Origin of the sequence: Rhodanobacter sp. C05, assembly GCF_002001165.1 — a bacterium.
In the GTDB taxonomy this organism is placed as follows: Bacteria; Pseudomonadota; Gammaproteobacteria; order Xanthomonadales; family Rhodanobacteraceae; genus Rhodanobacter.
In genome coordinates this window covers 57,672-114,793 of sequence record NZ_MUNQ01000018.1, presented here as the reverse complement: position 1 = coordinate 114,793, position 57,122 = coordinate 57,672, and the positions used below count along the sequence as shown (strand labels likewise).

55 protein-coding genes (2 of these 55 cut by a window edge) are annotated in these 57,122 nt (G+C 62.2%); 21 read left to right on the top strand and 34 right to left on the bottom strand.

Annotated features, from left to right (window positions below):
- Window positions 1–153, top strand: partial view of a YkgJ family cysteine cluster protein gene (locus B0E51_RS15090; protein WP_077445688.1) — the final stretch only. 180 nt of this gene lie to the left of the window's left edge; 153 of the gene's 333 nt are visible here — the last part of the coding sequence; its start codon lies off the left edge, out of view; its stop codon occupies window positions 151–153.
- Between the two features lie 15 nt (window positions 154–168).
- On the opposite strand, the gene B0E51_RS15085 is transcribed toward B0E51_RS15090, so the two are convergent.
- From B0E51_RS15085 to B0E51_RS15055, 7 genes are all read right to left on the bottom strand, one after another.
- Window positions 169–876 carry a pseudouridine synthase gene (locus B0E51_RS15085; protein ID WP_077445687.1) on the bottom strand — a complete coding sequence of 236 codons (708 nt, stop codon included), beginning with the start codon at window positions 874–876 and terminating at the stop codon, window positions 169–171.
- A 13-nt stretch (window positions 877–889) separates the two neighbouring features.
- Window positions 890–1,960: a class I SAM-dependent methyltransferase gene (locus B0E51_RS15080; protein ID WP_077445686.1), complete on the bottom strand. Its 1,071-nt coding sequence runs from the start codon at window positions 1,958–1,960 to the stop codon at window positions 890–892.
- 96 nt (window positions 1,961–2,056) lie between these two features.
- On the bottom strand, window positions 2,057–2,398 hold the full coding sequence (locus tag B0E51_RS15075; RefSeq protein WP_077445798.1) for a carboxymuconolactone decarboxylase family protein: 342 nt from the start codon (window positions 2,396–2,398) through the stop codon (window positions 2,057–2,059).
- Between the two features lie 91 nt (window positions 2,399–2,489).
- On the bottom strand, window positions 2,490–3,296 hold the full coding sequence (locus tag B0E51_RS15070) for an AcvB/VirJ family lysyl-phosphatidylglycerol hydrolase (protein WP_077445685.1): 807 nt from the start codon (window positions 3,294–3,296) through the stop codon (window positions 2,490–2,492).
- Window positions 3,293–5,902, bottom strand: coding sequence for a bifunctional lysylphosphatidylglycerol flippase/synthetase MprF (gene mprF / locus B0E51_RS15065; protein ID WP_254424543.1), 2,610 nt, complete (start codon window positions 5,900–5,902; stop codon window positions 3,293–3,295). The genes B0E51_RS15070 and mprF overlap by 4 nt, the downstream gene beginning before the upstream one ends.
- Window positions 5,903–6,085: 183 nt before the next feature.
- Window positions 6,086–8,095, bottom strand: coding sequence for an oligopeptide transporter, OPT family (locus B0E51_RS15060; protein ID WP_077445684.1), 2,010 nt, complete (start codon window positions 8,093–8,095; stop codon window positions 6,086–6,088).
- A 123-nt stretch (window positions 8,096–8,218) separates the two neighbouring features.
- Entirely contained in the window at window positions 8,219–9,106 is an 888-nt protein-coding gene (locus B0E51_RS15055) for a pseudouridine synthase (RefSeq protein WP_077445683.1), read from the bottom strand.
- 951 nt (window positions 9,107–10,057) lie between these two features.
- Here B0E51_RS15055 and B0E51_RS15050 point away from each other — a divergent pair.
- Both B0E51_RS15050 and B0E51_RS15045 read left to right on the top strand, forming a co-directional pair.
- The gene (locus B0E51_RS15050; protein WP_077445682.1) at window positions 10,058–10,615 is read left to right on the top strand and encodes a YaeQ family protein; all 558 of its coding nucleotides are present in this window, start codon (window positions 10,058–10,060) and stop codon (window positions 10,613–10,615) included.
- A 97-nt stretch (window positions 10,616–10,712) separates the two neighbouring features.
- The gene (locus B0E51_RS15045) at window positions 10,713–11,144 is read left to right on the top strand and encodes an FKBP-type peptidyl-prolyl cis-trans isomerase (RefSeq protein ID WP_077445681.1); all 432 of its coding nucleotides are present in this window, start codon (window positions 10,713–10,715) and stop codon (window positions 11,142–11,144) included.
- 23 nt (window positions 11,145–11,167) lie between these two features.
- Here the strand turns inward: B0E51_RS15045 and B0E51_RS15040 are convergent, their stop codons facing one another.
- Window positions 11,168–12,025, bottom strand: a complete 858-nt coding sequence (locus tag B0E51_RS15040; protein ID WP_077445680.1) for a PA4780 family RIO1-like protein kinase — start codon at window positions 12,023–12,025, stop codon at window positions 11,168–11,170.
- Window positions 12,026–12,109: 84 nt separating this feature from the next.
- Window positions 12,110–13,108, bottom strand: a complete 999-nt coding sequence (locus B0E51_RS15035; RefSeq protein ID WP_077445679.1) for an LLM class flavin-dependent oxidoreductase — start codon at window positions 13,106–13,108, stop codon at window positions 12,110–12,112.
- Between the two features lie 115 nt (window positions 13,109–13,223).
- Here B0E51_RS15035 and B0E51_RS15030 point away from each other — a divergent pair, with 115 nt between their 5' ends.
- Both B0E51_RS15030 and B0E51_RS19890 read left to right on the top strand, forming a co-directional pair.
- Window positions 13,224–13,946: an rRNA pseudouridine synthase gene (locus B0E51_RS15030; protein WP_077445678.1), complete on the top strand. Its 723-nt coding sequence runs from the start codon at window positions 13,224–13,226 to the stop codon at window positions 13,944–13,946.
- 19 nt (window positions 13,947–13,965) lie between these two features.
- On the top strand, window positions 13,966–14,157 hold the full coding sequence (locus tag B0E51_RS19890; protein ID WP_343124670.1) for a hypothetical protein: 192 nt from the start codon (window positions 13,966–13,968) through the stop codon (window positions 14,155–14,157).
- A gap of 60 nt (window positions 14,158–14,217) precedes the next feature.
- On the opposite strand, the gene B0E51_RS15025 is transcribed toward B0E51_RS19890, so the two are convergent.
- The 6 genes from B0E51_RS15025 to B0E51_RS15005 form a co-directional block, all read right to left on the bottom strand.
- Entirely contained in the window at window positions 14,218–14,727 is a 510-nt protein-coding gene (locus B0E51_RS15025; RefSeq protein WP_077445677.1) for a DUF1993 domain-containing protein, read from the bottom strand.
- Window positions 14,728–14,882: 155 nt separating this feature from the next.
- A complete protein-coding gene (locus tag B0E51_RS15020) occupies window positions 14,883–17,603 on the bottom strand; it encodes an Ig-like domain-containing protein (RefSeq protein ID WP_077445676.1) in 2,721 nt (906 codons plus the stop codon).
- Window positions 17,604–17,811: 208 nt separating this feature from the next.
- Window positions 17,812–18,015 carry a hypothetical protein gene (locus B0E51_RS19335; RefSeq protein WP_143525946.1) on the bottom strand — a complete coding sequence of 68 codons (204 nt, stop codon included), beginning with the start codon at window positions 18,013–18,015 and terminating at the stop codon, window positions 17,812–17,814.
- A complete protein-coding gene (locus B0E51_RS15015; protein WP_077445675.1) occupies window positions 18,012–18,782 on the bottom strand; it encodes an arginine deiminase family protein in 771 nt (256 codons plus the stop codon). Before B0E51_RS15015 ends, B0E51_RS19335 begins: the two co-directional genes overlap by 4 nt.
- 42 nt (window positions 18,783–18,824) lie before the next feature.
- Window positions 18,825–19,016: an oxidoreductase-like domain-containing protein gene (locus B0E51_RS15010; RefSeq protein ID WP_143525957.1), complete on the bottom strand. Its 192-nt coding sequence runs from the start codon at window positions 19,014–19,016 to the stop codon at window positions 18,825–18,827.
- A 47-nt stretch (window positions 19,017–19,063) separates the two neighbouring features.
- Window positions 19,064–19,837, bottom strand: a complete 774-nt coding sequence (locus tag B0E51_RS15005; RefSeq protein ID WP_077445795.1) for a class I SAM-dependent methyltransferase — start codon at window positions 19,835–19,837, stop codon at window positions 19,064–19,066.
- A 193-nt stretch (window positions 19,838–20,030) separates the two neighbouring features.
- Here B0E51_RS15005 and B0E51_RS15000 point away from each other — a divergent pair, with 193 nt between their 5' ends.
- The 4 genes from B0E51_RS15000 (at window position 20,031) to B0E51_RS14985 (ending at window position 29,022) form a co-directional block, all read left to right on the top strand.
- Window positions 20,031–21,425 carry a hypothetical protein gene (locus tag B0E51_RS15000; protein ID WP_077445674.1) on the top strand — a complete coding sequence of 465 codons (1,395 nt, stop codon included), beginning with the start codon at window positions 20,031–20,033 and terminating at the stop codon, window positions 21,423–21,425.
- A 203-nt stretch (window positions 21,426–21,628) separates the two neighbouring features.
- Window positions 21,629–23,932, top strand: coding sequence for a transferrin receptor-like dimerization domain-containing protein (locus tag B0E51_RS14995; RefSeq protein ID WP_077445673.1), 2,304 nt, complete (start codon window positions 21,629–21,631; stop codon window positions 23,930–23,932).
- Between the two features lie 156 nt (window positions 23,933–24,088).
- Window positions 24,089–26,089, top strand: coding sequence for an alpha/beta fold hydrolase (locus B0E51_RS14990; RefSeq protein ID WP_077445672.1), 2,001 nt, complete (start codon window positions 24,089–24,091; stop codon window positions 26,087–26,089).
- A 161-nt stretch (window positions 26,090–26,250) separates the two neighbouring features.
- Window positions 26,251–29,022: a M14 family zinc carboxypeptidase gene (locus B0E51_RS14985; RefSeq protein ID WP_077445671.1), complete on the top strand. Its 2,772-nt coding sequence runs from the start codon at window positions 26,251–26,253 to the stop codon at window positions 29,020–29,022.
- Window positions 29,023–29,112: 90 nt separating this feature from the next.
- Here the strand turns inward: B0E51_RS14985 and B0E51_RS14980 are convergent, their stop codons facing one another.
- Window positions 29,113–29,952: a transporter gene (locus B0E51_RS14980; RefSeq protein WP_254424542.1), complete on the bottom strand. Its 840-nt coding sequence runs from the start codon at window positions 29,950–29,952 to the stop codon at window positions 29,113–29,115.
- A gap of 309 nt (window positions 29,953–30,261) precedes the next feature.
- Here B0E51_RS14980 and B0E51_RS14975 point away from each other — a divergent pair, with 309 nt between their 5' ends.
- Complete coding sequence (locus tag B0E51_RS14975; protein ID WP_077445793.1) at window positions 30,262–31,743, top strand: PLP-dependent aminotransferase family protein; 1,482 nt, start codon at window positions 30,262–30,264, stop codon at window positions 31,741–31,743.
- Window positions 31,744–31,822: 79 nt separating this feature from the next.
- On the opposite strand, the gene B0E51_RS14970 is transcribed toward B0E51_RS14975, so the two are convergent.
- A complete protein-coding gene (locus tag B0E51_RS14970; protein WP_077445670.1) occupies window positions 31,823–32,950 on the bottom strand; it encodes an MBL fold metallo-hydrolase in 1,128 nt (375 codons plus the stop codon).
- A gap of 93 nt (window positions 32,951–33,043) precedes the next feature.
- Between B0E51_RS14970 and B0E51_RS14965 the strand changes: the two genes are divergently transcribed.
- Complete coding sequence (locus B0E51_RS14965) at window positions 33,044–33,652, top strand: TetR/AcrR family transcriptional regulator (RefSeq protein WP_168172649.1); 609 nt, start codon at window positions 33,044–33,046, stop codon at window positions 33,650–33,652.
- A 43-nt stretch (window positions 33,653–33,695) separates the two neighbouring features.
- Here B0E51_RS14965 and B0E51_RS14960 read toward each other — a convergent pair whose 3' ends face one another.
- Entirely contained in the window at window positions 33,696–35,402 is a 1,707-nt protein-coding gene (locus tag B0E51_RS14960) for a M28 family peptidase (RefSeq protein ID WP_254424541.1), read from the bottom strand.
- A 178-nt stretch (window positions 35,403–35,580) separates the two neighbouring features.
- Here B0E51_RS14960 and B0E51_RS14955 point away from each other — a divergent pair, with 178 nt between their 5' ends.
- On the top strand, window positions 35,581–36,051 hold the full coding sequence (locus B0E51_RS14955; protein ID WP_077445667.1) for a cupin domain-containing protein: 471 nt from the start codon (window positions 35,581–35,583) through the stop codon (window positions 36,049–36,051).
- 36 nt (window positions 36,052–36,087) lie between these two features.
- On the opposite strand, the gene B0E51_RS14950 is transcribed toward B0E51_RS14955, so the two are convergent.
- The 11 genes from B0E51_RS14950 to B0E51_RS14895 form a co-directional block, all read right to left on the bottom strand.
- Window positions 36,088–37,866 (bottom strand): GGDEF domain-containing protein, encoded by a 1,779-nt coding sequence (locus tag B0E51_RS14950; RefSeq protein WP_254424540.1) that lies wholly within the window; start codon window positions 37,864–37,866, stop codon window positions 36,088–36,090.
- 4 nt (window positions 37,867–37,870) lie between these two features.
- Window positions 37,871–38,203: a hypothetical protein gene (locus B0E51_RS14945; protein ID WP_217333112.1), complete on the bottom strand. Its 333-nt coding sequence runs from the start codon at window positions 38,201–38,203 to the stop codon at window positions 37,871–37,873.
- Window positions 38,203–38,739, bottom strand: coding sequence for a GNAT family N-acetyltransferase (locus B0E51_RS14940; RefSeq protein ID WP_168172648.1), 537 nt, complete (start codon window positions 38,737–38,739; stop codon window positions 38,203–38,205). Before B0E51_RS14940 ends, B0E51_RS14945 begins: the two co-directional genes overlap by 1 nt.
- A gap of 150 nt (window positions 38,740–38,889) precedes the next feature.
- Entirely contained in the window at window positions 38,890–40,749 is a 1,860-nt protein-coding gene (locus B0E51_RS14935; RefSeq protein WP_077445665.1) for a diguanylate cyclase, read from the bottom strand.
- Between the two features lie 52 nt (window positions 40,750–40,801).
- On the bottom strand, window positions 40,802–41,098 hold the full coding sequence (locus B0E51_RS14930; RefSeq protein WP_077445664.1) for a hypothetical protein: 297 nt from the start codon (window positions 41,096–41,098) through the stop codon (window positions 40,802–40,804).
- 761 nt (window positions 41,099–41,859) lie between these two features.
- Window positions 41,860–42,099, bottom strand: a complete 240-nt coding sequence (locus tag B0E51_RS14920; protein WP_077445663.1) for a hypothetical protein — start codon at window positions 42,097–42,099, stop codon at window positions 41,860–41,862.
- Window positions 42,100–42,273: 174 nt separating this feature from the next.
- A complete protein-coding gene (locus tag B0E51_RS14915) occupies window positions 42,274–42,549 on the bottom strand; it encodes a hypothetical protein (RefSeq protein WP_077445662.1) in 276 nt (91 codons plus the stop codon).
- A gap of 218 nt (window positions 42,550–42,767) precedes the next feature.
- On the bottom strand, window positions 42,768–43,589 hold the full coding sequence (locus B0E51_RS14910; RefSeq protein WP_077445661.1) for an SAM-dependent methyltransferase: 822 nt from the start codon (window positions 43,587–43,589) through the stop codon (window positions 42,768–42,770).
- A gap of 178 nt (window positions 43,590–43,767) precedes the next feature.
- Window positions 43,768–44,376, bottom strand: coding sequence for an RNA 2',3'-cyclic phosphodiesterase (gene thpR / locus B0E51_RS14905; protein WP_077445660.1), 609 nt, complete (start codon window positions 44,374–44,376; stop codon window positions 43,768–43,770).
- Window positions 44,377–44,506: 130 nt separating this feature from the next.
- Window positions 44,507–45,313, bottom strand: coding sequence for an SDR family oxidoreductase (locus tag B0E51_RS14900; RefSeq protein WP_077445659.1), 807 nt, complete (start codon window positions 45,311–45,313; stop codon window positions 44,507–44,509).
- 33 nt (window positions 45,314–45,346) lie between these two features.
- On the bottom strand, window positions 45,347–46,411 hold the full coding sequence (locus tag B0E51_RS14895; RefSeq protein WP_077445658.1) for a hypothetical protein: 1,065 nt from the start codon (window positions 46,409–46,411) through the stop codon (window positions 45,347–45,349).
- A gap of 232 nt (window positions 46,412–46,643) precedes the next feature.
- Here B0E51_RS14895 and B0E51_RS14890 point away from each other — a divergent pair, with 232 nt between their 5' ends.
- The 3 genes from B0E51_RS14890 to B0E51_RS14880 all read left to right on the top strand — a co-directional run bounded on the left by B0E51_RS14890 (window position 46,644) and on the right by B0E51_RS14880 (window position 48,475).
- Window positions 46,644–46,949: a hypothetical protein gene (locus B0E51_RS14890; RefSeq protein ID WP_077445657.1), complete on the top strand. Its 306-nt coding sequence runs from the start codon at window positions 46,644–46,646 to the stop codon at window positions 46,947–46,949.
- Window positions 46,950–47,110: 161 nt separating this feature from the next.
- A complete protein-coding gene (locus B0E51_RS14885) occupies window positions 47,111–47,818 on the top strand; it encodes a methyltransferase (RefSeq protein ID WP_077445656.1) in 708 nt (235 codons plus the stop codon).
- Between the two features lie 159 nt (window positions 47,819–47,977).
- Window positions 47,978–48,475, top strand: a complete 498-nt coding sequence (locus B0E51_RS14880) for a hypothetical protein (RefSeq protein ID WP_077445655.1) — start codon at window positions 47,978–47,980, stop codon at window positions 48,473–48,475.
- A gap of 179 nt (window positions 48,476–48,654) precedes the next feature.
- Here B0E51_RS14880 and B0E51_RS14875 read toward each other — a convergent pair whose 3' ends face one another.
- The 3 genes from B0E51_RS14875 to B0E51_RS14865 all read right to left on the bottom strand — a co-directional run bounded on the left by B0E51_RS14875 (window position 48,655) and on the right by B0E51_RS14865 (window position 50,700).
- Entirely contained in the window at window positions 48,655–49,416 is a 762-nt protein-coding gene (locus tag B0E51_RS14875) for an ABC transporter permease (RefSeq protein WP_077445654.1), read from the bottom strand.
- Window positions 49,413–50,339, bottom strand: coding sequence for an ABC transporter ATP-binding protein (locus B0E51_RS14870; protein ID WP_077445653.1), 927 nt, complete (start codon window positions 50,337–50,339; stop codon window positions 49,413–49,415). Before B0E51_RS14870 ends, B0E51_RS14875 begins: the two co-directional genes overlap by 4 nt.
- A gap of 172 nt (window positions 50,340–50,511) precedes the next feature.
- Window positions 50,512–50,700 (bottom strand): CsbD family protein, encoded by a 189-nt coding sequence (locus tag B0E51_RS14865; RefSeq protein ID WP_077445652.1) that lies wholly within the window; start codon window positions 50,698–50,700, stop codon window positions 50,512–50,514.
- A 339-nt stretch (window positions 50,701–51,039) separates the two neighbouring features.
- Here B0E51_RS14865 and B0E51_RS14860 point away from each other — a divergent pair, with 339 nt between their 5' ends.
- Both B0E51_RS14860 and B0E51_RS14855 read left to right on the top strand, forming a co-directional pair.
- Entirely contained in the window at window positions 51,040–52,629 is a 1,590-nt protein-coding gene (locus tag B0E51_RS14860) for a phospholipase D family protein (RefSeq protein ID WP_077445651.1), read from the top strand.
- A gap of 127 nt (window positions 52,630–52,756) precedes the next feature.
- A complete protein-coding gene (locus B0E51_RS14855; protein ID WP_254424539.1) occupies window positions 52,757–53,107 on the top strand; it encodes a DUF5329 family protein in 351 nt (116 codons plus the stop codon).
- Window positions 53,108–53,243: 136 nt separating this feature from the next.
- Here B0E51_RS14855 and B0E51_RS14850 read toward each other — a convergent pair whose 3' ends face one another.
- Complete coding sequence (locus B0E51_RS14850; RefSeq protein ID WP_077445649.1) at window positions 53,244–53,810, bottom strand: hypothetical protein; 567 nt, start codon at window positions 53,808–53,810, stop codon at window positions 53,244–53,246.
- A gap of 557 nt (window positions 53,811–54,367) precedes the next feature.
- Between B0E51_RS14850 and B0E51_RS14845 the strand changes: the two genes are divergently transcribed.
- The gene (locus tag B0E51_RS14845; RefSeq protein ID WP_077445648.1) at window positions 54,368–55,138 is read left to right on the top strand and encodes a TIGR00266 family protein; all 771 of its coding nucleotides are present in this window, start codon (window positions 54,368–54,370) and stop codon (window positions 55,136–55,138) included.
- 169 nt (window positions 55,139–55,307) lie between these two features.
- Here the strand turns inward: B0E51_RS14845 and B0E51_RS19785 are convergent, their stop codons facing one another.
- Window positions 55,308–55,559: a hypothetical protein gene (locus tag B0E51_RS19785; RefSeq protein WP_254424538.1), complete on the bottom strand. Its 252-nt coding sequence runs from the start codon at window positions 55,557–55,559 to the stop codon at window positions 55,308–55,310.
- Between B0E51_RS19785 and B0E51_RS14840 the strand changes: the two genes are divergently transcribed.
- The 3 genes from B0E51_RS14840 to B0E51_RS14830 all read left to right on the top strand — a co-directional run.
- Window positions 55,548–56,009 (top strand): PadR family transcriptional regulator, encoded by a 462-nt coding sequence (locus B0E51_RS14840; protein ID WP_254424537.1) that lies wholly within the window; start codon window positions 55,548–55,550, stop codon window positions 56,007–56,009. The genes B0E51_RS19785 and B0E51_RS14840 overlap by 12 nt on opposite strands.
- Entirely contained in the window at window positions 56,002–56,487 is a 486-nt protein-coding gene (locus B0E51_RS14835; protein ID WP_143525944.1) for a transcriptional repressor, read from the top strand. The genes B0E51_RS14840 and B0E51_RS14835 overlap by 8 nt, the downstream gene beginning before the upstream one ends.
- A 99-nt stretch (window positions 56,488–56,586) precedes the next feature.
- Window positions 56,587–57,122, top strand: the 5' portion of a protein-coding gene (locus B0E51_RS14830; protein WP_077445645.1) for a siderophore-interacting protein. 265 nt of this gene lie beyond the right edge of the window; only the first 536 of its 801 coding nucleotides appear in the window; the start codon lies at window positions 56,587–56,589; its stop codon lies off the right edge, out of view.

The window sequence follows — 57,122 nt, the reverse complement described above, 5'->3', positions numbered from 1 at the left end:
TGCGCCGCGGTCAACCCGAACACTTCAGGCTGCACGATCTACGCGGATCGCCCGGTCATCTGCCGCAAGTACGCGATGGGTAGCCCGAGTTGCCGCGACGAACGGCACAAATGGTTTGGTGACGCCATTCCCACCGCGGTGCACATGCTGTAACCCGGCAATCCGGTTTCAGGATGCGTTGCTGAAAATCAGCGCGACTTCATCCGCATCGAGCGCACGCCACTCACCCAGAGGCAACTCGCCCAACGTGAGTCCGCCGACCGAGATGCGCTGCAACGTCTCGACGTGATTGCCGGCGGCGGCAAACATCCTGCGTACCTGATGGTACCGACCCTCGGTGACCGTGAGTCGCGCATGCCGCGGACCCAATACGTCCAGCAGGGCCGGCGCCAGCGGCTCCTTCTCGGTTTCCAGCAACAGCGTGCCACTGGCGAACAACGCGCCCTCGTCACCGCGCAGATCCTGCGCCAGCGTGGCCTCGTACACCTTGGTCACCTGCCCCTTCGGCGAGATGATCCGGTGCAGCAGCGCGCCGTCGTCGGTGAACAGCAGCAGACCTGACGTATCACGATCGAGCCGGCCCACGCTGGACATGGCTGGCGTGCGCACGTTGTACCTTGGTGGCAAGAGGTCATACACCACCCGGCCAGGATCCTTGCGCGAACAGGTGACGCCGAGCGGCTTGTTCAGCATCAGCACCAGTCCTGGCGGCGGATCGAGCGGCTCGTCGTCGACGCGGATGTGCTCATGCGCCACCACATCGTCGGCGTACAGCACCTCGCCATCCGCATCGGTGATGCGGCCGGAGCGGAACAGCTGCGTCACATCCTTGCGGCTGCCATAGCCCAGGTTCGCAATAAGTTTGACTAATTTCATGGCTTGACCTGTTTCATCCACGTACTCCACTTGCCTCGATCACCTTGAAGCCTTCCTGCACGACCACCGTGCGCACTTCACTGAAACGCGATGCCAGCACCGCCTCATACGGCAGATGCCGATTTGCCACGATGAACAAACGCCCTGCCGGCTGCAACGCCTCGGCCGCGCTGATGATGAATGCCTGCCCCAGTTCCGGCAGATCGGCGCGTCCCTGGTGGAACGGCGGGTTGCTGACGATCGCATCGTAGCGTTGCGGCAGGCCACGGGTGACATCGCTCCACTGCACCGACACCACCAGTTCGCGGCCGCATTCACGCTGCGTCCTGGCCAGATTGATCCGCGCCGGCTCCAGTGCGCGTGCCTCGGCTTCGTACAGGTCGATCGCGTTGACCTGTGGGCAACGTGCGATGACCTGGCTGGCTAGATAGCCGTAACCGGCACCGAGATCTGCCACGCGGCCATGCAGGTCACCCGGCAGATGTGCGGCCAGCAACGCCGAGGCACGGTCGATGCGATCCCATGCAAACAGGCCGGGACGGCTGACGTAGCCATCGACGATCGCGCGTGGCGCATCCAGCGCCAGCCACTCGGCCAGCAAGGCATGGTCGATCCCGGCCGTGTTCGGCGTGCTCCAGAACACCCGGCATTTGTGCTTGGAAAGATGCTGGACGGTGCCGGTCAGCTTCGCGAGATCCGCCTCGCCCGACTTGGCACCTTCGGTATTCGGCATCGACGCCAGCACGATGCCACCCGGCGCAACGTGGCGCAGCGCGCGGGCGAACAACGCGCGCGCCTCGTCGCGCTGCCGTGGCGGCAATACCAGTACCAGCGGAAACCATTCACCGACCTCCGGCTCGCCCACACGCAGGCCGTTGCGGCCCAGCTCGTCGGCAAACGGCATGAAGCTCTGCTCGCACAGCCAGCCGGGCTGCGCCATCTCGCGCAGACGCACGCCGGCACGCGCACGCAGGAACAGCACGCGGCCATCCGCCGGCAACTGCAGCTCCGGGGATTCGAAAGGGACAAACAGGGCCGCCAGCGCCGCATCCGGCGCGGCCGCGGAAAAACCGGCAGCAGTCACGTCATGTCTTCAACCGTGAAACGGAGAGGCATTGTACGTGGCTGCAGCCCTGCTCATCTGCAGGCGACAGCATCCGCCATCGCCTGCCTTGCAAACTCAGCTGCTGCCGTGCGCGTTGACCGCATCCAGGACCCGCGCCGAATACACCATTGCGGCGCCGGCATTCATCGCCACGGCCACACCGAGTGCCTCGGCGATTTCCTCACGGGTGGCGCCGTGCTTCAACGCCTCACCGGTATGCACGGTGATGCAACCATCGCAGCGGGTGGTGACGGCCACCGCCAGCGAGATCAGCTCGCGCGTCTTGGCATCGAGGTGGCCGGTCTTCTCGCCGGCGCCGGACAAGGTCTGGTAACCCTTCAGCGTATCCGGGCTCAGCTTGCCGATTTCGCCGATACGCCCGATCAGTTCCTTGCGGTAACCCAGCCAATCCAACATGGAAGTCTCCTCGCTGACGTGGCGACCAGACACCGCGCCCGGCCGTGATCGCTCATAGTGCGCCAGCAGGTCTGCGTTGGGTATCCGAGATTCAGTGTGCGCCATCGGCCGACGAGGCGGCAGCCGGCAGTTCCTGCAGCATCTGCGCGGCCAGCGGCTGGTAGCCACCGTCAAAATGGTGGTCGCCCTTCTTGGCATGAACCTTGACCCAGGCCGGCAGGCCCGGCTCGCTGCAGATGCTGTCGTCGCTGTCGTCCAGGCCGTAGTAGCACACCGTCGGCGGCTGGTTCCGCAGGGCCTGCAGCGGCGGCATGGTGTCGTAATGCCGGATCGGATTGATGTGCTGCAGCAGCGTCTTGACGTGTTCCTTGAACCAACCCTGCTTGATCATGTAACCCTCGAGCTCGATCTCGAAGGTCGTATCCCGGCTGGGCGACAGCAGCACCAGCTGGGTGATCCGCGCACGGTTGACCGGGCTGAGCTTGTCCATGACGGTCGGCAGCACATCCGCGCCGAACGAGAACCCCACCAGCCAGATCCGCCGCTTGCCCCACACGCCGGCATATTTCGTCATCAGTGCATCGAGCTGCTGCGCCGACTCTTCCGGCGTGCGCTCGCGCCAGTAGTACTTGAAGGTGTTGACGCCGAGCACCGGAATGCCGCGATCGATGAAGGCGATGCCCAGGCGCCGATCGAGGTCGGCCCAGCCGCCGTCGCCGGAATAGATGATCGCCATGACATCGCCCTTGCCGGTCGGTGGAGCCAAGCTGATGGAGCTGACGGGCAGCACTACAGTGGCATCCTCCAGACTGATCCGCGACCACGGGCTCCAGACCAGCACGATGCCCAACAGACATGCACTGGTCGCCGCCAGGACAATCCCACTTCTACGCTTCATCGACGCACCACACCTGAAAGTCCACCGGAGATCAGGCTGGCCACATTGGTCAGGATCATCGGCAAGGCAATGCCACCAGGCACCGCCATGTAGCGCGGTTCCCATTCCGGATCGAACTTGTCCTTGTAACGCTGCAGCCCGCGGAAGTTGTAGAAACGCTCGCCGCGGCCGAACACCAGCGCGCCGAAGCGGTTCCACAACGGTGCCTGCCGTCGGTTGTGCAGACCGGCCAGCGGAGCCATGCCGAGATTGAACCAGTGATAGCCCTCGCCACGTGCCCATTGCATCAACTCGACAAACAGATAATCCATGATTCCGACCGGCCCATCGGGTATATGCCTCATCAGGTCGACCGAGGCCTCCTGCTTCGTTTCATTGAGGAACAGGTTGGCGAACGCCACCAGTCGGTCACCCTGCCACACCACGGCCATCGGCGTACGCACCAGATAACGCGGATCGAAGGCGCCAAGCGAAAAGCGCTTCTCGCGTACATTCTTGTCGCGCATCCATGCATCGGAGATTTCCTTCAGCCGTGGCAGCAACGGTGCCACCTCCTCCGCTGGCACGATCTCCAGCCGCAGGCCGTCGCGGGTCAGCTTGTTTACCGTGTTGCGCAATACTTTCTTGGACTTGCCGTCGAGGTTGAAGCTGTCCAGCCGTACGCGCGCCTCCTCGCCAATCTTCAGCAGGTTCAGGCCCACTTCCAGATACAGGTCCAGGTCGGCCGGGTTCACCTGGTAGAACACCGGCCAGCCGCCGGCGCGTTCGCACTGTTCGAGGAAGGTCCACACGAGTTCACGCCGTGCATCCTCGTCGGTGCCTACCGGGTCACCCATCGCCACCCAGCTGCGCCCTTCCGTATCGAACATGACAAAGGCCTTGTGGTCCTGGCCAAACAACAAGGTCTTGTCGCCCATCAGCGCCAGATGCGCCTGTGCGGTGGAGCATTGCTTGATCAGCGGCAACGCCTGCGCCAGCTCTTCTTCGCTCGGTGGCTCATGCTCCAGCTGGTGTGGACGGATCAGACTGGCAAGCGCGAACAACATGCCTGCTGCAGCCGCAGCAACCAGCGCTCGGAGTGCACGGGGTGCGCCACCCTGGTGGAGGCTGAATTCCCACCACAGGTCGCTGCTGTATTCGACATGCTTGTAGCTGAACACCACCAGCCACGCGGCACAGCCGAGGATCGCCACGATCGCCGCGATCCAGCCGACCGAGAAACTGGTCGTGAACAGCGAGGCACGCCGGTAGAACAGCCGGTGCGCGGGCGCCAGCGCCATCGCCAGCAGGGTCAGCAGGGTCGCCTCTTCGTAGTCGATGCCTTTCAGCAAGGAGAACACCGCACCGGCCAGCAACAGCACCAGGGTCAGCCAATAGGCCGCATCCAGCCGGCGCTGCAGGCCACGGGCAAGAATCAGCAGCAGCATGCCGATCACGCTGGCCAGCAGGTGCGATACCTCCAGTACCGACAGCGGCAACACCGCGCTAAGTACCGCCATGCGCAGCGGCAGTGCACGGGTTGCACCGGAAAACAGCAGCACCGTACCCGACACCAGGGTCAGTCCCGCAAAGAACGACGGCAGCAGGCCAGTGAACCACGGCGCCAGCAGGGATTTCTCGCGCAGGCCACGCGCTTCACGTTGCAGCACCAGCACGGTGGCCGTGCACAACGGCAACAGGTAGTAGATGACACGGAATGCCGCCAACGCACCGAGGATCGGTGCAGCCAGCGCCTCGTTGCCGGTGGCACCGAAGCCGGCCAGCATGACTGCCTCGAACACGCCGAGTCCGCCAGGTACATGGCTGATCAGGCCGATGATCTGCGCAATCACGAAGATCGCCAGGAAATGCCCGAAGCCATTGTTCAACTCATCCGGCATCAGGATGTAGAGCACCGCGGCGGCCAGCCCCCAGTCCAGCGCTCCTACCAGGATCTGCCGCAAGGCCGTGGCCGGTGACGGCAGGCTGATGCGCAGGCGCCACAAGCGCAGCGGCCGGCGACGTATCCAGCCGCCGGCCAGCCACAGCAATGGAATCAGGGTCAGCAGGATGCCCAGCGGCCGGCTGAACGCCGCCATCGGCATGCCCGGCGGCAAGGGCACCAGCAGCAGGGTCACGCCGGTCAGTGCCAGCAGGCCCAGCCAGAAACTGGTGGTACAGAACAGCACCACCCTGGCCACCTCGCCGGTGGACAGGCCGTTCTGCACATAGAAGCGATAACGGATCGAACCGGACACCAGCAGCGACATGCCCACCGCATTGCTGAAGGCGTAACTGATGAAGGAGATCAGGGTGACCCGGCGCCACGACAGGCGCCGCCCGATCGAGGCCAGCGCATAGTGGTCATACAGCGTCATCACGGCATAACCCAGCAGGGTGAACAGCGCCGCCAGCAGCAGCCGGCTGCGCGAAATGCTCTGCACGTAACGGCGGATCTGGTGATAGTCCACTTCGCGAGACAGCAGGTGCAGCGCCCAGAGCGCCAGGCACAGCATGCCCACCGACAGCAGCGGTCCGGCCATCCGGCGCAGCCATACCGTGCGCTGGCTCGGCGGCGTCAGGACTGCTCCGACGTCTTGAACCTGCTCGACCTTTTCCTGCTCCACGCGACAACTACCCCTTGCAATGACCTTGTAGGTTGCCACAGTGAAGCTGACTGGCAATCTATTGCGACCCGGCGGATCGAATGATTTCAGTTCGAAGGATCGCCGCAGCCATGGCTGCGCCTGGCGTCATCCGGAATGACGGCCCATCCGGGGCCGCCTTCCACCAAGCATCCCATCACTCTGTTACGCGTTCGTTGACGTCTGCGCCAGCCGACCTACCCAGCGATACAGCAGGATCATCACCACTGCGAATGCAATGCCGCCGACCCATAGCGCCGGACCGCTCGCGAACGTGTCACCGACCAGGTCGAGCGGATAGTCCTTGCCGGAAAACGCGACAAAGGCGGCGATCACCACACCAAGCAAGCCCTCGCCCACGATCATGCCGGAGGCGAGCAGCACACCAAGTTGCTTGGTCGCTTCGGGATTCTTCGACGTGCGGTCGGCACGGCGGTCGAACCACCAGCCGGCGACCGCGCCGACCACGACCATCAGCGTGCTCTGGGTCGGCAGATAGATGCCCAGGCCCACTGCGAGCGGCGACAGGTGCGCGGACTTGGTCGTGCGGCGCAGCACCTCGTCGATGATGATCATCACCACGCCGATCGCCCCGCCGATCTCGATCAGGCTCCAGTCGATGTTGTTCTTGATCACGCCCTGCGCCAGCGCCGAGATCAACCCGGCCTGCGGTGCGGGCAGCGCATTGGCGCGCTGCGGACCCGGCGCACCGACAAAACCGTAGGCATGGTTGAGCAGGTCGAGGATCGGCGGAATGATCGCGGCGCCGGCAATCACGCCGATCACCAGCGCCCATTGCTGCTTCGACGGCGTCGCATCGACCAGTTGTCCGGTCTTGAGATCCTGCAGGTTGTTGTTGGCGATTGCCGCGGCGGCAAACACGATCGAGGTGATGAACAGGGCAAATGCCACCAGCGCGTTCTCGCTGCCGGCAGGCAAGGTCGAGCGGATGCCGAACACCAGCAGCAGCGCCGCGCTGATCACCACGATGATGCCGATGCCCGACAGCGGACTGTTCGACGAACCGATCAGGCCCGCCATATAGCCGCATACCGCGGACACGAAGAAGCTCATCAGCACCACGAAGATCAGACCGGCCACCACGAGTGCCATCACGTGATCGCCCAGTCCATTGCCGGCGGTCGTCGCGAAGTTCGCGATCAGCCAGCCGATCGGCAGCAGGCACACCAGCGAGATCAGGCCAACCTGCCCGATCGGGATGTCATGCTCGGTTCGCGGCAGCGACGCGGCATTGCCGGCACCACGCACACGCGAAGCAGCCATGGCGGAGGTCAACCCCGTGATCACCGGCTTGACCAGCTTGGCCAGGGTCCAGATCGCAGCCACACCGATGGTGCCGGCGCCGACGAAACGCACCTTGTGGCTCCATGTCGCACCGGCCAGATCCGCCATCGAGCCGGTCAACGGCACCAGCGCTGAGAAATGCGGCACGCCCCAGCCCCAGCCGATCAGGGCACCGACCAGCATCGCGATACCCACCCACAAACCGACCAGATGACCGATGCCGAACAACGCAAACGAGAGGAAGAAATCGAAACCGGTCACGCCACCCTTGTCGCCACCGACCCGGAAGTAGTGCACCACGTCACCGGCAAACACCCGCGTCGCCACCACCACCGCAAACACCGCCGAAACGATCGAGCCCCACAGCACGGCGAGCAGACCGGCGCGATTGGACTCGGCCGCTGCCTCGGCGCTGATGCCCTCGCCACCACCGGCACCGACCTTCAGCACTTCGGCGCAGGCCACGCCTTCGGGGTACGGCAGGTCCGAATTGGTTACCAGCGCGCGGCGCAGCGGAATCGAATACATCACACCGAGGATGCCGCCCAGAGCGCAGATCGCGAACGAGGTCCAGTAGTTGAAGCCGGTCCACCAGCCGATCAGGATCAGGCCCGGCAGCACGAAAATGATCGAGGACAAAGTGCCGGCCGCCGACGCGACCGTCTGCACGATGTTGTTCTCCTGCATCGTGGCGCCCTTGAAGTAGCGCAGCACGGCCATCGAAATCACCGCCGCCGGGATCGACGTGGCGAAAGTCAGGCCAGCCTTGAGGCCGAAGAACACGTTGGCCGCGGTGAACACCACGGTGATCACGACGCCGATGATCACGCCGCGTACGGTCAGTTCGTTGCGCGGCGTGACGCTGGACATGGGCTGTGCACTCACGAATGGTTCTCCCCGGCTGGATGCTGCTGCGGAAGATAGCGTGGAATGGCCGCACGTGGTTACCCTTGACAGGAAACGCTCGCACCCGTTCCGGTTCGCACGCGACCCTCACAACGTCAGCACGCTCTCGAATCGGCGTGGCTCGCCGGAAAGCGGATCGACAAACGCCAGGCTGTGCGCCAGCAGCTTCAGGGGGTGCTGGTGATCGTCGGCGGACTTTTCGGCAAGCACCGGATACAGGGTATCGCCCAAGATCGGTGCGCCCAGCGCTGCCATGTGCACCCGCAGCTGGTGCTTCCTGCCGGTGACCGGATGCAGCGCATAGCGCCAATGCTCGCCGCTGCGCTCGATCGGCTCGATCCGCGTCTCGCTGTTCGGCTCGCCGTCGGTTTCCTGCATGCGGAAGAACGGCTCGCCGGCGACGATGCGCGAGCGACGCAACAGCGGAAACGACAAGGCGTGGAGCGCCGGGGCCAGCGCCTCGTAGCGCTTGTCGATCCGCCGTTCACGGAACAGCGCCTGATAGGCGGCCCGGCTGCCGCGGTTCGCCGAGAACAGCACCAGTCCCCCCGTAAGCCGGTCGATCCGGTGCAAGGGCACCAGTTCGGGATTGTCCAGCCGGCGAATCAGCCGCCGCAACAAGGTCTGCTCGACAAACCCGCCAGCGGGCGTCACTGGCAGGAAATGGGGCTTGTCCGCCACCACCAGATGCTCATCCGCATGCAGCACGGTTTCGGTGAACGGAATCGGCAGCTCGTCCATCACCTCGCGGTAATAGTGGATGCGCAGCCCAGCGCGATATGGCGTATACAGCGTGATCGCGACACCCTGCCCATCCACGACCCGTCCACGCGCGATGCGGTCCAGCCATTGTTCGCGGCTGATGGCGGCGAACTGCGCGCACAGGCCATCGAGCACGGTCGGCCATTCGCCTGGTGGCAGATGCACGGTGCTGGCGTGGGTATCGCGGATGAAGGATGGCGTGGATGGATCCATGGTTGCTGGCAGTCTAGTGCGCGTTGCCGGGTTGGCCGTTGCGGACGCTGGGTGGGTGCTGCCGTATGGTGATGGCTTCAGCCGCGATGCGCTTTGCTCTTGGTTGGTTGATTTGAAGCAAAGAGCTTTCGTCCTCCTGCGGAGGGCGAGGTACTTCTCTTTTGCTTGTCCACGCGCACGCAGGAGCGTGCGCGAACAGCGAAGCTGGCCCGAAGGGCGGAGGGCAGGATGCCCGGAGTAAAAGAGAAGTACCCAAGAGAAAACGACACCCCGCTTAAGCGCCTTGCGGGCATCCCTGCCCGCAAGGTCCGCGGTCGGGTTACGGGGTTTGTCGACAGCACATCCTGTGCTGACGCCAACTGGTTCGCATCCCTAAACTGGTTCGCATCCCTGCGAACCACCCTACGGGCTTTTCCTCCACCCGCCCACCGCTTCAGAGGGGCCCCGGGTAGAGCAGCGCGCTCCCAGCGCGCATTCTTCAGAAGAACCAAATCAACAGCAAAGCCACGGCAAAGCGACGCTTCGCTCTTGCCTTTGCTTTACAGCTTTTCACCGAGTGCGGGCCACGATGGCCCGCTGCTCTACCCGGGGCCCCTGTGCGGCGATGAGCTGGGGACGACAGGCCCGCGGGGGCATCGGCAGGGATGCCGATGCCTTTTCGTCAGGACAGGAGTCCTGTCGAAAAGCCCGGCCCCAGCTCACGGACTTGCCCCGGCAAGCGCCAAGCGGGGTGTTCCTCTCTTTGGTTACTTTCTCTCGGGCAAGCGAGAGAAAGTGACTCGCCCTCCGCAGGAGGACGAAAGCTCTGCTTCAAATCAACCAACCAAGAGCAAAGCGCATCGCGGCTGACCCACACACACAGAGACCAATTCCCACCCTCTTCTCGCCATAAATGAGGGCGTTGGCCACCTCACCGCGTAGAATGGTCGACTGTTGTCTCAAGGCACACCCATGGCCCTCAACTCCACCATCTATAAAGTCGAGCTGCAGATCAGCGACATGGATCGGCATTACTACGCCACCCATGCGCTGACCCTGGCGCGGCATCCGTCGGAAACCGAGGAGCGCCTGATGGTGCGGCTGCTCGCGTTTGCGCTGTACGCGGACGAGCGGCTGGAGTTCGGCAAGGGCATCAGCGACGAGGACGAGCCGGCGCTGTGGCGCAAGGCGTACACCGACGAGATCGAGCTGTGGATCGAGGTCGGCCAGCCGGACGAGACGCGCATCCGCAAGGCCTGCGGCCGTTCGCGCCAGGTGGTGGTGATCAGCTACGGCGGCAACGTGGCGGAGATCTGGTGGAACAAGGTCGGTGCGTCGCTAGGGCGCAACAAGAACCTCACCGTGCTCGACATCCCCGCGGCCACCGTTGCCGGGATGGTTGCCTTGCTGCAGCGTGGCATGCGCCTGCAATGCCTGATCCAGGACGGCCAGCTGCAGCTGATGAACGATGCAGACTCGGTTGCCGTGGATCCACTGCGGCGCATGGCACCCGCCGAAACAGTGAGCTGACCCGGCTTCATCGCGAACAAGGTGACGGCCACCCTGCCGTCGCCGTTTGCCGGATAATCCCGATCCGAACCTGCCCCCTCTTTTCTGGAGTCATTCCATGCGCTTGTTGCTGTCCTTGCTCACCGTCTTCGCTCTTGCTGCCTGCACCGCCGCACCGCCGGCACACGCCACAGGTAGTGTGGACAAGCTCACCGTGATCGACCAGAAGGTCGGCACCGGCGCCGAGGCGAAGGACGGCATGAAGGTGCTTGTGCATTACACCGGCTGGCTGTACGACGACAGCGCCAAGGACAAGCACGGCAAGAAGTTCGACAGTTCGCTCGATCATGGCGAGCCGTTCGCCTTCATGCTTGGTCAGGGCAGCGTGATCGCCGGCTGGGACCAGGGCGTGGCCGGCATGCATGTCGGCGGCAAGCGCATCCTGCTGATTCCGGCTGCGCTCGGCTATGGCGCCAACGGTGCTGGCGACGATATCCCGCCGAATGCTTCGCTGGTGTTCGAAGTGGAACTGCTGAAGGTCGGTGACTGACCGGCTAGATCAGGCGACAGCGATCAATCCTCCTGCGCGGCCGCCTCACGACCCTGCTGGCGGATGATCGCCTCTTCCCGCGCGTCGATGATCGACTGCATCACGCTGTCGACATCGGCAATGCTCTCGTCGAATTCGAAATGACCGGTAAGTTCGCTGTCCGGATGCAGCTCACCGAGCTCGAACAGCGCCCACATTTCCTCGCCGTAATACGTGTCCAGCAGTTCCGGCGCGAAACGCGACAGACTGATCGTGATGTTGCCAACGTCCCGTCGCAACATGGCACGTGCGGAGTTGTTGCCGGAGGCGCTGACCGCCTGCGGCAAATCTATGATCACCGGACCTTCCGGCCCCACCAGGACGTTGTATTCGGACAGATCGCCATGGATCAGGCCGACGCAAAGCATGCGCGCCACCTGTTGCATCAGGAAACGGTGATAGTCGCGCGCCGTCTCCGCTGACAGCTCCACCTCGCCCAGCCGCGGTGCGGAGTGACCGTCCGCATCGGTAACCAGCTCCATCACCAGCACGCCACCGAAGTAGCCATACGGCTTTGGCACTCGCACGCCGGCGGCGGTGAGCTGGTACAGCGCATCGACCTCGGCATTCTTCCAGGCGGCCTCGGCCTCCTTGCGGCCGAACTTGGTCGCCTTGCCCATCGCGCGCGCCTGCCGGCTGCCGCGCACCTTGCGCCCTTCCTGGTACTGCACACGCGCCTGGAAACTGCGCTGCGCCATGTCCTTGTAGACCTTGGCGCAACGGATGTCCTCGCCCGAGCGGACGATGTAAACGGAGGCTTCCTTGCCGCTCTTCAGCGGTCGCAGCACCTGGTCGATCACGCCTTCATCGATCAGATCCTGCAGGCCCTTGGGGGTTTTCATGCGTGGGAGAGCTTCTGCAATTCGTGGAATAACGCCCATTATGGCCGATCGGCGGCCTTGCCCGTTCTTTCGAAGCCGCGCCGGTCAGTTCGCAGCCATCAACCGATCCCGAACCGCCGCCGCGATCTCGAATGAATACCGCCGCGCCGCATGCTCGAACACATTGGCGGTGATCAGCAGTTCATCCGGTCGGTGCCGGGCGATGAAGGCATCGATACCGTCCTGCACGGTGTCCGGAGCGCCGACCACGGCACAGGCCAATGCGCGCTCCACCATCAATTTTTCCGGCGGCGTCCAGTACGACTCGATATCGTCGATCGGCGGCGGGATCAGCCCTGGCCGGCCACGGCGCAGGTTGATGAAACTCTGCTGCTGGGTCGTGAACAAACGTCGTGCCTCGGGATCACTGTCGGCGGCGACCACGTTGATGCCAAGCATGGCGTACGGCTGTTGCAGCCGTGCCGACGGTCGGAAATCGCGCCGGTACAGCGCCAATGCCTCGTCCATCGCATCCGGCGCAAAGTGCGAGGCGAACGCGAACGGTAGGCCCAGTTGCGCTGACAACGTGGCGCTGAACAGGCTGGAGCCGAGCAGCCACACCGGCACCTCGATGCCGGCACCGGGTACCGCGCGTACCTGCTGACCAGGTTTGGCTGGCTCGAAATAGCCAAGCAGTTCGACCACGTCGTGCGGGAACGCATCGGCACTGTCGAAGTAACGACGCAACGCCTTCGTGGTGGGCTGGTCGGTGCCCGGCGCACGGCCCAGGCCCAGGTCGATGCGCCCTGGATACAGCGACGCCAGCGTGCCGAATGCCTCGGCCACCTGCAGCGGCGCGTGGTTCGGCAGCATGATGCCGCCGGCACCGACGCGGATGGTCGAGGTGCCACCGGCTACATGGCCGATCAGCACCGCGGTCGCCGCGCTGGCAATGCCGGGCATGTTGTGGTGTTCGGCCAGCCAGTAGCGCTGGTAGCCAAGCCGCTCACCCAGTTGGGCCAGATCCAGCGTGTTGCGGAACGCCTGTGCGGCATCGCTGCCTGCGGTGACCGGCGCCAGGTCAAGGATGGAAAACGGAATCATGTCGCGCTCTCGCCATAACGGAAGCCCCTGATCTGGGGGCGCTCGTGCCGATTGCCACCGGCTCCCACCGGCTTGTGGCGCATACAATGGTCGTTCCTCACCCCATGGCACCACGATGACCGAACCGGTTCGCCTCGCCAAACGTGTCGTCGCGCTGACCCAGTGCTCGCGGCGCGAGGCCGAGCAATACATAGAAGGCGGCTGGGTGCGCGTCGACGGCATCGTGGTGGAAGAGCCGCAGTTCATGGTCGACACGCAAACCGTCGAACTCGATCCCGGTGCCGAACTGATTGCCACCGAACCGGCCACCCTGGTGCTGCACAAGCCGATCGGCTACGACGCGGGCGCTGGCCCGAACCCGGCCAGCGCGCTGGTCACACCGGAGACGCGATCGTCCGATGACGCCTCCGGCGTGCGGCCGCTGAAGCGCCATCTGCAACGGTTGACGACGCCGTTGCCGATGCCGACCAGCGCCAGCGGCCTGCTGATCTTCACCCAGGACTGGCGCGTCACCCGCAAGCTGACCGAGGACATCGAGCGGGTCGAGCAGGAGTTTGTGGTCGACGTCGAGGGCACGTTGATTCCGAACGGGCTGGCTTTGCTCAACCACGGCCTGCGCTTCAACAACTACGCGATGCCGCCGATCAAGGTCAGCTGGCAGAGCGAGCAGCGGCTGCGCTTCGCCTTCAAGGTGCTGCAGCCGACCCAGATCGAGCCGATGTGCAACGCGGTCGGCCTCAAGGTGCTGGCGATGAAGCGCCTGCGCGTGGGCCGTATTCCGCTGGCGAAGCTGGCGCCGGGGCAATGGCGCTACCTCGCTCCCAGCGAACGCATCTGACGCTGCGACGGCGGCAGGAATTCCTTGCAGAACTCCTCCCAAGACCCGCCGGAACGGCTTAGACTTCCCTGCGCATCACCTACTACCTACCCACACCGCGGAGAGCAGCATGAGCAAGGGCCTGGATTCGAAGAAAAGCGAAAAGAAAAAACCGGAAAAGACCATGAAGGAAAAGAAGCTGGCCAAGCAGGAAAAGAAAAAGAACAAGTAAGCGCTGGGCTCTCGAGGCGAGTACGTGCCGGGCAGGCTTGATGCGCTGCCCGGCACAGCGTCAATACTGTCCCATGTAATCGCGCTTGCCGATCTCGATGCCGTTGTGGCGCAGCAGCGCATACGCCGTGGTGACGTGGAAGAAGAATTGCGGCAAGCCATAGCTCAGTAGATAGCTCTGCCCGTCAAAGCGACGCTCTTTCGGCGTGCCCGGCCGAATGACGATCTCGCGTTGTGCACTGCCGTCGAATTGCGCCGGAATGAAGCCGTCGATGAAACCGAGCGTGCGGGCGATCAGGTCACGCAGTTCCGCGAAGGTCTGTTCCTCGTCGTCGTACTTCGGCACCTCGGCACCGGCCAGCCGCGCCGATACACCGCGTGCGAAATCGCAGGCGATCTGTACCTGCCGCCGCAGCGGGAACATGTCCGGAAACAATCGTGCCTGGGTCAGCGCAGCCGGCTCGATGTTCTTCTCGGTCGCATGCGCTTCGGCCTTGGCCAGGATCGCGGCGAGGCCACCGAGCATCTGCCTGAAAACGGGAATGGAACTGGTGTACATGGCATCGGTCACGGGCTTTCCTGGAATGCGGACAGTGATCGACAGTGTAGCCCGCTCCTCGCGATATCCGCGATCCAAAGCCGCGGGAGGCACACTGCGCTGCCCCGCATGCGGTTTTCTGCACGGGGAATGACGGGAGGCGCCTGCGCGCCTCCCGTCGACATGCATCATTGCGTCTTGACGCTGACGTCGTCGATCACGAACGAGGTCTGCTTGGTGCTGTCTTCCACGCCATTGAAATTGATCTGCAGGGTCTGTCCCTTGTAGGCGTTCAGGCTGATCGTGTGCTCCTGATAGCCGCTGGCCGCATCCTTGTTGGAGAAGCTAGCCAGCGTGATGACCTTGCCGGTCGAGGTGATCACCTGCACCTGCAGGTTGTCGTAGGCGGTGGTCAGGGGCTCGGCCGTATCCACATGCATGAAGAAGTCCAGGGTCGCGCTGGACACACCTGCCGGGATGCTGATCTGCTGCCGCACGTAGTCGGTATGCGTTGTACCGTGACCGTCGAGCCAGGCCTTCCAGCTGCCCGCATGAGCCGGCTCACCGCTGTTACTGGTGATCACGCCACTGGTCTGCGTCCAGCCGGTGGCACCGCTCTCGAAGCCGCCGTTGCTGATCAGCTGGGTCGTGCCGCCGCCGTTGGATACGCTGAAACTGACCGAGCTGCTGGTACCGATATTGCCAGCTGCGTCATAGGCCTTGGCGACCAGTGCATGCGTGCCGTTGGCCAACGTAGTCGAGTCCAGCATGGCGCTGTACGGCAAGCTCGTGTCGGTGGCCTTGAGCGCACCGTCCAGGTAGAACTCCGTCCGCGTGACGCCGACGTTGTCGCTCGCCGTGGCGTTGAACGTGATGGTGCCGCTGCTGCCGCTTTCCGAGGCGCTTACCGTCGGTGCCGTGGTGTCTCCACCACCGCTGCTGCCGTTGGACACGCTGAAGCTGACCGAGCTGCTGCTGCCGACATTGCCGGCCGCGTCATAGGCCTTGGCGACCAGGGCATGCGTACCGTCGGCCAGCGTGGTCGAATCCAGCGTGGCGCTGTACGGCGAGCTGCTGTCGGTGGCCTCGAGCGCACCATCGACGTAGAACTCAACGCGGGTCACGCCGACGTTGTCGCTCGCCGTGGCGTTGAACGTGATGGTGCCGCTGCTGCCGCTTTCGCTGGCCGTTGCCGTGGGCGCCGTGGTGTCACCGCCGCCGGAACCCTCGGTCACCCATACGGGCGCCGACCACAGCCGCAGGCCGTTGGCCTGGGTGATCTTGGCGTAATAGAAGTGATCGCCGGCCGTTGGCGTAATCGTGGTGGTCGAAGTCTCCGACGGGCTGGTCACGGTGCCATTGCTGCCCGGCACGCCTTCGAACAGCTGTACGCGCTGCGCGGTCTGGCCGGATGAACTGGCGTAGTTGACCGTGAGCGTCAGCGGACCGCTGTTGCTGAAGCGCTCGCCCATCACATGCCCGTTCGCCGTCAGCACGATCTGCGCGGTCTTGTCCTCGGTGGCGAATACGCGGCGTGCGCGCAGGGCATCGAGGAAACTGCCCAGGCTCAGCGCGGTACCGGTCGGGATCAGCACACCGGTGCGGTTGGTGAAGCTGGCACCCCAGTTGGAGCAGTGGTTGTCCTGATCCGAACTCGGCGCCACGTGGTAGCCGCGTTGGAGAATGGTATTGAACGCGGTCTCGTAGTTGGGCCGACTGGTCTCGGTCTCCGTGGTGTTGTTGGAGAACGCCGAGCTGTTGAGTACTTCGGCCAGCACCATCACCGCGTCGCCGTCGGCCGTATAGCCGAAGTTGGTGCCGTTGACGGTGAACTGGCCGCTCGTCGCGGGATGGTTGAACTGGCCGATCCAGCCCTTGCTGTTCATCAGCGTGTAGAGCGAGGCGTAGTCGCCCTTGGCGATGTAATAGTCACCGATCAGCTGACCGGAACTGTTCTTCTCCCACTCGATCAGGCCGTCGGCATTGAAGATGTTCATGTGGCCGCCGTTGCTGATCACACCCCACTCCTGGCCGTAGATGCCGAGGAAGTTCGGATGCGCCGCGTTGAACGTGGTTGCCGCAGACAGGCCCGAGGCAAACAGATTCTTCGCCGTTGCCGGATCGGCCGACAAGTTGGTACCGGTCGAACCATCGAACATGTGGTTATGCTCGGACGTCATCAGCATGTCCAGGCCTTCGGTCAGCGCGTACTGGTAGGCATAGGCCGGACCGTACTGGCCACTTTGCGGCGCCTGCTCGCTGTCGCAGGTGGCGATCGGGCCGGCGCCGTCACTGTGGTTGGTCTGGCTGTGCAGGTTGCCATACCAGATCGTGTACGGCAGACCGTTGGCACCGACTGACAGCACATGCGCTCCGCCATGCCGGGGGAGTGCGCTGAAAGCGGGCATCGACGTGGCCGCGACCTGGCCAACCTGGATGTCGTAACGCTGCTCGGTGATCTGGGTCGGGGCGAGCTGTATGGCCAGTGCCAGCGCGTTCGTCACGATGCCGGTGCCGATCCGTCGTGCGTTGTCGTCGTCGAGCGCAATCGCGCGCAGGCGTACGGTGTAGTAGCCCGCCGGCAACGCATGGTGCTGGCTGTCGAAACCATCCCAGCTGACGCTGGCCTGCGCCGTGCGCGTATGCAGCACGGAGTTGCCGCTCCACTCCCGCAGTGCGTTTCCACTGCGGTCGAGCAGCATGATCTGCCACGCCACCGGCGTACCCGCGGTGGCACCGGGGTATTCGAAGTGCATCACGATGGAACGTGCCGCCGTGGCCCGGAATGGCACCTGCAGGGCGGCATCGAATTCCTGATGGTCCGGCAACACCGGTGCAGCCAACGTCGGCAAACAGAACACCAGACCCGCAAGCACAAGGCTGCGGGCGATCATTGTTTTCAGTTGCATCGCTAGATCCCTAAGCGTTCGTTAAGAATTTCCCCCGGGCGTGTTTATAGGCGACGAATGCTTGCAGTGGTATGACCAAAATTCGTAGATACCGTGGCAGTGCCGAGTGCATCACACGCAACCTCAACCGCAATGTCCCGGCTCGCCCGAACTCGGACCGAACCTTCGGCGCGCGCCGAATGGCTGCGCACCCGACCACCGATCCAACTTACGGCAGATCGAGATGCATCGGCTGGACAACCAGATCGGTATCACTGACCAGCAGCGGCCCGCTCGGCAGGAAGCCGGAGTGCAGGCATGCCGACACCGCCATGGCTGGGGCCTTCAGGATGAAATGGCGCGTGCCGGCGGGGTGTATCGCATCGCGCACCGTGCGGGTGGCCCAGGCAGCAACGAATCTTCGTCGACTCACTCGTCCGCGCGAAATACCAGACTGCAGCAGGTCACCGCACCTTCGGCCTTCTGCAATTCGGAAACGTCGACGGCGGTCACGTGAAACCCCGCGTCGAGCAAACGCTGCCGCGTGCGCGGGAAACTGGCTGGCATCACCAGCGCGTCGCCGATGCGCAGCACGTTGGCAGCGTGAGGCTCATCGGGATCGACCTCGATGATGCGAAAGCCGGGGAATTGTCCGCGATCCACCCATTCCGGCTGCAGCAGCAGGCTGTCGTCGTCGAGCTGGGTCACGGCGGATTTCAGATGCAGGCAGCCGCGGGTCGGCACGCCCTGCACGGTATAGCCATGTCCCGCCAGCAACTCGCGCAGTCGCGCGATGCCAGCAGCATTGCTGCGCGCGGATTCGCCCACGTAGAGTGTGCGGCCAAGTCGCAACACATCGCCGCCGTCGAGCGTGCCCGGAGCTTCGATCGCCGCTACCGTCCGGTAACGACGCAGCACATCGGCAACACTCGCCACCTCGGCACGGCGTGACAAGGCGCCAGGTCGGGTCAGGATCGCAATCTCGTCCAGCACGATCGCCACGTCCTCGACAAAGACCGAATCGGGCAGATCAGCCTCTGCCGGCAAGCTCAGCAGCCGGCAACCGAGCGATTCCAGCGCGTACTGGTAATCGTGGTGCTGCTCCGCTGCGCGCGCCGCGTCGATCGCGACACGCGGTACAAAGGACAACTCGCAGCCCGCAAGCATCGGGCTGACCTCACGGGTAACGGCAAGCCACATGGCTCCTCCCTGAAGGACGACTGCGATGACGTGATCGCGGGTTCACGACTGGCGGGCACGCCATGCGGCCAGCTCGGCCTCGTAGCGCAGCAGTGCCTCTTCGTAGACATCGAACACGCAACGCGCGCAGCCCTCACCGCAACAGTCGGCAGCGTCCGGTTCGGATGGGCGCTGCGGCGGCGGGTCAGCCGGGTCGCCGGCTTCATCCCGCACCGGCGCCAGCCACTGCGGCATGGGCACAGGCGCCATGCCGCACGGCAACTGCATCGACGCCATCCAGCCTATTTCGCGGGCTTGCGGAAGCGGTAGATGAACTGGTCGGTATGACCGCGTATCGACGGGTCAAACACTTTCTTGTCGTGCGTATCGGCCGGGTTGTGCAGTGCCTGACTCTCGCCATCGAACACGAAACCGGCCGCCTCCACTTCCTGCTTCACCACCGCCGGATCGATGCGGTGCAAGGTGTCGGTATCGGCAATGCCCGAGCCGGCCGGAGCCACATGATCGATGACCACGAACAGGCCACCCGGCTTGAGCGCTGCGTAAACCTCCTTGTCGAACTTCACCATGTCGACCGGGCCCATGAATGAATCATGGTAGTCGTGGTAGTTCTGCGCGGTGAACACCAGATCCACCGGCTGTGGCGCACTCAGCTGGGCGGCCGGCTGTTTCAGCAGACTGACGTTGGCGTAGTGCGGTGTGGCAACCAGGTTCTGCCAGTTCGCAAAGCTCTTGGCGGAATATTTCCCCATCTCGTCCGGCCATACCGTATAGACATGGCCGTGCGTCCCCACGATGGCGCTGAACGCGCGCGTCCAGTAACCGCTGCCAGGCACCAGTTCAAGCACGCGCTGGCCGGGCTTGACCTCAGCGAATGTCATCACTTCGGCAAGCTTGCGGCGCGCATCGTCGGCGGCATCGGCCTGTCGCGCCGGATCGGCGAGCGCCTTGGTCACCGCGGCGGGGATTGGCCCATCACTGGCGGGTGCAGCCTGGATCATGGTCGTTGCAGGAAGCGAAAGGGCGAGCAGCAAGGCAAGGGCAGTCGGACGCATGACGTACTCCTTCATCGGCAAGGGAAACCGGATTGTGCTCCCGAATGGCCCTGCCGGCCCTGTGCCGCTTGGCATACGCGGCCCAAACGCTTCGTCTTCGAACAAACCTATGTCGGCCGTCACGCGACAGCGCCCGCGGACACTGGTAAAACTGGCATCATCACCTTGCCTACCCATGAAGACAGGAGCATCCATGCCATCGCTTCGTCAAGGAATTCCGCTGGGTTGTGCCTTGCTGCTGTCCTGCACCGTCATGCCCGGTCATGCACAATCAGTCTCGCAATGGCAAGCTCGCCAGGTCGAAGCCTCCAGCAAGTCCGAGCAGATCATGCAGGACGCCAACAAGCGCAAAAGCCTGCTGGGCCAGTACCAGGTGATGCGCTACGCCTATAACGGCAACAAGGACCCCGCCTTCCACGTCATCTTCGGCCAGTACCTGAGCTGGTACCAGACTTTCATCGGCGACTATCCGGATGCGGCCACCAGCTTCTCGATCAGGCAGTCGGCGTTGCGGGACGATCGCCCGTCGCCGCTGGACAACCCCGACTACACCGCGCAGCCGGCGCTGGATGTCATTCCCGGATTGGCCAGGAACTACCGTGCCATATTCTTCAACGAGGCGCACAACATACCGCTCACCCGCACGCTGACCGTGCAGTTGCTCGGCAAGCTGCGCGCGGAGGGCTTCAACTATTTCGCCGCCGAAACGCTTTACCAGACCGATACCGGCCTGCAGGCGCGTGGCTATCCGATCAAGGACAGCGGCTTCTACACCGAAGAGCCGATCTGCGCCGAAATGGTGCGCACCGCCCTGAAACTCGGTTTCAAGGTGATCGCCTACGAGGCACTCTCCAACGCCACCGGTGACGCCCGCGAAGCCGAGCAGGCGCGCAACATCTACAAGCAGGTGTTCAAACAGGATCCGAACGCGCGGCTGGTGGTCGATGCCGGTTATGCGCATATCCAGGAATCTGGTGTCTATCTCGGCGGCTCTTCCATGGCCGAGCATTTGCACAAACTTTCCGGCATCGATCCACTTACCGTGGAACAGACCATGCTGTATCCGCATCAGTCTGGCGACGATGACCACCCTTATTACACCGCGGTCACGCGAGAGCTGAAGCCGAACCTGCCCATCGTGTTCATGGACAAAACCGGCAAGCCCTGGTCGTTGCGTCAAGGATATGATGTCAGCGTGTTCTTTCCGCCACAGGAAATGCAGCATGGACGTCCTACATGGCTCAGTCTCGACGGCCTGCGGGTGCCCTATTTCGTCAGCGGCGACCGCTGTGGACGTTCATACCCATGCCTGGTGGAGGCTCGCTATGCCGACGAAGGTGATGATGCGATTCCGGCTGATCTCATAGCGCTCGATCCCGTACCGCTGAATGCTGTGGCTGATGATCGTATTCGTTTCCATCAAGGCGAGCCCGCCAGTGACCTTTATCTGCGGCCGGGCAAATACAGACTGACCTACAGCGATCAAGACGGCCACGAGCTGTTCCGTCAGGAAATTTCCGTACCGGACGGAAATCAAGCCGCGCCATCCAACCACCCCGACCCACCTCAGGCATCGCCAAAAACCTGAGCTGCCACGAGCCCGGCGAGTCCGCGCGCTTCTGCCCGATCCAGACTGGCCAGGGCTCAGGCGTGCCATTGGCATGACTACTGTCCCAGGCAGGCTTCGTCGCGTGCGCGTATAACCAAGCGGACGCCACCATGGCGAATGGACGTCTGAACCGACCCTCCGCTGCCATCCGCCCAATGATCAACCGATGGAGAGTGATACCGATGACCCGATCGAAGCTACGCCCGCTGCTGGCACTGGCCGGCGTGCTGGCTACCTGCATGGCCGCCGCCACCGCTGACCAGGCCCACCGCGATGACGGCGCCATGCTCGGTTTCAGTCCCGCCAATGCCGCCGCCCAGCAAAGCCTGGAGCAGCGCTTCGATGCGCAGCTAGATCCCGCCGACCAGCGCAGCTGGCTCAAGCAGATGTCGTCCGAACCCAACCAGGTGGGGTCACCGCACGACAAGGCCAACGCCGAGTTCATGCTGGCGAAGTTCCACGAATGGGGCTGGGATGCACACATCGAAACCTTCAGCGTGCTCTACCCCACGCCGAAAAAAGTGGCGCTGGAGCTGCTGGGGTCGCACCCCTATACCGCCGTGCTGAAGGAGCCGGCTATCGCCGGTGATGCCACCTCGGACCTGCAGGGCGCGCTGCCGCCATACAACGTCTATGGCGGCGACGGTGACGTCACCGCCGAGCTGGTCTATGCCAACTACGGCATGCCGGACGACTACAAGGAGCTGGCGCGTCGCGGCATCGACGTGCGCGGCAAGATCGTCATCACCCGCTACGGCGGCGGCTGGCGTGGCCTGAAACCCAAGCTCGCACAGGAACACGGCGCGGTCGGCTGCCTGATCTATTCCGATCCGCGCGACGATGGCTATGCCCAGGGCGATGTCTATCCGCAAGGCGGCTGGCGTCCCGCGCAGGGTGTGCAGCGCGGCTCGGTCGCCGACATGCAGCTGTATCCCGGTGATCCGCTGACGCCCGGCATCGGTTCCACCCCGGACGCCAAGCGGCTGGCGATCAAGGATGCCAAGACCATCCTGAAGATTCCGGTGCTGCCGATTTCCTATGCCGATGCCACGCCGCTGCTGCAGTCGCTGACCGGACCGGTGGCGCCGTCCGGCTGGCGCGGCTCGCTGCCGTTCACCTATCACGTCGGCCCCGGCACCGCCAAGGCGCACCTCACCGTGCTGTCGGACTGGGGCCAGAAACCGGTCTACGACGTGATCGCTGTACTCAAGGGTTCCACCGCACCGGACCAGTGGATCGTGCGTGGCAATCACCACGATGGCTGGGTGTTCGGCGCGTGGGACCCACTCGCCGGCAACGTCGCGCTGATGGCCGAGGCCAAGGCGATCGGCGCTCTGGTCAAGCAGGGTTGGCGGCCACAGCGCACGCTGGTCTATGCCAGCTGGGATGGCGAGGAACCGGGCCTGCTCGGCTCGACCGAATGGGCCGAAACGCACGCTGCCGAACTGCAGAAGAAGGCCGTGCTGTATCTCAATTCGGATACCAACGGCCGTGGTTTCCTCGATGCCGGTGGCAGCCATTCGCTGCAGCATCTGGTCAACCAGGTCGCTGCAGGCGTGACCGATCCTGAAACCCACGCCAGCATGCGTGAACGCATGCGCGCGCGCATGCTGGTCGACGGCTACGCCAAGGACGCGAAGCCCGAGACCAAGGCAAACGCCAAGCTGGCCGCGGAAGGTGGCGACGTACCGATCGAGGCGCTGGGTTCCGGCTCCGACTACAGCGCATTCCTGGAACACCTGGGCATCGCCTCGCTCGACCTCGGCTTCAGCGGCGAGGACGACGACGGCGGCATCTACCACTCGCGCTACGACTCGTTCGACCACTACGTGCGCTTCGGCGATCCCACCTTCGAGTACGGCGTGGCCCTGTCCAAGGTGGCCGGCCATATCGTGCTGCGCACTGCCGATGCCAATGTATTACCAATGCGCTTCGGCGATTTCAGCAGCACGCTCGATCGCTACGTCGGTGAATTGCACAAGCTGGTCGACGACACCCGCAAGGCCACCGAGCAGCAGCACCAGTTGCTCGACATGCACGCATTCGCGCTCGATGCCGACCCGGCCCGGCCACTCGCCCCACCCGCGCGCGAATCCGACATGCCCGCGATCGATCTGGCCCCGCTGGATCAAGCCGCAAAACAGCTCAAGCAGAGTGCGCAGTCATATCAGGCTGCGTACGCCAAGCGCGCCAGTACCGGCTTCGATATGCCGGCCACGCAACAGCAGCAGCTGAACCAGCAGATGGGCAGCATGGAACAGGCCCTGAGCGATCCGGCCGGCCTGCCCGACCGTGCGTGGTTCAAGCACTTCATCTACGCACCCGGCATGCTCACCGGCTATGGCGTCAAGACCGTGCCCGGCGTGCGCGAAGCGATCGAGGCGCGCCGCTGGGACGAAGCCAACCACTACACCGTGGTCACCGCGAAAGTGCTCGACCACTACCGCGCGCAACTCGACCAGCTGACCGCCTTGTTGAACCAGTAGCCGCGGGCAGCAACGTCGCAACACCGCAAAGGGCGGCCTTGGCAAGGGCCGCCCTTTTTGCCGATTGATTGCCTCAGCCATCCGCGCTCGCTATAAATACCCCGGGGATGCGGCCGCGCATGAGGTGCGGTCGCGCGTCATTACAGGGGAATTCAGATGGTGGATTTGCGACGCTGGATCGTTGCATTGTTGTTGCTGTGTACTTTCGTTCTGCACGCACAGTCAGTCTCGTTGGCCGATCTTGCGCGCCATGACCAGTACAGGAACGTCAAGATCTCGCCCGACGGGAAGTATCTGGCGGCGTCTGCGATTGTCAAAGGCCAGACCGTATTGGCGTTGATCCGCCTCGCCGACAAGAAGGGCAACGTCATCAGCCCGCGCGAAGGCAACGACCTCGTCGACTTCTGGTGGGCTTCGCCCACGCGCGTGGTGTACACGGTAGGCGAACGCCAGGGCGGCTACGACTCGCCATTGGCTACCGGTGAGCTGTTCGGGGTCGATGGCGATGGCGGCAACCCGAAATTGCTGTACGGCTACCGCAACGATGGCATGACCACCGGTACCCACATCCAGCATGCAACAGCCGATCGCGGCGTCGGCGAGTTCATCGCCTCGATTCCGGATGACCCCACTCACGTGCTGGTCGCGGTCAGCTCGTGGGATGCCGCCGGCAAGGAAGGATTCCTTCCGATTGCCTACCGCATGGACGTGCGCGACGGCAACCTGGCACGCATCCTTACCGCGCCGATGCGCAACGTTGATTTCGTCGCCGACCACCAGGGACACGTCCGTTTTGCCTACGGTGGAGACGTCAACGGCAACGTGAAGGTGTACGCGCATTCGCTCAGTGGCGATGGCTGGGAGTTGATGTCGAAACCCGGTGACGAGCGGGCCTACCCGTTGGCCTTCAGTCGCGACGACAGTGTGGTGTACTTCGCCTGCGGTGCGGTCGATGGATTCGGCATGTGCAGCTGGGATCCGGCAAAGAAGACTTGGACAACTGTCTGGAGCAACCCGAAAGTCGAGCAGGACGGCTTCGTCTACGGAATGGCCGATGACGACATCATCGGCGTGAGCTTCATGGATGGCCGCCCGGGCCTGTCGTTGTTCAACAGCCAGTCGGCAGACGCGAATGCCCTGATAGCACTGATGAAACAGCTGCCCGGCGAAAGTGTGCGGTTCGTTTCCGCTACCCGCGACGGCAGCCTCAGCATCGTGCTGGCCGAAGCCGATGCCGACCCAGGCACGTTCTATCTTTACGACCGCAAGGCCAACAAGCTGACCGCGTTGCTGGCGCGCAAATCGTGGATCAATCCGGAACAGATGGCGGGCAAGCAGCCATTCGAATTTGCAGCACGCGACGGTCTGGACCTGCACGGTTATGTCAGTTTTCCACCAGGCAAGGAGAACGCCAAACACCTGCCGACGGTGGTGTTTGTGCATGGCGGCCCCTACGGTATAAGCGACAGCTGGGAATACGATCCCTACGTGCAGGTGCTGGCGACCCGCGGCTACGCCGTGCTGCAGGTGAACTATCGCGGTTCCGGCGGCTATGGCTACAACTTCGAACATGCCGGCTGGGGTGAATGGGGCGGCAAGATGCAGGACGACGTCACCGATGCCACCCACTGGGCGATCGCGCAGGGCATCGCCGACCCACAGCGCATCTGCATTTTTGGCGGTAGCTACGGCGGTTACGCGGCGCTCGAGGGCGCGGTGAAGGAGCCTGACCTGTACAAATGTGCGATCGGCTACGTCGGCGTCTACGATCTGGCGCTGATGTACAAGCGCGGCGATATCCCGCAATCCACTTTCGGCGAGAATTATCTCCGGCGCGTCCTCGGCAATGACATGGACGTGCTGGCGCAACGCTCGCCGATCAACCAGCTCGATCACCTCAAGGCCCGCGTCATGCTGGTCGTTGGTGGCGAGGATCCGCGCGTGCCATCGATCCAGGGCAGCAATCTGCACAATGCCCTGCTGAATCGCCATGTCGCGCACGTGTGGATGGACAAGCCCGGCGAGATGCACGGCTTCTACAGCGAAGCCAACCTGACCGAGCTGTACACGACGCTGGTGCAGTTCGTCGGCTCCAGCATCGGGCCTGGTGTAACGGCAGCCAGCCAGAGCAGTGGTGGCAACGCGGCCCCGCATTGAATCACTGCTGATGCAACTAGCACCTGCCAATTCTCGGCAGGTGCTAGTTGCATCACAGCCGGCATGACCCGGATGCCTACCCAACTGATGGGCTACACGCGATCGCCCCGGTTCTGGCAGAGTGCAACGATCTGTTGCCATGCGATCCAGGGGTCCACATCATGCGCGTGTCCATCCGGCTTTCACTGACTGCCCTGCTGGCGCTCGGCACATTCAGTACCTGGGCAGCGACCAGCCCCGAGGCGGCCATACCGAATGGATCGACGAGCTACGCGCGCGATCCGAACCAGCCGATCGATCAGGGCTATACCGACCAGATCCTCAAGTTCACCACCGATCCCTCCTTCAACTCGCCGCTGACCGATTACCTGCCCGCCTCGGCCAGCGTGCCGACGCCGGAGAAAGTGCTCGGCCATATTTCCGGTGCACCGAACTACCTGCCCTACTCGGCCGATGTCTATCGCTACTTCCGCACACTGGCCGCCGCCAGTCCGCGGGTGAAGGTGTTCTCGATCGGCAAGACCGAGGAAGGCCGCGAGATGATCGCGGTGGCGATCGCCGACGAAAGCCTGCTGGCCGACCTGGACGCGAACAAGGCACGCCTGGCCAAGCTCGGCGATCCGCGCAGCATCAACATGGACGACGCCACCGCTGACCAGCTGATCGCGCAATCCACGCCGGTCTACTACATCACCGGCACCATCCATTCCACCGAGACCGGTGCGCCCACCGCGCTGATGGAACTGGCGTATCGCCTTGCAGTGGACAATGCGCCGTACATCCAGCACATCCGCTCGCACGTGATCACCCTGATCACGCCGGTAGTCGAAGTGGACGGCCGCGACCGCCAGGTGGATCGTTACAACTGGCACCTGGCCCATCCGGGCGAGAACTATCCGCCGCTGATGTACTGGGGCCACTACGTTGCGCACGACAACAATCGCGACGCGATGGCGATGACGCTGAACCTCACCCGCAACGTGGCCGACACCTATGTCGGCTGGCACGCGCAGGTGCTGCACGACCTGCACGAGTCGGTGCCGTTCCTGTACGACAACACGGTGGGCGACGGCCCGTACAACGCATGGATCGACCCGATCCTCACCGGCGAGTGGCAGCAGCTGGGCTGGGACAACGTGCAGCAGCTGACCAAATTCGGCATGCCCGGCGTGTTCACCCACGGCGACTTCGATACCTGGAGCCCGGGCTATCTGATGTTCATCGCCGCCATGCACAACGGCATCAGCCGGCTGTATGAGACGTTCGGCAACGATGGCGCCGACACGGTCAAGCGCATCCTCGATCCGGCCGACTACCAGCGCACCTGGTACAAGCCGAACCCGCCGCTGCCCGAGGTCACCTGGTCGCAGCGCGACAACAACAACTACGAGCAGACCGGCCTGCTCACCGCACTGAATTATTTTTCCGACAACAGCCAGCTGTTCCTGAAGAATTTCTACCTGAAGAGCAAGCGTTCGATCGAGAAGCCGCAGGAAGCGGGTCCGGCCGCCTACGTGTTCCCGGCCGACGACAAGCGCACCGGTTCGCAGGCGCAGCTGCTGCGCATCATGCAGCTGCAGCATGCCGAGGTCAGCCGCCTGTCGGCGCCGGTCACGGTGACGCTGCCGGCGTCCAAGGGCGACGACGGAAAAACCACCAAGACCAGCTCGCGCACGTTCGCCGCCGGCAGCTACGTGGTGCGCATGGACCAGCCGTATTCGCGCATCGCCGACACGCTGCTGGATCGCCAGTACTGGTCGCCGAAGGATCCGCAGCAGCATCCCTACGACGACACCGCCTGGTCAATGAGTGATCTGTTCGACGTGCAGGTCGTGCGCGTCACCGACAACAGTATCCTCAAGGCGCCGATGGATCTGGTCAGCCAACCCGTCGACGTGCCGCAAGGCCTGGCTGGGATCGACATGCCCAACGGCAAGTTGCCGCGCATCGCACTGATGCACACCTGGCTGGATACCCAGACCGAGGGCTGGTGGCGCATGGCGCTGGACAAGCTGCACGTTCCCTACAGCTACATCAGCACCCAGGACGTGGCGAAGACCAGCGACCTGCATGCGAAGTACGACGTTATCCTGTTCGGCCCGATCGGCGGCGTCACGGCACAGCAGATCGTCGACGGCCTGCCGATGTGGGGCAATCCGATGCCGTGGAAGACGACCAAGCTGACACCGAATATCGGCCACATCGATTCCACCGACGACATCCGCCCCGGGCTCGGTGCCAGCGGCCTCGCCAACCTCAAGCAGTTCGTGCGCACCGGCGGCCTGCTGATCACTTCCGAGGACACCGCGAAATTCGCGATCGACACCGGCCTGGCGCCGGGCGTGTTCGTCACACCGACGCACAACCTCAAGGTGGTCGGCAGCGTGCTGCAGGCCAACTTCGTCGACCGCAAGAACCCGATCGCCGCCAGTTACACCCGCGACGAGCTGGCCCTTTACAGCTCGGCAGGTCAGTCGTTCACCGTGTCCAATCTGGTCACCGGTGACAACGGAATCCCCAGTGCGAAAGACTTCCAGCGTCCTACCGGCCGCGGTGGTCCGCACGACACCGACACGCCCGAGGGCCGTGCCTCGGTCGAACCGCCGGCCCTGCCCGAGGCCAAGCCGTGGCAGGCGTTGGCGCTGAATGCCGAGCAGATGCGCAACAACCCGTGGGTGATTCCGGCCGACCAGCGCCCGCAGGTGGTCCTGCGCTACGCCGATGCCAGTCATCTGCTGATCGCCGGCCTGCTCGATGGCGGCGACGAGATGGCCGAACGTGCCGCGGTGGTGAACGCGCACTATGGCAAGGGTCACGTGCTGCTGTTCGCCAGCAATCCGATCTGGCGTGGCGAAACCATCGGCAGTTATCCGCTGGTGTTCAATGCCATCGTGCATTTCAACGAACTGGATGGACAGACGTCCAAACCGTAAGCGGCATCGTTGAATTCCGCTTGCGATCGACAGCAGCCTTGTCCTGACAGGGCTGCTGTCGCGGCATCCATCAAACACCACAAAACAGCTTCAATGAACGTAGTTGATCGCCAGCACCGGAGTGATCGTGCCGGTGGTGTTGTGGCCAGCCACTACGATGCGGGTGCCGAAGAGCACGCCGAGGCTGGAGCTCCAGTTGTATTCGACCGCCGGGGCGAACCCGAACGCGACGCTGGAGCCCGAGTTCATCCGGATGCTTGGGGGATACGGCACGCTGCCGGAATCCAGAATGTTGTATCCGCTCACGCTGGTGTTGCGCGTGTGGCTGTAGGTAAGGTCGAGCGCCAGCACCCATCGCTGGGTCAGGCTGTATTCCCAGGCTGCATCGGCGAAGAAACTGCTGCCTGGCCTGGCGTTGCCGCGAAAACCGGCGCTGGTGCCGTAGACACTCGCGCCTTGCACGCCCACGTGACTGGAGAACGCCTGCGACACGTCGAAGCGCATGCGCAGGACGCGGCCGTTCGGCAGCCAGAAGTAGGTCTGCGAGTTGAACTGCAGCGTCGTGGTGTAGGCGCCGCTGCCCAAGCCGTTGGCGGGACGGCTGCCCAGCTGGTCGTACCTTCCGGTCGGAAAGGTTTCCTGCACCTCGATGGCGGTGGTCGGCATCCAGCTGCCTTCATGAAACTGGGTCAGCTGGTACTGCGTCATCAGGCTGATGTCACCCAGCCCGATGCCGGAGCTGCCCGGGCCATTGCTCACCGTGTTGTAGCCCACTACCGGTATCAGTCCGACCGATAGTCGATCGGCGAGTCCGTACTGAAAGTATGCACGCGAGCCGTAGCTGTCCGAATGCGCCGTGGACACATCGTAGACATAGGGTTCGAGCAGAAAATGGCCGGGTGGCAGGGTCCCTGCCGAGTTCGCCAGCATCGGACCGGTCCACCAGGCATCGTCCTGCGACTGACGAACGGTCGAAGCGGATGCTGATACGTCTACGTCTACGTCTGCGGATGCAGCTGATGCCGTTTGCGGATAGGCCACAACGGGATGCACGAGATAGCCAAGCAGGCCAAACAGGAAAAAGATCCGCATGCAGCGAAGCGAAATCATGGCTTGCCCCAGCAGCAGCATCATTTTCCCGGTGGTGTCAGCTCACATGCAGCGAAACTAGATCAGGTAGTGGTTTACTGGAATAACCACTTTGCTAGGATGTGGCATAACCACTTCTGGCACGCTGAAATGAAACGCCTGTCCGCGAGTTTCCTGCCGCCGATTGCACTCGATGTCGGTCGTGGGACACCGATGTATCAGCAACTGTCGGACTGGTTCCGGCGGGCGATCATCGACGGCCAGTTGCGGCCAGGGCAACGCGTGCCGTCAACCCGAAGCCTTGCCAGCGAACTGAAGATATCCCGCATACCGGTGCTCGGTGCCTACGAACAGTTGCTCGCCGAAGGCTACCTGGAGACTTTCGTGGGCGCCGGCACCTGCGTTGCCCGATCGATTCCGGACGACGCATCTAAACCAGCCGGAGCGAAGACGCCAAGTACAGCCTTGCCGGCCATCGGACCGAGCACACCGCGCAGGATTTCCCGTCGCGCAGCGTCGATGCACGAGCCCGCACAGCCCTGGCTGAGCAATCTGGGGGCGTTCCGGGTCGGCCTGCCGGCGCTCGACCATTTTCCGACCGGTATCTGGTCCAGACTGGTGAATCGGCATGCGCGAAACCCACCGATGGGCATCATGGCGTATGGCGATCCCATGGGATATCCGCCACTGCGTGAAGCCATCGCGGAATATCTCGGTGTCGTCCGTGCCGTGCGCTGCGAGGCATCGCAGATTCTGGTGACGACGGGCTCACAGCAGGGCCTGCAGATTGCAGCCCACGTCCTGCTGGATCCCGAGGAACGGGTGTGGATGGAAGAGCCCGGCTATCACGGCGCCCGCCATGCACTGATGACGGCCGGCGCCCGGCTGATCCCGGTTCCGGTCGATCACGAGGGCATGAACGTCGCCGAGGGCATCCGTCTGGGCCGCGGTGCACATGCGGTATACGTCACGCCGTCGCATCAGTTCCCGCTGGGCACGACGATGAGCGCCACGCGGCGCATGCAGCTGCTGAACTGGGCACTGCACAACGATGCGTGGATCATCGAGGACGACTACGACAGCGAGTACCGCTTCGGTGGCCGTCCGATTGCTTCGCTCCAGGGACTGGATGTGGACGCACGCGTCATCTATGTGGGCACCTTCAGCAAGGTCATGTTCCCTGCGCTGCGCCTGGGCTATATGGTGGTACCGAAGGATCTGGTGTCCGCCTTTGCAGTCGCCCGTGATGCTGCCGACACGTTTTCGTCCACGCTGTATCAGGTCGTCATGACCGACTTCATTCGCGAGGGACACTTTGCGCGGCACATCCGCAAAATGCGCACGCTCTACATGGAGCGGCGCACCGCGTTGCTGGAGGCTATCCGCAGGCATATGGACGGCCAGCTCGAAGTCATCGGTGCCGAAGCCGGCATGCAACTGGTGGCACTCCTGCCGGCCGGCGTTGATGATGTCGCGGTGTCGAGGAAGGCGGCCCAGCACGGTGTGTCGGCCAGGCCGTTGTCCATGTGCTATCTGAATCCGCCTGCCCGAGGCGGGCTGATTCTTGGTTATGGCGGCGCGGACGTGCGCGAGATCCGCGAGGGCATACGCAAGCTCAGGTTGTGCTTCTGACTTGAGCTGCGTGCGGTTCAGGCATCAGCCTGGTGGAACATCACACCTGCCAAGGAAATCTCGCTGGTAGTCCACGCATTCATGCGGCGTGTCCCTGCGTGATGCGGGTTGAACGATGGATGGCGATATCGGTTTCGAAGGCACGCCACCACGGTGCCTGCAGAACGGAATCGGGACGCACGGTTTCGCCCGGACGCGGCTGCACCAGATGCACGCCCTGCTCCGCCGCCAGCGCGCGGGCGCGCTCGGCCGGCTCGTCCCAGCGGTGCATGGCCAGATCGAACGTGCCCCAGTGCACCGGCATCATCGTGCGGCCACGCACCAGCTGATGCGCGGCGATCGATTGTTCCGGCTGCATGTGCACGTCCGGCCACAGCTCGTTGTACGCGCCGCATTCGATCAGGGTGAGGTCGAACGGCCCGTAGCGCTCGCCGATCTCGGCAAAGCCTGCGTGCATGCCGGTGTCGCCGCTGAAGAACAGCCGCTCACGCGTACCAAGCACAGTCCACGAAGCCCACAGCGTCGAGTTGCCATCGCGCAGGCCACGGCCGGAGAAGTGCTGCGCCGGCGTGGCTGCGAAGGTGAGCGGACCGAAACTCGCTTCCTGCCACCAGTCCAGTTCCACCACGCGCCCGGCTTCAATGCCCCAGGCGATCAGGCGTCGGCCCACACCCAGCGGCGTGTAGAAACGGCCAACCTTGCTGGCCAGCGCACGGATGGTGTCGCGATCCAGATGATCGAAATGATCGTGCGACAGCAGCACCGCGTCGATGCGTGGCAGCTGCGCTACGGTCAACGCCGGCGGTGTGAAACGTTTCGGTCCGGCAAACGGCAGCGGCGACGCGCGCTCGCTCAGCACCGGGTCGGTGAGCAGACGCAAGCCATCGATCTCGATCAGCACCGTGGAATGGCCAAGCCAGGTCACCTGCAGTGACTGCGAAGCCGGGCCGTTCAACACGTCCGTACGCACCGGCGTCACCGGCAGCGAGCTGCGCGGCTTGCGCCGGATACCACGATTCGCCCAGAACTCGCGCATCACGGCGCGCAGGCTGCCAGCGCGGGTGTCGGCCACATTGCGAAAACGGCCGGCGCGCCAGGCTGCCGAACCGGCATAGCTGGTGTCTGCAGGCGCACGGCGCGCCATCATGCGCCATGCAGCAAGCCCGAAGCCAAGCACTGCAACGATGAGAAAACTGATTGCCATCATGGGAAACTCCGTCAGCAAGTAAACGATGTCGTATACTTTATGCCGCTCCGCATAGAAAGTAAACTACTCCGTATACTTTTCAGGAAACCGCTTTTGAACCGCAGCCTCAACAAGCGCACCGCCATGCTCGATGCCGGCATCGCCGAACTCGCCGAGCAGGGTTTGGCCGGCGCCAGCATGGAATCCATCGCCGGTCGCGCCGAAGTTTCCAAGCGCACGCTGTACAAGCACTTCCCGTCTAAGGAGGCGGTGTTCGAGGCGGTGCTGGCGCTGCTGATCGAGCGGGTCGACCCGCTCGGCAAGCTGCATTACGACAAGCAACGCGATTTCGCCGAGCAATTGCGCGAGATCGCCGAACAGGAAATGGCGCTGATCTGCGATCCCGACTTCGTGCGGTTGAGCCGCGTGCTGATGGTCGAATGCATGCGCTCGGAAGAACGCAGCCAGCAGCTGATGGCGCAATTCGGCGAAAAGGAGAACGGCCTGTTCCGCTGGTTCAGCGAGGCCGGCAAGGCCGGCAAGCTGGGCAAGCTCGATCCGCGCGTGATCGCCGACCTGTTCGTGGCCATGCTGAAGTCATTCACCTACTGGCATTCGGTGATCGCCTGGCAACCGGCACCGGACAAGGCGATGCAGAAGCGTGTCATCGACGAAGCCTGCCTCACCTTGCTGTGCCGGCTGGAGCAGCCCCGCTCGCGTTGAGCTGGCGGTTATCGCCACCAGCCCACGTCGATCACCTTTGCCGTTATTTCACCGCGTTCGCATCCGGCTTGGCCGGCGGATTCATCATCGCCTCGCGCTTGGCGCGGAACGGATTGTCGGCGTACCACTGCGGCCAGATGCCGGGATGGCTCAGGTACTGTCCCAGCTCGTACAGCGCCTGCGTGTCCTCAAGGATGCCTGAGTAATCCCAGTCCGGATTGAACACGTCGTTGGGCGTGTGATAACGGTGCGCCGTATAGTCGTCGGCCGCTTTCTGGCCGGCGGCGCGGCCGCCCTTCAGCAGGTCGAGGCCGGAACTGGCCAGCATCGCCGGCACACCGGCCCGGGCGAAACTGAAATGATCGGAGCGGAAGTAGAAGCCGTTCTCCGGCGTGGTCTCCGGCGAGATCACCCGTCCCTGCTTCTTCAGCTCGCCGGCCAGCAGATCCTCCAGCTCGGACTGGCCCTTGCCGATCACCGTCATGTCGCGCGCACGGCCGATGATCGGCAGCGCATCGACCGCGATGTCGGCTACCGTCCGGTTCAACGGGAACACCGGCATGGCCGCGTAATACTGCGAACCGAGCAGGCCCGACTCTTCCATCGTCGGCATGAAGAACAGCACCGTGCGCTGTGGCGGTTCCGGCTGGTGCGCAAATGCATCGGCGATCTCCAGCAGCATGCTCAAGCCGGTGCCGTTGTCGATCGCACCGCTGAAAACCTGATGCCCCTTGCGTGTGAGATCGGTGCCCAGGTGATCCCAGTGCGCCGTGTAGATCACCACCTCGTCGGGTTTGTAGCTGCCCTCGATCATGGCCACCACATTCTTCGACTGGAAGTGGCCGATCTTGCTGTGCAGGCTCAGCGACGCGGTGGCATCGAGCGGCACCGGCTTGAAGCCGGGCTTCGCCGCGGCCTTCTCCAGCTGGTCGAAGTCGAGGCCAGCAGCGGTGAACAGCCGCGTGGCGGCATCGCGGGTCAGCCAGCCGGCCACCGGCAGGCGCGGTGCCGGATCGACGCTGGCAGGCAGACTCAACTGCGGTCCGTTGCCGCTGTTCTGCAACACGCTGAACGGATAACCGGCGGCGGCATCGCTGGTATGCACGATGAAGCAGGCGGCAGCACCCTGCAGCGCCGCCTCCGCATACTTGTAGGTCCAGCGGCCGTAGTAGGTCATCGCGCGACCGTTGAACAATGTCGGGTCACCGGTGGCGAAGCCGGGATCATTGACCAGCACGATCACGGTCTTGCCCTTCACGTCGACGCCCTGGTAGTCGTTCCAGTGCCAGTTCGGTGCATCGATGCCGTAACCCAGGAATACGATCGGCGAACTCTTCAGGTCAACCTGCGCCTTTGCCTGCAGCGTTTCGGCGATCATGTCGGTGTGATACGCCAGCTTTACCTGCTGACCGTGGCTCGCGATATCCAGGGTGACCTTGGCGGTATTCAGCAACTGGGTGGAATCGGCCGGCACGGCCTGGAACCAGGAACCCTGATTGCCCGGCTGCAGGCCCATGCGTTCGAACTGCTCGACCAGCCAGTCGGTGACGCGCTGGGCGCCTACCGTGCCGGGCTTGCGCCCACCAAATTCATCCGAGCTGAGGGTCTTGTCGAACTGCGCGAAGTCCGCGGCGTTGATCTGTGGCGCCAGCACGACATCGGGAACATGAGGCTTCGCCGAAGCAGGCGGCGTCGCCGCCATCAGCGAACTGGCACACGTGCCCAGGGCGAGCAGGAGAACAGTGGTCATGGCACGCATCGGAAGACTCCAGTACCCGGGGACAAGCCGTTGTTTTAGCGCGACCACCCGCCGCTGTCCACGCATGCCGCCACGCGCCGTGGAATCTGGGTAAATTGCACGCACACGATCCGTGCCGGCGTCTGCAGCCATCGCGGCGCTGGATCTGCATTCCATAGCGAGTAGCGACATGCCAAGAATCCATATCGAGAGTGTCCCCGAACACAAGGGCTCGGGCTATCCGTCACCGTTTTCGCAATGCGCCGGTGCACGTATCAGGCAGGCGTTGGGCGATGCCGGCGGACTCGGCGACTTTGGCGTCAACCTCACCCAGCTGCCGCCGGGCACGTGGTCGAGCCAGCGGCACTGGCATACGCATGAGGACGAATTTGTCTATGTGCTGTCGGGCGAGTTGACCCTGATCACCGATGCCGGTGAACAGACGCTGCGCGCGAACGACTGCGCAGCGTTTCCCAAGGCCGAGGCCGACGGCCATCACCTGATCAACCGTGGCACGGAAACCGCCATCTACCTGGAAATAGGTTCGCGCTGCGAGAACGACAACTGCAGCTACCCCGATATCGATCTGCACTGGGATCCGCAAGCGGGCTATACGCGCAGGGATGGCACGCCGTATCCCAAGCCAACCAACAAAGCGTGAGGCCATCAGATCACAGACAGTAACTGTCTCCGCAAATCAGCCCGTCTTCAAGCACGCTTCCTGCGTATCGCTGACACTGACACTGACCCGATTGCGACCCTCACGCTTGGCCTGGTACAGCGCTTCGTCGGCATGGATAAGCAACTGGCGCAATTCGTAGCCGGAGTGGATCACGCTGGCAATGCCGAAGCTGGCGGACACCGGAACGCCGGGAACCTCCTCGCCAGAGGCAGCTGTCGCGATGGCCTGACGGATCTGCTCGGCCCGGCCAAGCGCCAGCTCCAGTGTGCATTCGGGCAGCAGGATACCGAATTCCTCACCACCGAGGCGGCCGAAGATGTCGGTCGAACGCAGATGCGTCTGGCAGGTCTCGACAGCACGCTTCAACACGCGATCGCCAACCGCATGACCGTGGTTGTCGTTGACCGCCTTGAAGTGATCAAGGTCGATCAGCACCAGGCAGGCGTCGCGCGATGACTTGCGACAGTACTGCAGTTGCAACTCGGCTTCGCTGACGAAATGCTGCCGGTTGAAGATACCGGTGAGGCCGTCTCGTCGCGCCAGTCTCATGAAACTCAGTTGCGAACGCTTGATCCGGTACGTCCACATCGCGATCGACGCCAGTACGACCAGCAGCAGGATGATATACAACCGGCTGGTAACCGCTGCCTTCTTGGCGAGCTTCTCCTGCAACTGGAGTATCTGGTTCTGCTTGTTCAGTGTCTCGATCTGAAGTTTTTTCGCCAGTACCTGCTGCTTGACAGTCTGATATGCCAGCGCCTTTGCACTGATTACAGTCAGATATCCTTTGTCAGCAGCCATATACTTTTCGTGATAGGCGAGTGCAGTCCCCATATCTCCCTGTTTTTGAGCGATCAAATAGAGCAGCTCGTAAGCAATCGTTAGTGATTCCGTGTATTCGCCCTTGATGCTGTTGTTTACAGTGTCCAAAGCGAACTGTTGCGACAAGGCGAGATCACCTTCCTTCCAATAGGCCTGCGCCAATGATGCATTGAACTCAGCAATCAAAGGTGGATAATGGGCGCGCTGGACTTCCACGTAATTCTTCTGCAATAACTTGATTGCATCTACCGGCCGACCTTGTTGGATGTCTAGGCTGGCCACAAAATAGCGAATACCGTTGGCGAAGACTGATTCGCCACAAGCATCAATGCCATCTTGGAATTGCTTCCCAGGCGCCTCTAGTTTATTGCTCCTGAAAAACGCCTCGAGATTTAGATAGCGTCCACGACAGACACTGTCTGAAGTAGGGCTTTCCCTGATCAATTGATCTGCATAACTCATCGCCAGATCATATTGTCCAGCCTCAATGTATAGCTGCGCCACAACACTCAAACCTTGCGTGAGTGCAACCTTGTCGGTCACCTGTGGTAGCTGGTCGAGCAATTGGCTCAATCGCTCGAACGCCTCCTCATAGCGGGATACGATTCCCAGCATATTCACCACTGTAGCGCCCGCTCGAAAGCGCAATGTGGCATCAGTGGATTTATCGATGACAGTATTCAGCAGCGGAATTGCTCCACCATAGTCGCCTCGATAGGCAATTTCCCACGCGTTGAGATAGCGCAGATAAAGCTGTTGCTCCGAAGATAGTTTTGCAGTGTCCTCACCCAGCTTGTGTATAAGTGCAGCAAATTCAGCATGGTTTGTTGTTTTAAGAGTATCAGCCTGTCTGAGCAGCTGAGCAGGGTCACTCGCTGTAGGCACGGCCGCAGCAGCCGTGCCTACATGGAATATTATGAGCAAGGTCCACCCAGCGAAATACGCCCAGCACCGCTTGCCCATTAGAAACATCGAACTATCCCACCGATGCCACAGTAAAAAACGCCGATTGCGAAGTTACCTCTTCATCCTCTTTCGACGGACTCTCTTCGGCATCTTCATCGTCCTCTTCCTTGCTAGGCATCAACATGCAGCAGACATTACCTTGCCCCAACAATCCCTCGATCCACCGTTGATCCTTGGCAAGGATCGCAGCATGCAGCTCTGGATCAATCTGCTCACTCGCCAATGCGAGTTCCACTTCGTTTTGCGAAGCATGACGTAATTTCGCGTCCTGACCCATTCTTTCCAGAAAATCGATCACATTCGACATAGCGTTCCCCCTGACGTTTGCTTTTTGATGACCCATCACGATGATCGAGGAATCGACCATATACGCTTTGACAAAAACCCTGGTTCAATTGGTGCATAAGTGCAACTGCTAAACCCAATGTCGATAACCAGTCGCTCGGCTGCCACATGTTCCGTTGAAAATTGTGCCCATATCTCCACGACTGACGACACTTCAAAAACTCTCTTCACCAGCGCCGCCAACCCTTCCCGCGCGTACCCTCGTGAACGAGCCTCGGTTGCCAATACTAAGCCAACCTCCAGTCTGGTGGCGTCCTTGTCGAATTGTGGCACACCACAGACACCCAAGGGCTGGCCCGATTCTTTTTCCAATATCGCCAGATACAACCACTTGCATGGCTGTTGATGCATCCCGGCCATGGCTCTTTGAAAGTATCTTGCCGCCTGCCCCGCAGTTAGCGGTTGCCCGATGAAACGCATGGTTTCGGGATCTGTATATAGCCCGCAAAACAAGGCCTCATCGCGAGCAGCCAGAAGGCGCAGCTGCAGCCGCTCTGTCTCAAACTCGAATGCCGCCGCTATGATATCCGCCATGCCCGTCATGCTTCGGCAGTCATCGCCAAGTCCTGCGCGGCAAGCCAAGCGCGGATCTCGGAATCGGACTTCAAAGCACATACCGGAAGGATTACCACCTTAACAGGCCCAGGCGTAAACAGACCACGCTGACAGTGGAACTTGTTACCTTCATCCGTCTGCCTGCCCATCGCCGGACCTGAACATCGAAGCATCTTGCAGCACATGCGCATCGCCACCCAGCAAATCATCCCGGGGCATCGAATCATCAAATCCCGGATGGACGACCACGTTGACCCGATTGCGGCCTTCGCGCTTGGCCCGGTACAGCGCTGCGTCGGCATGGATCATAAGCTGGCGCAATTCGTAGCCGGAATGCACCACACTGGAGGCGCCAAAGCTGGCCGAGATGGGGATACCGGGAGCATTCTCGCCGGTAGCAGCCGTGGCAATCGCCAGGCGGATCTGCTCGGCGCGGACGACGACCTGCCCCAGCGTGCACTCGGGCAGCAGGATGCCGAACTCCTCGCCACCGAGGCGACCGAAGATATCGGTCGAGCGCAGGCAGGTCTTGCAGGCCTCGACGGCACGCTGCAGCACGCGGTCGCCCACCGCATGGCCATGGGTATCGTTGACAGCCTTGAAATGGTCCAGATCGATCAGCACCAGACAGGCGTCGCGCGATGATTTCCGGCAGTACTGCAACAGCAGCTCGGCCTCGTTGACGAAATGCTGCCGGTTGAAGATGCCGGTGAGGCCATCGCGCCGCGCCAGTTTCATGAAGCGCAGCTGCGAGCGCTTGATCCGGTAAGTCCACAGGGCAATCGTTGCCAACACCATCAGCAGAAGCACGATATACAGACGGCTGGTTACCGCCGCCTTGTGATCCAGCTCGCCTTGCAGGGTGAGAATCTTGTTCTTCTTGTCCAGGCTTTCAATCTGCAGCTTTTTCGCCAGTACCTGCTGCTTGACGATCTGATAGGCAAGCGCCTTCGCGCTGAGTCGACTCAGGTAGCCATCGTGGGCAACGACATATTTTTCGAGGTTTGCGAGGGCGCCATTGCTGTCGCCAGCTTTCTTGTCGACTTCGTAAAGCACTTGATAGGCGTTGGCCGTCGACTCCGAATATGGTCTGTTGGCATTGGTAGCCAAGGCGTCGTTGGCAAATTTCGTCGCCGAAGCAAAATCACCCTCCGACCAGTAAGCCCTGGCCAGCGTAGCCTCGAACTCCGAAACCTGGGGCGGAAAACCTGCTAGCAGAACCTTGGGGTAGTTCGCTTGCAGCAAGCGGATGGCCGACTCAGGCCGACCCTGTCGCATGTCAAAACCCGCCAGCAAATATTGAAAACTGAGAGAAAACAGTGTGTCACCCGCCTTTTCGCATGCCTCCGTACCATCGTGAAGCTGTTTGGCGGGCAACTGTGCGTTGCCACTTTCAAACAGCGCATCCGACTTCAAGAACCAACCTCTGCATGCACTTTGGGCGTCAGTGCTTTCCTTGATCAATTGATCGGCATAACTCATTGACACATCGTATTGACCGGCCTCGGTGTACAACTGCGCCGTGGCGGTGAGACCTTGGATGCGAACGTCGTTTTCCTTTATTTGTGGCAACTGGTCGAGGAATGGATTGAGCCTGGCAAAGGCCTCCTCATAGCGGGATTGGGCTACCAACAGGTCGATCACGTTGGCGCTGGCGCGAAACGCTAGAACGGGATCCGCAGTTTGATCGGCAAGCGCTGTCAACGACGGCAAAGCAGCGGCGTAATTGCCCGCAAAAGCGATCTGCCGAGCCAGGAGGTAGCGATGATGCAACTTCTGTTGCGGCGAGAGCCTCGTCGCGACCTTGTCGAGTCGACCCATCAGCTCGTCGAACACAGCATGATTGGAGGGCTCGACGTTTTCAGCTTGTCTTAGCAATTGCGCAGGATCGTTGGATACGGGCGCAGTCGCAGCAACCGCGCCCGCTACAAATAAAAGCAGAAACGCGCAGCACCTGAATACCAACCTGTACCTGCCCGCTTGGTCCATGAGCTAGTCAGTGGACGCAGGCGCAGGAACGGCAAGTCGCGAAGCCTGGTCTTTAATCTCCATCCTTTCTCTTCTCCTTCTCCTTGTCGTCCTTCTTCTCCTCACCCTCTTTGCAGCTCCCGTCACACTCTTCCTGTTCCTCGCTTGGTTTGGCCGGGCTTATCAGACAGCAGAAGGGGCCCTGTCCCAGCAGCGCCTGCAAGCCATGCTCATCCCTGGCAAGAATCGCCACGCGTAACTCCGGATCAACCTGTACCCCAGTCAATGCGCGCGCCAGTGCATCTGAGTCAGCATGACGCCACTGTGCGTCCTGACCGACAGTTTCAAGAAAATCGATCACGTCGAACATCGGTCATCCCCTTTCCGTTGATAATATTGGTACCGCTAAAATCACGAACAACGAATAGCTAAGACGAAAGACTTGGAGCCTTCAACTTGCCTGGAGTCTTCGCGCGGAATTGGCGGATAGTGACAAAACCGCGGCGTTCGCGGCTGGAAAATGGGCAGCGAAAAATGCTGACGCGCCCAACTTATCCACCTGAAACGTGAACTAACCGGTGACTGTCAGGGCTTAAGAAGCAAGCTCTGAAGCATGATTTTCATCACCGTTCTTGTCCTTGCCCTGTTTACAACTGCCGTCACACTCTTCTATCTCCTCATCCGGCATGACGGGATGGATCAGGCAGCAGAGGGATTCTGTCCTAGCAACGCCTGCAACCCCTGTTAATCCCTGGCCTGGCTTGCCACGCGCAACTCCGGATCAATCTCAGCACTAGGACAGCGCAAACCCCATTTCATCGTGCGATGCATGACGCAAATGCGCGTCCCGGCCTATCCTTTCCAGAAAATCGATGACGTCCGTCATTGCATGCCCCCTAACAGTTGGCTGTTCCGATACTGCAGATGGTCAAAACGACGACCAGGCGCGCTATAAATCTGTTTTCTCCGTCATGTCGGACGCAAAGCCTGAACCTTGCGCCGACAACGATTCACGACTTGATGTGCCGAAATAGCATGGATGCTATTTTTCGCGCCACACCTTAAGCCACACACTTTGCTTTCGGATGCGTCGGCAAAACTGCACTATGTACAAAAATCAACCTCCAGACTTCAAGCACATTGTTCAAGAGGTGATTCATCATCTTGGTCCTCATTTGAGAAAAGCAGGCAACAGGTAACGCGCTGCCTCAGTAACGTTTCAAGCTGTGGCTGGTCTTTGGCAAGAATCGCTGTCTGCAACTCTGGAGCAATCTGCGCATTGGCCAGAGCAAGCTTCACTTCATTTCGTGAGGCGTTACGCATCTGCGCGTCCTGGCCCATCATCTCCAAGAAATCAATAACGTTAGACATTCGCATTCCTCATTTAAATTGATTGGTTTCAACAATTGGCTTGCTTCACGTACCACGGTGATCGGTGTACCTGCCAGACTCGATGTAACAAGGCCCCTGTTACATCGCCTTGCACCCACAGAGACATCATTTACAGGGCCAACCACATCCGCGCGAGAACTACGGTTATCAAAATCACTTTTTGGGCCTCTGTGCTGGTTTTTTCTTGGCCTTGTCCTTCTCGCTACTGTCGCCTCCGGCCTCATCTTCCTTGGCTGGATTGATATAGCAGCAGAATGAGTCCTGCCCCAGTAGCGCTCCAAGCCCCAGCGCATCCTTCGCAAGAATGGCATCGCGCAACTTCGAATCTATTGGCTGGGCTGCCAAAGTGGCAACAACGTGCTCCGAAGAAGCGTAACGCAGCTGTGCGTCCTGACCCATGCTCTCAAGAAAATCGATGACGTCGAACATTTGATGATTCCCTTATGTCGGTTGTGGATCAGACCGCATGCTCCGCGCAGCGATCCGGAATGTTTTACAAAACAACTCGATGTCCCTGTCGAACCAGCACCCCAACCGATTCTCCCACACTGGCTTTCGCCTCTTCGGAACCCCACCAAAGGCAGAGCAGCACTTTAACCTTTATCACGTCTGTCCTGGCAGCCTACCCAAACTCTCCGTCAGATGTGTTAGCCGACATCGCGAACGGCATCCGACATCGCTCTGTCCAGCACATCCAGCCTCGTCCTCATCTCGTGATCCACCAGCATGGTTCGCGCTGGCGGGAGTACCACTGTATCGGCCATGCCGATATCCGCCTGCGGCAGCGCACCCAGCGCCACCCGCTCGATCCGTGCCTGCTGGATCGGTAGCGTCGCCGTGCGATAGATGATCACCTCATGTTCCAGCGGGTAGTCGCGTGCCAGCACCTCGACCAGCAGCTGGCGGTAGGCCGCGCCGGTGGAGAAGCGTGCCAGCGACTGATCGCCGACCAGGCCTACCTGCCATAGCACCAGATAGGCGGTCGGGTCGATCCGGCGCTGATAGAACAGCAGCTGGCTGGCCTCGTAGTGCTGGCAGCCGACGCGACCCGGGTCGATGCCGAGATCCGCGTACAGGCAATCCTCGGCGGAAATGCCCGGCTCCATATGCGCCGGATAACCCTCGCTGCGGGCGACCTCGATCGACTTGTGCGGCGCCCAGGCGAATACGCCGGGATGGCCGTAGAACACCCCGCACACCTTCTTGCCCGCACGCACCTCGGTGAGAATGGCCTCCACCATCTGCCGGTAGGTCTGCATGCGCGACGTACCCTCGTGGTAGTACGGCTGGAGGCTGCGCACATCGGGATGCATTTTCTGCAACCACAGCTCCACGATGCCGTCGGAGAGCCCGGCAAACACCACATCGGACTGTTCGATGTGGCTGCGCGCCAGCGGGCCGAGATGAGAACCTAGCGTCATGCCCAGACCTACACAGACCAGGCTGCCAGTGGAATTTGCTGCATTCATTCGTTTGCTCGTTGCTGATCTGAGATCGAAGTGTCTCACCGCACGTGCTTTCGTTGACCGGAAAACCATCCCTAGTCATCGAGTCAGCATGATGAATCCGCTGCCTTACGGTATTGCTTCGATGAAAGTAGCCGGGAAAGCAAGACTGGGGCAAGCATTGCCTGCCCACTGTCCACCGCTAGCTGTCCAGCAGCGGCCAGCGTCCGAGGGTCTGGTAGGCGCCTTGCCCGACCACGTGATGGATCAGCGCAAACTCCGTCACCGGCCACGTCACGGGCTCGACGGCCAGCTCCGGCAGCATCGCGCCGTGGCTGTAGGCCAGCGTGACATGCGGGGTGAAGTTGCGTTCGAGCCGTACACCATGCACCGCCAGTGCCAGCGCTTTCCCCAGCGCCTGCCACAGTTGCTGCAGCGGCTCGCAAGTCTCTACGCCTTGCAGCACGCACGGCGGTTCGCGCCCACGGAAGCTGGTGGCGGTATCCAGCGTCCAGGTGAACGGCGTCGCACGCACCTTGTCGGCTGCGGCCTTCGCACCATCGACAAGGCTTGGCCGTAGCGAAGCATGATCGCCCAGGAAATGCAGGGTGACGTGATAGCGGTCCGGATGGATCCAGCGTGCGCGCAGACCGGGGCGTGCGGCCTTGAGCCCGGCGGCGACGGCGGCCAATCGCTCACAGATGGCTGCGTCGGGCATCAGTGCGAAGAACAGCCGGTGCACTTCCATTGAAGCGATGCCACCGAGCAGATCGGATTGGTGGGTTTCAGGCAGGGTTTGTCGAATGGCCATGGATGCGTATGTAACACGTGCGGTACGTTGAAGAGCGGGAGAGCGACCCCATCCCGGCCTTCCCCTGCCAGCAGGGGAAGGAGCAAAGCTGGAGCATTCTGCGCTTGAAAGTCGAGAAACTAAGGTGTGGCTAGTGTTGCTTGGCCTGCTGTTGCTTCTGCCGGCCCCTCTTGAGCAGGCCATCGAGCACCAGGGCGCTCAGACCGGGGAAGAAGCTGGCCAGCTTGCTGACGAGACCGCGGCTGGCCGGCAGGGTGATCTCGAGTGGTGCCTTGACCAAGGCGCGATCCAGGATCGCATCCACCACCTCCTGTGTCGTCAGCGAGCGGCTGCCGGAGAACGTCAGGGCAGCCTGGTCGTAGTTCACCTGCAGATCCAGCATCGGAGTCTGCACCGCATCCGGGCAGACCACGGTCAGCTTGACCCCGCTATCGCGCAGCTCCTGCGCGACCGCCAGCGTGTAGCCGCGCACCGCGAATTTGGACGCGCTGTACAGCGACAGGCCGGGGATCGCCGCAATGCCGGCGAGTGAGGCGATGTTGACGATGTGGCCGTGACCCTGCGCCTTCATCAGCCGCGCGGCTGAGCGGGTGCCGTGGATGGTGCCCTTGGTATTGATGTCGATATGGAAGTCCACCTCGACCGCGGTGGATTCGTGGCAGTAGCCGGGCTTGAGCACACCAGCCACGTTCACCAGCACGTCGAGCTGGCCCCAGCGCTGCTTCAGCTGATCGAGCAGTGCGTCCCACGCCGCAGCATCGCGCACATCCAGCGATGCAATCCACAGCTGTTCAGGCGTTGCCGCCGCTGCTTTCAGGGAATCCAGCGGCGCCGGATTGATATCCACCGCACAGACGCGCTCGCCACGCTGGAGCAAGGCCATGGCCAGTTGGGCGCCGATGCCGGAGGCGGCGCCAGTGACGAGGAAGGTCTTCATCGTTTCAGTTTCCGTCCAGGATGGCTGGGCTGTTTACGCGCGCGCCGATGCCTGCAGCATGCCGTAATGCAGATCGCCCACGCTGACTGTGGGATGCGTGCGAGGGAACAACCAGTGCCCCTGCGCTTCTGAACTTGGCGCCATGTTCGGGTAGCCATCGAAGCGGGGCGACGGCCCGGCGATCTCCTTCTCCTGGATCATCGAGATGTACTGGTCCACGCCGTATTCCACGGTATTGCCGTTGAGGATCACTTCCGCACCGGTATAACGGGCGAACTCGGCCACGCCAGGTACGCGCGAACGCAGCGGTGCATATGCGTCCAGCGACACGCCGTTCTCGCTGGTGACATGGATGCCACCTTCGGTGGAGGCGACGATCGAGTGGTTACCCTCGGTATGCCCCTTGGTACGCACAAGCGCCACGCCCTCGCCGAGGAATACGTCGTTATCGAGCAGCACCACCTTGTCGGACGGCACGCGCTTGATGCCATCGGGGCAATACCACTGGTTCTGCCATGGGATCAGCGACTGTGCACTCTCCCACTCCTCGCGCATCACCAGCAGTTTCGCGTTGGGAAAGATCGCCGGCTGTTCGTCGTCGCCCAGCCAGCGCGTCACCCGCTGCGTGTGCAGGTGATCGTAGGTGATGTAGTCGATGTCCGCAGGGCGCAGGCCGATGCTGGCGAGGCAATTCAGCACGGTGTTGGTCTTCCTGAAGATCAAGCGTTCGACCACGCTCTCGAACGGCCCGCTCTTCTTGCCAAGCCGGGTGAAGAACGGCGTCTCCTTTTGATGCTCCCAGTCCGATGGCGATGCCAGCAAGGTCTTGATGCCGTCGGTCGACTGGAACTGGATCACGAACAGCCGGTTGACCAGGTGCAGGTAGGGCGAGAACGAACTGAACGCATTGAGGTAGGCGTACCTGGTCGGATACGGCACCCGCACCAGTTCGAACGAGCGGTAGAACAGCACCTTCGATTGCGCCAGCAGATCGCGGCGGAAATCCTTGGCCGCTTCACGTACGTTGCTGATCCGCTCCATCGGCCGCGCGGCCCTGCGCGCGCCCTCGAAATGCCTGCTTTCCCGAATGATGCTCATCCGTCACTCCCGCAAGTTGATGGCCGACGGGTGCACCAGATGTGGCCGTCAGAGCCAAGTATGCCGGTGGAATGGGATGCAGTCTCTATACGGCTACCGCAGGGTTTTCGCGGATGCGTCGTTCGGCCTTGCATGTGGAAACCGGCAGCGCCGAGGCTCGCAGCTATGCTTGCAACGCCAGCCTTTCACGCAATCTGCCAGCAGCCAAATCCCGCCATCGAAGAACCCATCCATGAAAGCCCTGCTGATCATCGCGCTGCTGCTGTTACCGCTTTACATCTACTGGTACTACGCGCGCCTGAAATCCATGCTTGCGGCGTGGGCTGCGTCCAACCAGTTGAAAATCCTTGAAACCCGCCGAGGCTTCTTTCCGCCGCTGCGGATGATGCTGACCACGAGCAAGGAGCAGACCCTGATGCACGTCAAGGTCTACGACGAGTCGACCCATCGCATCCGCAGCGGCTGGCTGCGCCTGGGCAGCTACTGGTGGGGCCTGCTGGACGCCGACGCAATCGAAGTCAACTGGGACGACGCGTAAGTCGCAGCTTCGCCCGCAAGCCATGTCGCCACCATTGCGACAGTCATGGCGTAGGATGGTTACGTTCCCGCTCCTCTCCCGCATCCTGACGACTATCGTCGCTGCGCTTCCACACCACGCCTCATGCCGGCTATCCGACTGAGGCCCACACGGGAGCGCCCATGCCGGGCTATACCACTCGCGAACTCACGGTCTGCCTTGGCGGACACGACTACCGCATCCGCGCGCTGAGCGACCTGCAGCAATTTGCCGACCCGCAACAGCACGCTGACCGCATCGGCATCTCGTCCGCACAATGGAGCCTTTTCGGCCAGGTATGGCCAGCAGGCCGCGTGCTGGCCGAGGCGATGTGCACGCACGACATCGTCGGCAAGCGCATCCTTGAACTCGGCTGTGGGCTGTGCCTGTCCAGCCTCGTACTGCAGCAGCGCCAGGCCGACATCACCGCCAGCGACCATCATCCGCTGGCCGAATCGTTCCTGCGCCACAACACCGCGCAGAACCAGCTGCTGGCCATCACCTACCGCGACCTGCGCTGGGAAGTGCCCGATGCCACGCTGGGGCGCTTCGACCTGATCATCGGCAGCGACATCCTGTACGAGAGCGGACACGCCGACCTGCTCGCGGCGATAGTGCTGCGTCACGCCCTGCCCGATGCCGAGGTGTTGATCACCGATCCCGGCCGCGGCAACAGCGCCCCGTTCACTCGTGCCCTCGCCGAGCAGGGTTATACCGTCGTTGAACTGCGCAGCCGTTTCGATGCGCGCGACATCGCACCGTTCCGCGGCCGGTTGCTCAGCTACCGGCGTGGAGACGTGATGGCCGAGGGGTTCCGACCCGACAGCATTGAGAGGAAAAGATCTTCTTAGCGGAGACCTTCTAATTCCCGCCCGCATGTCGCACTTCGATAACAACCGGCTCACATGCCAGTGACGCTGTCTCGACAAAAATAGACAACAAGCCAAGTCTCGCCCGCACGTCATCCCGAAGCGCGAGTTTTGCCACGTCGGAAAACTGAGGGAGGCTCCATGAAAACCCGACACGTGTTCAGCGCCCCCGACCTCTCGGTGGCGCGCACTGCAATGCAGGCCGCGCGGGATGCCGGCATCGACGATCGCGATGTCTCGCTGATCGCCCGTGAGGACATCGAGTTGCAGCGGATCCCCGATCACCTGATGCAGGGACGCAATGATTTCTACCCTGCCGCGCTGCGTGGGGGTGCCTGCGGTGGGGGCACCGGTCTGCTGCTCGGGCTTATTGCCGTGATCGTGCCACCGCTGGGCGTAACGCTGGCTGGCGCGGCGGCGATGACGGTGGCTGGCGCGGTATTCGGCTGCTGGATCGGCGAATTGGTCGGCTTCGAGGTGCCCGATGCGGTGAGCCGCAAGTTCAAGGCCGAGATCGCCGCCGGACGCATCCTGGTGGTGATCGACGGCAGCAGGGAGCAGCTTGCGACGGCCACCGCGGCGATTGCGCACACTGGCGCCACACCGCTGCTGTTTCATGTGCACACCGCCTTGACCTGAATCGGCTCAGGCCTGAATGGCATTTACTTAAAGTTCCTCATTCTCACGAAAGTGAGAATCCAGTGCCTTCGCTTTACCCAAAAGTCTTGGAGTCGCTGGATTCCTGCTTTAGCAGGAATGACGAAAAATGGAGCTCTCTGCCTGATTCGGCTCAAGCCTGCAATTTCGGGCCAGCATCTTCAGGCCTTCAAGCGATAGCCGGTGCGGAAGATCCACCACACGATGGCCAGGCAGAGTGCGAGAAACACCAGGGTCATGCCCATGCTGATCTCCACGCCGACGTCGGAGGCACCGTAGAAACTCCAGCGGAAGCCGCTGATCAGGTATACCACCGGATTGAACAGGGTGACCTTCTGCCAGAACGGCGGCAGCATGTGGATCGAATAGAAGCTGCCGCCCAGGAAGGTCAGCGGCGTCACCACCAGCAGCGGTACCAGCTGCAGCTTCTCGAAGTTGTCCGCCCAGATGCCGATGATGAAACCGAACAGGCTGAAGGTAAGCGCGGTGAGCACCAGGAAGGCCAGCATCCACAACGGGTGCTCGATCTGGAACGACACGAACAGCCGCGCCGTCGCCAGGATGATCAGGCCGAGGATGATCGACTTGCTCGCCGCCGCACCGACGTAGCCGGCAACGATCTCGATCGAGGACACCGGCGCCGACAGGATCTCGTAGATCGTGCCGACGAACTTCGGGAAGTAGATGCCGAACGACGCGTTGGAGATGCTCTGCGTCAGCAGCGACAGCATGATCAGGCCCGGCACGATGAAGGCGCCGTAGCTGACCCCGTTGACCGCGGTCATGCGCGAGCCGATCGCGGCGCCGAACACCACGAAGTACAGCGAGGTGGAGATCACCGGCGAGACCACACTCTGCAGCAGGGTGCGCCGGGTACGCGACATCTCGAAGCGGTAGATCGCGCGGATGGCGTGGATGTTCATGCGCGTTCCCTCACCAGGCTGACGAAGATGTCCTCCAGCGAACTCTGGCTGGTCTGCAGATCCTTGAAGTCGATGCCGGCTTCGCCGAGCCGGCGCAGCAAGACGTCGATGCCGGTGCGCTCACCCTGTGCATCGAAGGTGTAGACCAGCGCCTTGCCATCGGCTGACAGCTCCAGCGCGTAATCGGACAACGCCGCTGGAATGTTTGCCAGCGGCGTCTGCAGATGCAGGGTCAGCTGCTTCCTGCCGAGCTTGTTCATCAGTTCCGCCTTGTCCTCGACCAGGATCAGCTCACCCTTGTGGATCACCCCGATGCGATCGGCCATCTCCTCGGCCTCCTCGATGTAATGGGTGGTCAGGATGATGGTGACGCCGGTGGCGCGCAGTGCGCGCACCATCGCCCACATGTCGCGCCGAAGTTCCACGTCGACGCCGGCGGTGGGCTCGTCCAGGAACAGGATCTGCGGCTCGTGCGACAGCGCCTTGGCGATCATCACGCGGCGCTTCATGCCGCCGGACAGCGTGATGATCTTGCTGTCCTTCTTGCTCCACAGCGACAGATCCTTCAACACCTTCTCGATATGCGCCGGGTTCGCACTCTTGCCGAACAGGCCGCGACTGAAACTGACCGTGTTCCACACCGTCTCGAACGCATCGGTGGTCAGTTCCTGCGGTACCAGGCCGATCTTCGCGCGCGCCGCACGATAGTCGCGCACCACGTCGTGGCCGTCGGCCAGTACCGAGCCTTCGCTGGGGTTGACGATGCCGCAGATGATGCTGATCAGCGTGGTCTTGCCTGCTCCGTTCGGGCCCAGCAGCGCAAAGATTTCACCCTGGCGGATTTCCAGGTCGATCTGCTTGAGCGCATGAAAACCGGAGGCGTAGGTCTTGCTGAGTTGCCTGACAGAAATGATCGGCTGCACGCAGTGTCCTTGGGGATAGCGGCAAAGGGGAAAGCCGATGGTATGCCGGGCGCATGTACAGAGCTAGCCCGTCGAAGGCTTTCGACGCACGACAAATCCGTTACCCAGACAAGCGGACGGGCACGCCGCCTGATCTGCGCGCCCGCCCGATCCCTTAACGACTAACGACCGCTCAATGCTGGTGCTTGTTCGTGTCGCGCTGTTCGTCGGCAGCCTTGCCTATTTCCTTCTGGATCTTGCCGACGTTCTTTTCCAGCTTGCCGGCAACTTCCTTCGCCTTGTTGCCGGTAACCTTGCCGACCACTTCCTTGGCCGTGCCCTTGATCTCGTGTTTGGTGCCTTCGACGCGATTGCGATCCATTAGTTGATCTCCGGGAGATGAGGCCTGCGGTATTGCAGACAAACTCAGGTTAGGAGGCACCCGGTCGACAGCCTGTGACCATGCTGTTGGAAGCATGTTGTGACGAGACTTGCGTTCAGTCATGTGATGCGGGCGTCACACACAAGTTGTACGACCAACCCACCCGCATCGAACACGGTCGTATCTCGCACCACGTTCACATCATCAGGCACACATTGCCTTCACGCCCGTATCCGTATCCAGCCGCCGGGCCAGCGTTTGACGCATGCATATCCCTCGACCGATGCACGCGGCATGCGACGGCAAGTCTGGATTATGGTTCAAGTTACGGTGGACAAAATGAAACACGGGTTGCGACATACAGGCGTCATGGCTGCTCTGGCGATCGTCGTGCTGGTGCTCGGCGCGTGCTCGTCGATGCGCAGCGACTTCGTCAAGCGACCGTCGAAGGCGTTGCCTCCGGCCACCGGCACGCCGAGTGGGCGCTACATCCATGCCGAGGTGGACCAACATCTCGACCAGTCCGGCTTCCGCCTGCTCACGCTCAGCAACAACGCGCTGATGAGCCGCGTCGCGCTGACTGACCATGCCCAGCATTCCATCGATCTGCAGTACTACATCTTCAACAACGATGCGACCGGACGGTTGCTAGCGCAGCGCCTGCTGGCGGCGGCGGATCGCGGCGTACGCGTGCGCCTGCTGCTCGATGCCATCAATCTGCACGATGAGATCGACATGCTGAGTGCGCTCAACGCGCACCCGAACATCAAGGTCCGGTTGTTCAATCCGTTCCATACACGCGATCCGTCGATGCTGTCCAAGACCACGCAATTCCTGCTTGACGCGCACCGGCTCAACCGCCGCATGCACAACAAGTCGTTCATCGTGGACGGCAACGTGGCGGTCATCGGTGGCCGCAACATCGGCGACGCCTATTTCGATGCCGGCAACGACACCAATTTCCGCGACCTCGACCTGATCGCGATCGGGCCCGTGGTGAAGGATGCCTCGCATGCGTTCGACGAATACTGGAACTGCGATGCCGCCATTCCGGTGACTGCGTTTCACGGCAAGCGCGCCAGCCACTACGACCTTGCAAAATTGCGGATCGACCTGACCCATGACGCACGCGCGTTCGCGCAGTCCGACTATGCGCAGGCGACGCTGGATCAGCTGCCGAACGGCCCCTCCGCCGACCGCCCCGGCACGTGGTTCTGGGGGCACGCCACGCTGGTCGCCGACCAGCCGGCAAAGATCGATGCCGCCAGCGCCAGGGACGAGCGTTCATTGCGCATCGGCCCGCAGATCAAGTCGATGATCGACCAGGCGCAACAGGATGTACTGCTTATATCGCCCTATTTCATCCCGGGCGACAAGGGCACCCAATATCTCACCGGCCGCGTCGCGCAGGGTGTGACCGTCAAGGTACTGACCAACTCGCTCGCTTCCAACGATGAGGCCGTCGTGCATGCGGGTTATTCGCGTTATCGGCGCGCGCTGCTCGAAGGCGGCGTCGACCTCTACGAACTGCGGCCCGCTCCCGGCGTCGAACAACCGGCGACTGCGAAAGGCACCTCCTCCGGTGTCAGCCTGCATGCCAAGGCAATCGTGGTGGATCAGCAGCAGGTATTCATCGGCTCGATGAACATGGATCCGCGCTCGAAACTGTTGAACACCGAAATGGGCATCATCGTCGACTCGCCACCACTGGCGGTGGCCGTGACGCAGTTCTTCGACACCGCCACCCAGCCCACCAGTGCCTACCACGTGACGCTGACCACACACGATTCGCCGCATGGCGGTCGCATGCAATGGCAGGACAGCGATGGCGGCAAGCCGGTGATCTATCACCACGATCCCGAAACCAGCGTGACGCGCCGACTGGAAGTGGACATGTTCAGGCTGATGCCGATCGAAGGCATGCTTTGAGCGGCGCCAGCTACCCGACAAGAACGCGCGTTCCCACAGTCGCAGCGCGCAATAGCCACGGAATACAGCGCTGGCGGCATATCGCCAGCTGCGGAGTGGACGTGTGAACAGGGTGATGGCTTCACTGGTGCTGTTCGCCTTGCTGGCGATGCCTGTATTTGGCCAGCAGAACATCGAACAGCAGAAAATCGCCTACCTCATTGATTCGGTGGCCACCCTGCAGGACGCGACCTTTATCCGCAACGGCACCGCCTATGATGCGGCACACGCCGCCGATCACATGCGTCTGAAACTGCGTTTTTCCGGCAGCCGCATAAAGACCGCGGAAGACTTCATTGTCTACTGTGGAACCGGTTCATCGATGTCCGGCATCAAATACACGATCCGCTTCCAAGACGGTCACAGCGTCGATTCGGCCACCTTTCTGCATCGCAGACTGGCCGAGTACGAAGCGCGATTCAACAACAGCAAGCCTTGAATCCACCAGTGCCTGTTACCGCATCACTGAGTGTCATGGCAACGCTGACCGACCTCATCGTCTGCGGACGGCACATGGTGGTCGATGTCGATGTGGTGGCGAAAATGCAGCAAGTACAAACCGCCAGTGTCGTTTGCTAGGCATTGCAACCGGCATTGGCGGCCCTGGCGTCACTGGCCGCCTGCTCGGCCGCCGCGCGACGCTCCGGCACAGTCGGCCAGTGATCCATCACCGCGATGAAATAGGTGATGTGCGCATCCATCGCGTTGCCGTTGGCATGCTGGACCCGTAGAACACACTCCTCGGTCACCGGCACTTCGGCAAAGCGCTCGCGGATTTGCTGCAGCTCCTCGATACGCGACTGCAACTGTTCCGGCGGCGTTGCCATGGCCTTGGTGTCAGCTACCGACCATTGGCCGAGCAGCGGCGCGATCTGTGCCGCATCATGTGCACGCCGGGCCTGCCTGGCAGCTTCAAGCGCGCGCGTGTCGACTGCCACCGACGTTGCGGCGACAGGGGCCACCGGCTCAGCGGACGGTTCGACAGTTGGTGCCGCATCCGCCGCTGGCGCTGTCGTCATGACATGGTCCGAGGTGCTCGCCTGTACCGTGCCGTGACGCACGATCAGCACCATCAGTCCCACACATATCGTCGCAACGCCGACCAGCGTGCGCAGCGAGATCGAACCGCGTTCCTTCTTCATGCAACCCCCAGTGGCCTGTTCATAACGAACCGATGTTCCGATACGCGTCGCGCACCCAGTGTCGTCCAACCCTGAAAGATCACTCAACTATCAACCCGGAGGTTGCTGGGGAATCGCGACATGCACTGCTGCTCCCCCGCAGCCACCGAGCCTGCCTGCAGTCTTCAGCCCAATCCATGCTGACCGCAGCAGCCTCAAAATTCGTCGAATCCCCCCCCGGAATGCCACGCAAGCATACGTAGCCGGGGCCAGTGGTGGCAATCATGGCTGTCGGCCTGGTTTGCTGCAGGCCAGCACAAGCGCTGGAAACGGCGCCGGCTCATGCTCGGCTGACAGCCACCAGCGAACCCGGTTGCGGCTTTGTTGCAAGCCCACTATGGAGGCATTGGAGCGAGGCTTTTGTCAGCTTGCAGCGGTTCACCACACCTGCCGAATCCACTGCTACCGACCGGCATCCGGAAGCGTAATATCCACGAATTCTTCACCGAAGAATCCGCCGCCTGCCCGAACAGGTCACGTCCGGACAAGTGCGCCGCCCATCACCAGGAGGATCCGCCATGCAGACTCGTATCCAGGGCACGACCATGCCCGTGCTCGAAGTGCAGCTTGACCCCAGCGAGAGCGTTTTTGCGGAAAGCGGCGAGCTTTCGTGGATGACGGCTTCGGTACAGATGACCACGCATACCCAGATGGGCGGTGGCGGCGGTCTGCTTGGCATGTTCAAGCGGGTTGTCGCCGGCGGCAGCCTTTTCATGACGGAATACCGTGCCGTGCAGTCTCCCGGCGAGGTGGCGTTTGCCACCAAGGTGCCCGGCCATATCGTGCCGGTGCCGGTGACCCCGGGCAGCGAATACATGGTGCATCGCCACGGTTTCCTCTGCGCCACGCCGCAGGTCACCATCGGCGTGGGTTTCCAGCAGTCGTTGGGAGCCGGCATCTTCGGTGGCGACGGTTTTCTGCTGCAGAAGATCGGCGGTACGGGTACGGCATGGCTGGAGCTTTCCGGCGAGCTTATCCAGAAGAATCTGGCGCCTGGTGAAACCCTGCGGGTTCACCCTGGCCATGTCGGTGCGTTCCAGGCTTCCGTGGGATTCCAGATCACCACGGTTCCAGGCATCAAGAACGCGATCTTTGGCGGCGATGGCATCTTCCTGGCCGCGCTCACCGGCCCTGGCACGGTGTGGCTGCAGACGCTGCCGATCTCGCGCCTGGCTCACCAGATCGCCGAGTACATGCCCCGAGGCGGTGGCCAGGCGGCATCGGCCGGAGTAGGTGGCGGCCTGCTTGGCGGCATCGTGGGTTCGATGTTGAGCGGCGACAACAACTAGCCGGAATAACCTGCCCGGGTGTCATGGCCGCAGGAGCATGCCTGCGGCCGCTTGCACCGGCGATGCCTATTGCTGGCGGTCTTCGCGCCTCACGCTCCTCTCCTGCGTTCTTCCACATGGCCTTCCTGGTCAGGTCACGTATTGCTTTAGATACACTTACGATATATCTTTAAGTTACCTCAACGATATATCGGAACTTGTCATGCGCATGCGCCAGATCTTTTTCAACGCCTTTCATCACCACCATCACGGTCACGCATTCGGTCACGGCGAAGACCGCGGCGACCATGGGCATCACGAACACCATGCCGGGCGCGGCCCGTTCGGCGGCCACCACGGCGGCGGTGATTTCTTCGCCGACTGGAACGAAATGCGCGGTGGTGGCCGTCGTGGTGGCGGTGGTGGCCGCATGTTCGGTCACGGCGACCTCAAGCTGCTGCTGCTGGCACTGATCGAACAGCAACCGCGCCACGGCTATGAACTGATCCGCATCATCGAGGACATGTTCCACGGGCAGTATTCGCCCAGCCCCGGCGCGATCTACCCCACCCTGACCATGCTCGAAGAACTCGGCCACGCCGAAGTGACCAACGAGCAGGGTGGCCGCAAGCTGTACGCGATCACCGCCGCCGGCCGTGCCTATCTGGACGAGAACCGCGACGCGGTCGACGCGGTCACCGCACGCACCGAGCACAGCGCCAGGATGGCCGCGAAAATGGCTGCCCCCATGAGCGTGCGCAAGGCGATGCATGCACTCAAGCACGCGCTGCTGATGCGTGGCAGCGACTGGAACAAGGCCGAGGCCCAGCGCGTGGCCGAGATCCTCGAACGCGCTGCCACGGCCATCGCCACCGGTGAATACCGTGACTGAAGCAGCCGGCACTGCATTGGTGGCGTGGGAGGCGCGTTGCAAATCGCTCGGCATGCTGATGACTGCACCGCGTCGTGCCATCCTCGCCGCAATGCTGCAGCTCGGCCACGCGCACGATGCGGTGACGCTGCTGCAGGCAGCGCGTGAGCATCATGCCGCCACCAGCATCGGTACGGTCTATCGATGGCTGCGCGAGTTGAAGCAACTCGGGCTGATCGAGGTCCAGCTGCAACCACACGGTCGAACTCGCTGGCGTCTGCACGACGCAACACCGGAACAGGTCACGGGCAGCATCCACATGATGATGCTTCAGGTGCAACATTTCCTGCGCGAACTGGAAAAACTCGGCTTCGTCGAGGCATTACCTGCACAGCTCGACGCGCTCGCCGCACCCGTACCGACCAGTCTGACAGCGATCGCGATCGCGGTCGGACCGCTGCACGAAATTGCCGAATGCCTCGGCTACCGGCTCGCGTAACAAGAGCCTTACCTCCTTCGCCAACGCTCGCACTCCGCCATGTACGGATCGCGTGGAGCTTGTGCCGGCACCTCATCCACATCCCTGAAGATCCTGCTGATGACACCCCATGCCCATCGAATGATTCGCCATACCGTCGTGTTCCGCACGCTGGAAGTATTACGCGTCGAACGCCTGACTCCGCACATGCAGCGGATCGTCTTTGGCGGTACCGATTTGCGCGGTTTTGCCAGTGCGGCGCCCGACGACCACGTAAAGCTGTTCTTTCCGAACAGCCTTGGTGAAATTGTTACGCCCGTGATGGGTCCGAACGGACCAACCTATCCGGCCGGCCCGGAATACTCGCCAATGCGCGACTACACGCCTCGTCGTTACGACAGCACACTCAACGAACTGACCGTCGACTTCGTGCTGCACGGCGACGGCCCTGCCTCAAACTGGGCCGTGCAGGCCAGCCCCGGTCAACGGATTGGCGCAGGCGGACCACGCGGCTCCAACCTCATTGCCGACGATTTCGATACGTATGTGCTGGTCGGCGACGAAACCGCCCTGCCCGCGATCGGCCGCCGGCTCGAAGAAATGCCCGAAGGCACTCGGGTCGAAGTACTGGCTGAAATTCCATCTGCGGATGATCG

Coding starts and splice junctions, on each gene's coding strand:
- B0E51_RS15085 (WP_077445687.1), bottom strand. CDS start 876: ATGAAATTAGTCAAACTTATTGCGAACCTGGGCTATGGCAGCCGCAAG.
- B0E51_RS15075 (WP_077445798.1), bottom strand. CDS start 2,398: ATGTTGGATTGGCTGGGTTACCGCAAGGAACTGATCGGGCGTATCGGC.
- B0E51_RS15070 (WP_077445685.1), bottom strand. CDS start 3,296: ATGAAGCGTAGAAGTGGGATTGTCCTGGCGGCGACCAGTGCATGTCTG.
- B0E51_RS15060 (WP_077445684.1), bottom strand. CDS start 8,095: ATGTCCAGCGTCACGCCGCGCAACGAACTGACCGTACGCGGCGTGATC.
- B0E51_RS15055 (WP_077445683.1), bottom strand. CDS start 9,106: ATGGATCCATCCACGCCATCCTTCATCCGCGATACCCACGCCAGCACC.
- B0E51_RS15050 (WP_077445682.1), top strand. CDS start 10,058: ATGGCCCTCAACTCCACCATCTATAAAGTCGAGCTGCAGATCAGCGAC.
- B0E51_RS15045 (WP_077445681.1), top strand. CDS start 10,713: ATGCGCTTGTTGCTGTCCTTGCTCACCGTCTTCGCTCTTGCTGCCTGC.
- B0E51_RS15040 (WP_077445680.1), bottom strand. CDS start 12,025: ATGAAAACCCCCAAGGGCCTGCAGGATCTGATCGATGAAGGCGTGATC.
- B0E51_RS15035 (WP_077445679.1), bottom strand. CDS start 13,108: ATGATTCCGTTTTCCATCCTTGACCTGGCGCCGGTCACCGCAGGCAGC.
- B0E51_RS15030 (WP_077445678.1), top strand. CDS start 13,224: ATGACCGAACCGGTTCGCCTCGCCAAACGTGTCGTCGCGCTGACCCAG.
- B0E51_RS15020 (WP_077445676.1), bottom strand. CDS start 17,603: ATGCAACTGAAAACAATGATCGCCCGCAGCCTTGTGCTTGCGGGTCTG.
- B0E51_RS15015 (WP_077445675.1), bottom strand. CDS start 18,782: ATGTGGCTTGCCGTTACCCGTGAGGTCAGCCCGATGCTTGCGGGCTGC.
- B0E51_RS15010 (WP_143525957.1), bottom strand. CDS start 19,016: ATGCCGCAGTGGCTGGCGCCGGTGCGGGATGAAGCCGGCGACCCGGCT.
- B0E51_RS15005 (WP_077445795.1), bottom strand. CDS start 19,837: ATGCGTCCGACTGCCCTTGCCTTGCTGCTCGCCCTTTCGCTTCCTGCA.
- B0E51_RS15000 (WP_077445674.1), top strand. CDS start 20,031: ATGCCATCGCTTCGTCAAGGAATTCCGCTGGGTTGTGCCTTGCTGCTG.
- B0E51_RS14995 (WP_077445673.1), top strand. CDS start 21,629: ATGACCCGATCGAAGCTACGCCCGCTGCTGGCACTGGCCGGCGTGCTG.
- B0E51_RS14990 (WP_077445672.1), top strand. CDS start 24,089: ATGGTGGATTTGCGACGCTGGATCGTTGCATTGTTGTTGCTGTGTACT.
- B0E51_RS14985 (WP_077445671.1), top strand. CDS start 26,251: ATGCGCGTGTCCATCCGGCTTTCACTGACTGCCCTGCTGGCGCTCGGC.
- B0E51_RS14980 (WP_254424542.1), bottom strand. CDS start 29,952: ATGCTGGCGAACTCGGCAGGGACCCTGCCACCCGGCCATTTTCTGCTC.
- B0E51_RS14975 (WP_077445793.1), top strand. CDS start 30,262: ATGAAACGCCTGTCCGCGAGTTTCCTGCCGCCGATTGCACTCGATGTC.
- B0E51_RS14970 (WP_077445670.1), bottom strand. CDS start 32,950: ATGATGGCAATCAGTTTTCTCATCGTTGCAGTGCTTGGCTTCGGGCTT.
- B0E51_RS14960 (WP_254424541.1), bottom strand. CDS start 35,402: ATGACCACTGTTCTCCTGCTCGCCCTGGGCACGTGTGCCAGTTCGCTG.
- B0E51_RS14955 (WP_077445667.1), top strand. CDS start 35,581: ATGCCAAGAATCCATATCGAGAGTGTCCCCGAACACAAGGGCTCGGGC.
- B0E51_RS14950 (WP_254424540.1), bottom strand. CDS start 37,866: ATGTTTCTAATGGGCAAGCGGTGCTGGGCGTATTTCGCTGGGTGGACC.
- B0E51_RS14945 (WP_217333112.1), bottom strand. CDS start 38,203: ATGGGTCATCAAAAAGCAAACGTCAGGGGGAACGCTATGTCGAATGTG.
- B0E51_RS14940 (WP_168172648.1), bottom strand. CDS start 38,739: ATGGCGGATATCATAGCGGCGGCATTCGAGTTTGAGACAGAGCGGCTG.
- B0E51_RS14935 (WP_077445665.1), bottom strand. CDS start 40,749: ATGGACCAAGCGGGCAGGTACAGGTTGGTATTCAGGTGCTGCGCGTTT.
- B0E51_RS14930 (WP_077445664.1), bottom strand. CDS start 41,098: ATGTTCGACGTGATCGATTTTCTTGAAACTGTCGGTCAGGACGCACAG.
- B0E51_RS14920 (WP_077445663.1), bottom strand. CDS start 42,099: ATGTCTAACGTTATTGATTTCTTGGAGATGATGGGCCAGGACGCGCAG.
- B0E51_RS14915 (WP_077445662.1), bottom strand. CDS start 42,549: ATGTTCGACGTCATCGATTTTCTTGAGAGCATGGGTCAGGACGCACAG.
- B0E51_RS14910 (WP_077445661.1), bottom strand. CDS start 43,589: ATGAATGCAGCAAATTCCACTGGCAGCCTGGTCTGTGTAGGTCTGGGC.
- thpR (WP_077445660.1), bottom strand. CDS start 44,376: ATGGCCATTCGACAAACCCTGCCTGAAACCCACCAATCCGATCTGCTC.
- B0E51_RS14900 (WP_077445659.1), bottom strand. CDS start 45,313: ATGAAGACCTTCCTCGTCACTGGCGCCGCCTCCGGCATCGGCGCCCAA.
- B0E51_RS14895 (WP_077445658.1), bottom strand. CDS start 46,411: ATGAGCATCATTCGGGAAAGCAGGCATTTCGAGGGCGCGCGCAGGGCC.
- B0E51_RS14890 (WP_077445657.1), top strand. CDS start 46,644: ATGAAAGCCCTGCTGATCATCGCGCTGCTGCTGTTACCGCTTTACATC.
- B0E51_RS14885 (WP_077445656.1), top strand. CDS start 47,111: ATGCCGGGCTATACCACTCGCGAACTCACGGTCTGCCTTGGCGGACAC.
- B0E51_RS14880 (WP_077445655.1), top strand. CDS start 47,978: ATGAAAACCCGACACGTGTTCAGCGCCCCCGACCTCTCGGTGGCGCGC.
- B0E51_RS14875 (WP_077445654.1), bottom strand. CDS start 49,416: ATGAACATCCACGCCATCCGCGCGATCTACCGCTTCGAGATGTCGCGT.
- B0E51_RS14865 (WP_077445652.1), bottom strand. CDS start 50,700: ATGGATCGCAATCGCGTCGAAGGCACCAAACACGAGATCAAGGGCACG.
- B0E51_RS14860 (WP_077445651.1), top strand. CDS start 51,040: ATGAAACACGGGTTGCGACATACAGGCGTCATGGCTGCTCTGGCGATC.
- B0E51_RS14850 (WP_077445649.1), bottom strand. CDS start 53,810: ATGAAGAAGGAACGCGGTTCGATCTCGCTGCGCACGCTGGTCGGCGTT.
- B0E51_RS14845 (WP_077445648.1), top strand. CDS start 54,368: ATGCAGACTCGTATCCAGGGCACGACCATGCCCGTGCTCGAAGTGCAG.
- B0E51_RS14840 (WP_254424537.1), top strand. CDS start 55,548: ATGTTCGGTCACGGCGACCTCAAGCTGCTGCTGCTGGCACTGATCGAA.